A 43,748-nucleotide genomic window follows, 5' to 3' on the forward strand; every position below is an offset into this window, starting at 1 on the left:
CATCAACACACGGAGCAATTCCAGCTACAGTATAGGTATAAGTTGCTGAAACATCAACCGCTGGATTTAAAACTCCTGTTCCACTAGCTAATGCTGGTGACCAAGTTCCGCCTGTTTGAGCATTTGGACCTAATAAAGAAAATAAGTCTATCGCATTTTGATTAGAACAAATAGTAAAATTAGCAACATCGTTTCCTGCATTTGGAACTGGATTTACTGTTACTTGAACCGAAACACTTGCCGGAAGACAAGGTGGATTTCCTAGAACTGTATACGTATAACTCCCCGAAACATCAACAGCTGGATTGAAAACTCCTGTTCCGCTTGCTAAAGCTGGTGACCAAGTTCCACCTGTTTGTGCAGTATTTCCCAATAAAGTAAACAAATCAACTGATGGCGATGTTACACATAAAACTTGTGGCTGTGGCGCTACACCTGCAATTGGCAATGGTAAAACATCTATAGTTACCGTTGATGTTACGGGTTGGCAATTTGGCGAAGAAGAAACTGTATATGAAAAAATATAAGGACTTCCAGCAGTAGTAAACGAAGAAACATCAACAGTTCCTAAATATCCATTTGTAGTTGAAGTTGGTCCAGTCCAAACACCATCAATATCAGGATTTCCACCTAATAGTCCGAATAAATCAAACGGTGCTACAGAGGAAACTTCATTACTACAAAAACCAACTTGACCATTTGTTCCAGCATCATTTGGCTCAGAAAAAGTAACCGTAACAGGGAAACGACTTATACTATAACAAGGCGAATCGAATGATTCTGCATAATATACTTGTCCATTAATCAAAGGAGTTGATGGATTTAAAGGAAATCCAGATGTAGAAGTGGTAAACCAAGATATATTTGGACCATTTGCCGCTAAATTAGCAACTGTTGGTGCTGGATCAGCACAAATAAGCTGATTTGAATTCCCAGTTGGTGGCGAAACTATCTTAATTTCTACAACAATTCCAACTCTAAGTGTTTCACATCCTGTATTTGGATTGGTTTGACTTGCATAATAAATTCCATTCGAAATAGCTGTTCCGGCAGCTAAAGCCGTTCCTCCAGTTGAAGAAGCATACCATTGAATATTATTTCCAACAACAAAAGTATTCAGATTTTCAATGGTTGATTCTCTACATAACGTTGTTGCTGCCAAAAAAGCAAATGGTCTTGAATAAATAGTAACATTGACCACTTGTCTTGAACCACAAGTTCCTGAATTATCATCTACATAATAATCTTCACCTGATTCCAAAGGAGTTGTTGCTAAAAGCGGTTCATTTGCTGGAGTTGTTGCAGTTGCATACCATTTTATTCCTCCACCATTATCTGTTGCAACTAAACTCGCAATTGTTGGCGCTTGAGAATCACAAAACGATTGATTAGCATTGATTACAGTTGGACATTGCGAATAGGAATGATTGGAAAATCCTATCAAAAATAGTAGTATCGAGAAATAAAAAAATGTTTGTGCTTTTAAAAGAGTAAAAATCCTCATACGCAATGCTGTTAACGACATCAGACAAATTGGGCACAATTTCAACTATAGTATTATCCCAATTAAAATATCACAACTATATTACGTATAATTATAGAAACAAAAAACCACTTATTAAAATGTTATAAACAATTTAATAAACATTACTAACAATCATAAAACAATAGAAATAAAAATTAAAATATTAATTATCAGATAATTAAATTTAAAAATATAAAATTAAAAAAGTTATTAATAATTTTAACTTTAATCAAAAAATAAAAAATTGTTAATAAAAACCGAATAAATTCTACTTGAAAAATTAAAAGTTTGACAAATTTACAAGCTTACAACTTGAGTTTTTGCTAGCTCAAAATCACTAATAATTGTATCTATTATTTCCTGAACTGGCTTAACTTCATGGATTAATCCTGCTATTTGACCTATTTCTAATTCGCCTTCAACTAAATCGCCTTCAAACATTCCACGTTTTGCTCTTCTTTTTCCAAGCAAGGCTTCTAAATCTTCTTTTGACGGACATTTTGAATACAATTCTTGAACATCATTGTAAAATTTATTTTTGATTAATCGAACTGGTGCCAATTCTTTCAAAGTCAATTGCGTATCACCTTCTTTAGTCTCGATAACGGTTTGCTTAAAATTATCATGTGCCGAACTTTCCACAGAAGCTACAAATCGTGAACCCATTTGAACACCATCGGCACCAAGAATCATCGCAGCCAACATTCCTTTTCCAGTTGCAATTCCGCCAGCAGCAATTAACGGGATGGAAATTTGCTCTTTCACCATTGGAATTAATGTAAAAGTGGTTGTCTCTTCTCTACCATTGTGACCGCCAGCTTCAAAACCTTCAGCAACAACGGCATCAACTCCAGCTTCTTGTGCTTTTAAAGCAAATTTTGAACTACTAACTACGTGAACAACCGTAATTCCGTGCGATTTTAAATGATTTGTCCAAGTTTTTGGATTTCCAGCAGATGTAAAAACAATTTTTACGCCTTCGTCAATGATAATTTGAATGATTTCTTCAATATTCGGATACAACATTGGAACATTTACACCAAATGGTTTATCGGTTGCAGCTTTGCATTTTTGAATGTGTTCTCTTAAAACATCGGGATACATTGAACCTGCACCAATCAAACCTAAACCTCCAGCATTACTTACAGCGCTTGCTAATTTATAACCACTATTCCAAATCATTCCGCCTTGAATAATTGGATATTTTATATTGAAAAGTTGCGTAATTCTATTCATTAATTCTTAATTATTTTACCGGTTTGGATTGTATTTTTGGCTTCAATTTTATAAAAATAAATTCCGTTTTGAAGTTCGGATATAGCAATTAAATTATCGTTTGGGCTGATGGTTTTCTCCAAAATTTTTTGTCCCAATGAATTATAAAGTTGCCATTTTACTTCGGATAAATTATTTGGAAAAGAAACAGTCAATTTATCTTTTACCGGATTTGGATACACCAAAAACTGGATTTTTTCATTTTCTTCTACCGAAAGTTGCGCCATGTTCAACGCGACTTGAAAATCGGGAATTCCATAGCCAAATTGAGCTGTTGGATTTGAAAATCGATCTGCCGATTGACGAACAAAATCTACGACTTGCTGATTGGTTGCCCAAGGAATTGCTTGCCAAAAACTTGCCACCATTCCAGCTATAATCGGTCCAGAAAATGATGTTCCGCTAGAAGCATTTGCGACAGAACCCGAAGTTGTTGAATAATATGGATTTTGTCCTTGCGCCATAACATCAGGTTTTATTCTTCCGTCAAATGATGGACCAATTGAACTAAAAGTTGCATATGTTTCGTCAAATTTCACAGCTCCAACCGTTAATGTATTGATCGCATCGGCTGGTGTTGAAATATTTGGATTAGCACTGTTTCCTGAATTTCCCGCACTGGTAACACAAATCATTCCGCGACTAAAAGCAATATCAGCACCACGAGAAATAAACGAAGTTACACCATTCATATCAGCATAAGTATAACTGTAATTTGGATTATTATAGGCAAAATATCCCAACGAAGTATTGATTAAATCAACACCTAAACTATCGGCAAGTTCTGCCGCTTCAACCCAATAACTTTCTTCAACCGGATTTTCATCAGCACTATCTTCAGTAATAAAAAGGTAATAATTAGCATCTGGCGCAGTTCCAATCAACTGATTTTCAACATAACCTGCCATTAATGACAAAACCAACGTTCCATGAGAATTGGATGTGTAAACATTATCATTTCTAGCAACAAAATTATAACCTCCCAAAATTTGATTGTTATCTCTAATTCGTTGAAACGATGAAGCCGAATTTACATTAGGAAAACCAGCATCCATAACCGCAATAATTTTTCCTGTTCCGGTATAATTTTGTTGATGCAATAAATGTCCTTTCAACATTTGAATTTGGTTGGATGAATTTCCATAAGCAAAGTTTTCTTGAACATCCAATTGCTTGTTTACTGCTTTATTTTCACTACTGTTGGCAATCCTATTTTGAGTATTTAAACTCCTGTTAGCAAATTGAATATTTGAAACAAAAGTTAAATCTGTCAAAGCATCAATGTCTTCAATTGAACCACGAACGTGAACGGCATTCATCCATTTTGATTTTGCTTTTACTTCGATACCTGAAGAAGCTATTATTTGGTCAACATACAATTGATGAATTGGCACATCGAGAATATCCAACGCAATTCCTTGACTTGTTCTTCTATCCAAAGCACGTTGGGAAAGCATTTCCAATGGATTGTCCAAATAGAATTGAGCATCAGGTTTATCGGTAAAATAAACCCACGCATCTTCTTGAGAAAAGATGTTTTGTGATAAAAAAAAGAGAAAAAGTAAAACGAGTTTTTTCATAGCTTTCGTTTTTGAAAGCACTAAATTACGAAATTACTCCTGAACCAACTAATTCGTCATCAATATTCCATGCTACAAATTGACCTTCGGTGATGGCTGATTGTGGTTGTTCAAATGAAACGTATAATCCGCTTTCAAATTGATATAAAGTTGCTTTTTGTAATTCTTGTCGGTAGCGAATTCGAGCTTTTACTTCTAATTTTTCACCATTTTTCAAAGTCAAATCTTCTCTAATCCAATGCACTTCGTCGTTGTTTACTTTCAAAACATTTCTGAATAATCCTGGATGATTATGACCTTGACCAGTGTAAATGGCGTTGGTTTCAATATCGGTAGCGATGATAAAAAGTGCTTCTTTGGTTCCGCCAACATTCAGACCTTTTCGTTGACCAATAGTAAAATAATGCGCACCTTGATGTTTTCCTACTACTTTTCCGTTTTCTGGCGAATAAGAAATTGGTTTTGCATCAAATTGCAACTGTTCTTCCACAGAATTGAACGTTAAATTTGGCTGATTATAGATTTCGTTATCGGCATTTATTTCATAAATCAAACCTTCTTTTGGTTGTAATTTTTGTTGCAAAAACTCAGGCAAACGCACTTTTCCGATAAAACACAATCCTTGCGAATCGCGTTTTTCGGCAGTAATTAAATCTAATTTGGAAGCAATTTCACGAACTTGTGGTTTGGTCAACTCACCAATTGGAAATAACGCTTTGGAAAGTTGTTCTTGTGATAATTGACATAAAAAATACGACTGATCTTTGTTTCCGTCAATTCCGGCAAGCAATTGATATACTTGGTTTCCATCTTTTTCAATTGTTCCTTTTCGGCAATAATGACCTGTTGCCACATAATCGGCACCAAGACTTAACGCAATTTTCATGAAAACGTCAAATTTGATTTCGCGATTGCACAATACATCAGGATTTGGTGTTCTTCCTTTTTCGTATTCGCTGAACATATAGTCAACGATTTTTTCTTTGTATTGTTCGCTTAAATCAACAGTTTGAAACGGAATTCCTAATTTCTCGGCAACCAATAAAGCATCGTTGCTATCTTCTAACCATGGACATTCATTGGAAATTGTAACCGAATCATCATGCCAATTTTTCATAAAAAGACCAATGACTTCATAGCCTTGCTCTTTTAAAAGATAAGCAGCAACACTCGAATCAACACCACCAGAAAGCCCAACAACAACTCGTTTCATTTTACTTCAAAAAAAATCTGATGCAAAATTACGCTAATTTTGGGTTTTGTCTAAAGGTTTAACTCTTTTTTGGAATTTCTTTCCTTGCTTATTCATATTGGTATCCACAAGATTTCCACTTTTATCAGCAATTTTCCAAATTCCTATTTTTTTCCCATTTTTATAAACCCCTTGAGAAACTACATTATTCGTAGCGTTTCTGTAAATTGCTTCGCCTTCATATTGTCCATTTTTATAGGTACTTTCTTCAAGAATAATTCCGTTTTCGGCATAATTTCTATACGAACCATTTTTAATTCCGTCCACATAAGTCGTTTCTTCCGCAATTGCTCCGCTTCTATAATATACTTTTCGAACACCATTTAGTTTGCCATTCTTGTAATTTTCCAATGTCATTATTTGTGGAGAATTAAAGTGATAGTATTTCCATTCGCCTTCAAATTTCTTGTCAATAACTTTTCCTTCGCTAACTTTCATACTTTGTTGATTGTAAAAAATCACGTAGCACGAATTGTCTTTTGCACTAAAATCTCTGGTTGCAATTACAGTTCCATCTCGTGTATCATCAAAATATTTGAACATTCCAACTTCTTTGCCGTGTTCAAAAGTTCCTTCATATCGAGGACGTTTTGATTCTTCGTGAACACCTTTCCACAAACCGTGTCTTTTTCCTTTTTCGTCAAACTTATTTATGTCTTGAGCTAACAGTTGAAATGGAATAATTAGTAACAATAAAAAATACTTCATAAACAGGTAAATTTAATTTAGGCAAAAATAATTTTTTATTAATAACGAAAAATAAACTGAATTAGTATAAATCGATTTTATTTTCCTCTTTTTTGTTTAACCAAAAACTGAACCAGAAAAATAAATTCTATTGAAAATATAGTACTTCACGGATTATCAACATTTTAAAAGATTAAACAACAGTGTTAATTATTTTATAAATGTTAATTTTGTTTAACTTTTAATATTTTTTGTTAAACAAAAATTTATACTTTTACAAAAACATTAAACAAAAATTATTATGAAAAATCTAATCAAAAAATTTACAATTGCATGTTTTGCATTGACAGTGTTATCTTGTAGTGATGATGACAACAACAATTCAAACCAACCTCAAACTATTGCAGATATTGCAATTGCTGGAGCTGACTTTTCTATTTTAGAAACAGCATTAACTAGAACTAATTTAGTAGCTACTCTTGATGGCGCAGGTTCTTTCACTGTATTTGCACCAACTAATGATGCATTCAACACATTTTTTGCTTCTTTGGGTTCAAATGTAAACGTAAATAATGTAGATGTGAATGTGTTAAGATCTATTTTATTAAATCATGTAATCAATGAAGAAATTACAAGTGCTAACATTCCAGCGTCTGTTTACAAAAACACTTTATCTCCTTTTAGTTCTGCGGCAGGTTCTCCAACAATAAGTATGTTCATCCAAAAAGAAGGTAGTGTTGTAACACTTAATGGTGGAATTGGGACTTCGGCTTCACCAAGAAAAGGTGCAGTTGTTACAACAGCTGATATTGACGCAAGTAATGGTGTAATTCATGTTGTAAACAGAGTTATACAAATACCAAATATTGTTGATCATGCCATAGCAAATCCTAATTTCAGTACTTTAACTAGTTTATTAGTAGCTCAAGGTTTAGTTCCAACACTACAACAAACAAATACACAAGCTAGTACGCTGGCACCGTTTACTGTATTTGCTCCTGTGAATTCAGCATTCAGCCAACCTGTATTGGATTTATACGGAAGTTTATCAAGTGATGCTAAATCTCAAGTTCTAACTTATCATGTTGTTAGTGGTGCAAATGTGCGTTCTAATGCAATTCCATCTGGAAATATTGCTACAGTACAAGGTCAAGGATTTACAATAACAGGAACTGCTATCAATGATGCTGGATCAGATGTTAACAAAAACATCATTCTTACTGATGTTCAATGCTCTAACGGTGTTGTACATGCTATTGACGGCGTATTATTACCATCATTCAACTAACTAAAAATTGCTATGAAAAATGAAAAACGCAACTAATTAAAGTTGCGTTTTTTTATTTACCAAGTTCCAAAGCTCGATTATTGGCAGCTTTAACAGCTTCGACGATGCTATTTTCAAGTGATTGCTTTTCAAAAACTCTCAACGCACTTTCGGTTGTTCCGCCTTTGGAAGCTACTTTTTTAATCCATTCTTCATTGGATAACGAATAACTATTTTGGATAGCAACTGAACCCATAAACGTTTGATTGACCAAAAGTTCTGCTTCCGATTCGTTGAAACCTAAATCAACCGCAGCTTTTATCATCGATTGCATAAAGTAGAAAACATAAGCTGGTCCGCTTCCCGAAATTGCCGTTGCCGCATCGATTAAATTTTCATTCTCTACATAAACCGATTTTCCTGTGGTATTGATTAAATTCTGAATGATGAAAAGTTCTTTTCTATCCACATTTGCCGAAGCCGTAAAAACGGTCATTCCCATTCCGATTTGTGTTGGAATATTCGGCATACAACGAACTACTTTTGAACAAGACAATTGTTGTTCCAACGATTTTAACGTAATTCCGGCCATGACCGAAAAAATGATTTGATCTTCTTTCAAAAATGGTTTTATTGCTAATGCTAAAACCGAAAAATCCTGTGGTTTAACCGCTAAAATTACAATATCAAAATCGGCTATTTTTTCTGATGGAGTAATCGAAAAATTAGACTTTGGAATTGTTGTTTCAATAGAAGAAAAATCATTTCTAACCAAAACAAAAATGTCTTCTGGTTTTATAAATCGTGAACCGATAAAACTATTGGCATAGGTTTTTCCCATGTTGCCATAACCGATGATTAGTACTTTCATAGCTTATAAATAAAAAACTCTGTTTAAAGATATACTTTTAAACAGAGTTTCAAAAATTATATTTTAAAGAAAATTATTTCTTTTTATTCAATTTCTTTTGTTCTTCGGCTTGTTCCATCATTTCTCTCATTTTCTTTTGGAACTTGCTTTCGGTTTTTGGTTTGGTTTTATTCTCTTGAATTTGAGCGTGAATTTTGTCGCTATCAATAAAATACTTTTTAATAACCAACATAATTCCGATAGTAATTAAGTTGGAAATAAAGTTATACAAACTTAATCCTGAACCATAATTATTGAAGAACAACAACATCATGATTGGCGAAAGATAAATCATAATTTTCATGATTTTACCCATATCAGGCATTCCTTCTTGTGGCGGTTGTGCCATCGCTTGATCGCCTGAAGTCATTTTCATATAGAAGAAAATTGCGATTGCTGCCAAAATTGGAAACAAACTCACGTGATCGCCATAAACTGGAATTCGGAATGGTAGTTTGAAAATTTCGTCAAAAGATGATAAATCGTCTGCCCAAAGGAAACTTTTTTGTCTTAGCTCAATTGCCGATGGAAAAAACTGAAACGATGCATACATAAATGGAATTTGTATCAAAGCAGGAATACATCCAGCCATTGGATTAACTCCAGCTTTGTTGTACAACTTCATGGTTTCCTGTTGTTTTTTCATTGGATCTTTACCAAATTTTTCATTCAACTCCATAATTTCAGGACGAAGAACTTTCATTTTAGCTTGAGACAAAAATGATTTAAAAGTAATTGGCGACATTGCAATTTTTATCAAAATCGTAAAAATGATAATCGCAATTCCTAATCCCATAAACGTGCTCAAGAAACCAAATAACGGCACAAAAATGAATTTGTTTATCCAACCGAAAATTCCCCAACCTAGTGGAATAATTTCGTCAAGGTTTCTTTCGTAATTATCTAAAATCTTATAATCTGCTGGACCAACATACCAATTCATTTTATAATCCAATTCGCCATTTGCAAACGCTAAAGCCGATGAAGTCTTGAATTCTTTGGTAAATGTAGTATCAACATCTTCATCATTTACTAAATCGTGTGAACGCAATGCTGCTTTTTCAAACGGAGTTTTTGTCAATAAAATCGAAGTAAAAAAATGTTGTTTATAAGCGATATAGGTTACTTTTTCTGGTGTTTCTTCTTTGTCTTTTCCTTGACCTACATAATCGTCTTTTCCGTCTTCATATTCAAATACAATTTCGGCATAACGATTTTCATAAGTAATACTTTTTTCGTTTCTGTACGCTTTTAAATCCCAGTTGAAATCTACTGGTTTTCCTGTATTCAAAACGGTGCTCAATCCTTGAGAACGAACGTCAAAATCAAGCATATAATCATTTGGTTTTAGAACATATTTGTATTCTAAAAACGAATTTTCGCTAGCTTTCAATTTCATCGAAAGAATTTGATTTCCGTCAACTTTAGTCAATTCTGGCGTAAAGAATAAGTCTTTTGTATTTAAAACTCGGTTGTCTTTTGTTTGCAACTGAAGATTAAAACTGGCATTATTATTTTTGATTAATTCTACTAATTGACCTGAATTTTTATCGAATTTTTTGTAGTTTTTCAACGTTGCTTCGGCGATATAACCACCTTTATTAGCGATTTTTAACACCAAAAATTCATTTTCAAGGGTTGTAAAATCTTCTTTAGCCGATGGTAAAGTAGCCGAATAAGCAAATGAACCCAAACTTCCTTGAAGCTTTTGTAGTTTTACAGTATCGTTTACCGTAGTATCTTTTAGGGTTTCAACAACTTGTTTTACTTCTTGTTGTTTTGCTTTTTGCTGTTTTTCAAGTTTTTCTTTTTTGGCTTTTTCTTGTTGTTCTTTCAGATTGGATTCTTGATTATTGTACATCATCCATAGGATAATACCAAAAATCAGTGCGAAACCGATAACCGAATTAAAGTCAAATTTCTTTTTTTCCATAATAATGCTGTCCCAAATTGTCGGGATCCAGTGTTTTTAATTTGTCATAAGAAGTAACAACCGACGAATTGTTACACTTATTTTTTATGTTTTACCATTGCCGCCACAAAACTAACAAAAATTGGATGTGGATTTGCAACCGTACTTTTATATTCAGGATGGTATTGAACACCAATGAAAAATGGATGATTTTTCAACTCGATGATTTCTACTAAACCAGTATCAGGATTTACTCCAGATGCGGTTAATCCTGCGTCTTCTAATTGTTTTCTATATTCATTATTAAATTCATAACGATGACGATGACGTTCTTGAATTTGGGTTTTTCCATAAATTGCGTGAGCCAAAGTTCCTTCTGCAATATCACATTTCCATGCACCAAGACGCATCGTTCCTCCTTTGTCGGTAACATTTTTTTGATCTTCCATGATTGAAATCACCGGAAACTTGGTTTTTTCATTCATTTCGGTTGAATTGGCATCTCTAAGTTTTACAACATTTCGAGCATATTCAATTACAGCCATTTGCATTCCGAGACAAATTCCAAAAAAAGGAATATTATTTTCTCTTGCATAACGAACCGTATCAATTTTACCTTCAATTCCGCGACCGCCAAAACCTGGAGCAACTAATATGCCATCCAAGTCTTTCAATTGTTCTTCTGCCGAATTGGCATCTAAATATTCTGAATGGATAGAAATTACGTTCACTTTTGTCTGATTTGCCGCGCCAGCATGAATAAACGCTTCCAAAATTGACTTATATGAATCTTGCAATTCTACATATTTTCCAACCAAACCGACATTAACGGTTTGCTTTGGATTTTTCAATCGATGAAGAAATGTATTCCAATTTTTTAAATCCGGAGAAGCTTTTTTAGGTAAATTCAATTTCTTTAAAGCCACAACATCTAAACCTTCTTGAAGCATCAAATTTGGCACTTCATAAATCGTTGAAGCATCGATAGATTGTATTACGGCTTCGCGTTTTACATTACAAAACAAGGCTAGTTTTTGACGTAAATCATCCGATAATTCATGTTCGGTTCTACAAACTAGAATATCCGCTTTGATTCCGCTTTCCATCAAAGTTTTTACAGAATGTTGTGTTGGTTTTGTTTTCAACTCGCCAGCTGCCGAAAGATAGGGAACCAACGTCAAATGAATAACAATTCCGTTATTTTCGCCTAATTCCCAAACCAATTGACGAACCGATTCAATGTATGGCAACGATTCAATATCACCAACAGTTCCACCAATTTCAGTAATTACAATGTCAAAATCGCCCGATTTCCCAAGCAATTGCATTCTTTCCTTAATTTCGTTGGTTATATGAGGAACAACTTGTACCGTTTTTCCAAGAAATTCGCCTCTACGTTCTTTTTCAATAACCGAAAGATAAACTCTTCCAGTCGTTACGTTATTAGCTTGTGATGTTGGAACATTTAAAAAACGCTCATAATGACCTAAATCCAAATCGGTTTCCGCACCATCATCGGTTACGAAACATTCTCCATGTTCATAAGGATTTAGCGTTCCAGGATCAACATTGATGTATGGATCAAATTTTTGAATGGTTGTCCTGTAACCGCGAGCTTGCAATAATTTTGCTAACGAAGCCGCAATGATTCCTTTCCCTAAAGAAGAAGTCACACCGCCAGTAACAAAAATGTATTTCGTTGAATTCATTGTTTAGTTGTGTGTTGTGTTGTTGTAAAAATCGGGGCAAAAATAAGAATTTAAAATGGATTATTAGACGATTAGATTATCGGATTATCAGAAAAAATCTGAAAATCTTTTAATCTAAAAATCTAGTATTCTTTCTTAGGATATTGCTTTTTGATGTTACGAATCAAATCTTCCAAACCGTTTAATTTAAGTTCATAAACGAGTTTAAGTTGTTCGCCAAGTTGTCCTTTTGGAAGTCGATTGTTGTGCAACCAAACCAAATAATATTCGGGTAAATCGATGAGATATTTGCCTTCATATTTGCCATAAGGCATTTTGGTATGTGCCAATTTGATGAGTAATTTTTGTTGGTCGTCCATTTTTTTTTAGAGAATAGAATAAAGAAGAAATAAAATAGACTTTTACTATTTTGAAAATTTACTCTTACCTCCAATTAAAAGTTACTTCTTTTTCGATATCTGGATGTAAGCTCAACAAAACTGGACACGTCATTGCTGCTCGTTCGAGAATAGTTTTATTTTTATCAGAAGTAGCGATTGACATATTTAAAACAACTACAATTTTTGCAATTTTTCTAGGTTCGGCTTGCATGATTTTAGTTACTTCAAGCGTAGAATCTTTTAATTCTAAATCTAAATCTCTTGTTTTTATCGCCATGATAGAAACCATACAACTTCCTAAAGCGGTTGCAACCAAATCAGTTGGCGAAAATGCTTCACCTTTTCCGTGATTATCGGTTGGTGCATCGGTTAGAATTTCTGTTCCTGATTGCAAGTGAATACAAGTCGTTCTTAATTCGCCTTGATACGTTATTTTAGATGTTGCCATTATTTTGCTTCTGTAATTGATAAATCGGCTTCGTATTGAAGAATGTAAACTCCTTTATTACTGTAACCGCCGTTTTCATTTAGTGAATAGTCAAATTTACTTTCTATTTGCTCTGTTGCCGAACCCTGAACAGTTTCTTCAAACGACTTATCTTGAGACAAACGAAGTAACGTATCAAAAGTCACATCAAATCCACGAATAGCATATTGATTTGGTACTATTTTATTGATTTTCTTGTAGTTATTTTCAAAATAAATAGCTTCCAGAGTTTCATTTGACTTTGAAATTGATGGATACAACATATTCAATTTTGTCAATTTAGCCAATGGAATTTCCTCAAAATCAAGGGTTTCATTTTGTTCCAAAACAACCATTTGAACTTGATAATTTCGTTGCGCATTAACCATAGATGTTGTAGAAGACAAAATCATTCCTGTTTTTTCGGAAGCTACAATTATATAATTCATTTTGTTTTTATCCAATTTCACCAACAAACTATCCGAAACCAAAGTTCCTTTATCAGACAAACCGACAATTTTCACATCTCTTTGTTGGTCTTTTAGATAATTTATAATGCTACCTTTTTTAGCATCAACAACCGCAACAATATTTCCATTTTTAGATCGCATGAAGTCAAAAATTGAAGATTTCATTTGTTCAGCCGTTGGCGTAGATTGGTATAAATTCTTATAACCTTTTCCACTTTCTTTGGACAATGGAGAAATCACTGGCGTATTATAACCTTCAAGCATTTCGGCCACTTTTTCAACATTGGTTTGATAAAATGGTCCGATAATCGCATCTACATTTGTTAAATTATTTTGCTGAATTACCGAAGCTGCAGCTGATGAATTTTTAGTTTCTTGCGAGTCAAAAATGCTTACGTCAACATTTAGCCCAAGAACTTTTGCCGAATCAATCGCCATTAAAGCACCCGAATAAAAATCCAAAGTCATGTTTAAAAATTTATCTTTTTTCAAACGCGCTTGAGTTGAATTTACCGTATCACTTTCAATTTTTGAAATATTAAACGGCAACAACAATACGAGTTGTTTCTTTTTATCTGACTTTATTGAAGTAGATAAATTGGACTGAGTTTTATTGATAACTGGCTTAACTTCTGATTTTTCTTTCATTGGAACACGAAGAATCATTCCCAACTTCACTCCTTTTTTCAATTCAGGATTTAAACTGATTAATTCTTCTTCAGAAATAGCAAAATCCTTTGAAATACTATACAATGTTTCTTGTTGACGAACGACATATTCTTGCAAGTATTTTTTAGTAGAAACCGTTTCTTTTATTGGTTCTGATTTTGATTTTGCAACCGAAGAAACATCTTCAGAAATTGTTCTTTCTCCCGAAATTAAGAGCTTTGTTCCGACTTGCAATCCAGAAACAATTTGAGGATTTAATTTTTCTAAATTCTCAATGGTTATTCCATATTTTTTTGAAATTCCAAACTTCGTTTCTTTGGCTTCAACGGTGTGATAAATAGTTTTTGAAGACGATGTTGGTTTTGCAACCACAGCTTTTACTTCTTCTTTTACGACTGTTTTTGCAACTTCTGTTGGCTTAACAACTGGTTTTTCAACTGGTGGTTTTTGATACGTATCTTGTGTAAAAACATCTCCTGCTGGAATTACTACGTTTTGACCAATTTTTAAACCATCTTTTAGCAATTCGGCATTAGCATTTTTTATTGCATCAACCGAAACATTATATTGTCTTGACAAGCTAAACAACGTTTCTTTTGGTTGTACCAAATGTGTAGTTTTTTTAGAAGAAACAACTGCTTGTTTTTGGGCAGCAGTTGTTGTTCCTATACTTGATGGTGGAATCAACAAAACGGCATCGAGTTTAATTCCGTTTTGAGAATCGGGATTTAATTTAAAAATATCGTAAGGTGTAACACTGTATTTTTGGGCAATAATATTTACTGTTTCGCCTTTAACAACAGTATGTTTGATATATTTTTCCTGTTTGGTCGCCGTAGTTACCGAAACACTTAACATTGTAAAAAGCAATGAAAAAAATATTCTTCTTTTCATGAAATTGAAATTTAGAATTAGCATTCTATTGTTATTTTGAGTTAAATTTAATTTATTTTTTGAAAAGCATCAATCAATATCATCAATAAAATACCAATTGGTCATTCAAAAGTAAGAATTTAAACCATAAAACTTACCAAATTTTACTAATTTATTCCAATACCAAAATCTGTTCCAAAAATTTTATTCCCATTCAATAGTTGCAGGCGGTTTTGAGCTGATATCATAAACCACTCGATTTACACCTTTCACTTTATTGATAATCTCGTTGGAAATTTTCATTAAGAAATCATACGGTAAATGAACCCAATCTGCCGTCATTCCATCGGTAGATTCAACAGCGCGAAGTGCTACCACTTTCTCATAAGTTCGTTCATCGCCCATAACTCCAACACTATTCACAGGTAAAAGAATTGCTCCAGCTTGCCAAACTTTGTCATACAAACCGTGTTCTTTTAATCCGTTGATGAAAACAGCGTCAACATCTTGTAGAATTCTAACTTTTTCTGGCGTAATTGCTCCCAAAATTCTAATGGATAATCCTGGTCCAGGAAATGGATGTCTGCCCAAAAGTTCAGCATCAATTCCTAACGTTTTACCAACGCGACGAACCTCATCTTTGAAAAGCATTCGCAAAGGTTCAACGATTTGTAGTTTCATATAATCAGGTAAACCGCCAACATTGTGATGCGATTTTATGGTAGCGCTTGGTCCTTTTACCGAAACCGATTCGATTACATCAGGATAAATTGTTCCTTGAGCTAACCATTTTACATCTTCAATTTGATGCGCTTCGTCGTCAAAAACTTCAATAAAAACGCGTCCGATAGCTTTTCGTTTTGCTTCAGGTTCTTCAACACCATCAAGAGCTGAGAGAAAACGTTCAGAAGCATCAACTCCTTTTACATTCAATCCCATTCCTTTATATTGGTTTAACACATTTTCGAATTCATTTTTACGTAGCAAACCATTATTTACAAAAATGCAATACAGATTTTTACCGATTGCTTTGTTCAATAAAACAGCGGCAACTGTAGAATCTACTCCACCAGAAAGTCCAAGAACAACTTTGTCATTCCCAACTTTTTCTTGAAGTTCTTTTACACAATCTTCTACAAAAGCATTTGGTGTAAAGGATTGTTCCACTTTGGCAATTTTGACCAAAAAGTTTTCTAAAATTTGTTTTCCATCAACTGAATGATACACTTCAGGATGAAACTGAATAGCATAAGTTGTTTCGCCTTCAATTCGATAAGCTGCATTTTCTACATCTTTTGTGCTTGCTAGACGAATTCCATTAGTTGGTAAAGATTTAATAGTATCACTATGACTCATCCAAACTTGACTATTTAAAGCCACATCAGCAAGAAAATCTTCTTCCGGTTTGATATACGATAAATTTGCTCTTCCATATTCTCTAATATTGGAAGCGGCAACTTCACCACCTGAAAAATGAGCTAAATATTGCGCACCATAACAAACGGCAAGCAAAGGAATTTTACCTCTAATTTCAGATAAATCAATTTGCAAAGCATCTTCCGAGCGAACAGAATAAGGACTTCCGCCAAGAATAATCGCTTTGTAAGCTGATAAATCAGTTGGATAATTGTTGTAAGGATAAATTTCGCAGAATATATTTAATTCGCGAACGCGGCGAGCAATAAGTTGTGTGTATTGCGAGCCAAAATCTAAAATAAGTACGTTGTGTTGCATGCGCAAAATTGCAATTTAATTGTAATTCGTTGTTGTTTAGTTAGTTGCCTTCTCAATTTCAGAAAGTGGGAACAAAAGTGGGAACAATCTATTTCACCTATTTGAAAAAGAAAGCGCAAAGTTAGTAAAAATAAAGCAATGAATTTGCCTTTCTTTTAACATAATCCCTCCCCTTTAATGATAGGGATTCAGCTACCTTTTGTGGATGATTGTATATACATAAGCGTCAAAACATCTATAAAAAATCCTTCTTTTATAAAAACGCAAAACTGCTTTAAATATATAATTCAAGGTCGATCCGAATCGATCTAAAAAAAGAGTTATGATATGAAAAAAAAGAAATACCTGCATACCAATTTCATTAATTTTCTGGTGGAGAAATACAACAAGAAAATCCAAGATGAAGAAATCGATTTGCCAGAAGACGAAGTAAATAAGGATGAAGAAACAAATAATGATGAAAATGAAGATGATGAACCAATTGAAGACCTCATCGCTGAATATAGGGACTTGTATAAAAAATTTGAGGATAAGAAGTATGATGCGATTTTTAAAAGATGATAAAGTTCTTTATGATATTGAAACAATGCGTAAAATCTTAAATGTCCCAAAAGCGAAGTTGCAACGAGAGTTAAAAAAACATAATATTGAAATCACACGATATAAAAACTTGTTCCTCTATCCCGAAATGACATTGTTTATTTTAATGGAACAAATTGTTATTGAAAAAATAAACAAACCCTAAATGATCGACTATAAAATTATCAGGAAGTTAACGGAGAATATAAACAAGAACAGGGCAAAATTAGCAGAAGAAACAGATTTTAAGAAAAAGCAAAGATTAAGATATAAAATTGAGATCGACGGATTAAAGATAAAGATTGAGCAACTGAATTAGTACAAACATAAAATTTTTATAGAATGGCGGGTAATTATACGCTGGGTTCTATATCATAACGCACTACCAGGGGATTTATACAAAGTGCAACCATAGTAGAAGGAAAGAAGTGGTAAGTATAACGGTGCGTCTTAAAGCATTGACAGTAGCTTTCCCAAACATGCGTCAAAGACGACAGCATGTTAAGTTATACCCGATACGCTGTTCAGCTATTACGAGGTGGATACTTTGCTAACAACTTGGAGCGATCCTTGTTGGGATAATAGTATCTAAGTTTCCCCTCAATCTGCTCAGACACCCAGCCCCCACCACAATCTTAAATGATCTGATCGTGAATTTGAAGATTATTTTATCTTTTCAAAGACAAACATTGACGACACTTCTACACCTAACCCTTCAGCTAATGATTTAATTGTGCAAATTGTTGGATTGACTACTCCCCTTTCTATTCTCGTTATTTGAGGCAATGAAACCTCAGCAAGATTAGCAAGTTCTTCTTGTGAAAATCCTTTCTGCTCTCTTAGTCTTTTTAAATTCTTACCAAATTCGATTAAGTATTCTTTGTCTTTTGTGTATATCAATGCGTTACAAACTAAATTTAGTCTGTAAAATTCCGCTAATCATCAATGATTTATCTAATCATGTATGATTAGACAAGAATTTATCCTTATATTTGTTAAAATTTTAAATATCAACTAATAACTCAAAAAAGGACAGACATGAATTTAAAGACAGCGGCAATTTTGTGCTTCACATCATTATTATTATCCTGTAATGGAAAAAAAGAAACTACCGAAAGCACCACAGAATTTCTAAACGAAAGCGACTGCAATTGTGCAGAGCTTCAATTAAAGCGAGTAAATGAAAATGGCGAAGAAATAGAAGTTTGGAAAGATGTAAAAAAAAATGGAAGTCTCTACACTGGCGATTGTACTGAAAAAGATCAAAATGATACAATCATCAGAAAGCTGGAAATTAAAAACGGTTGGGTAGTCAGAGAAGTAAAGAAAGAGAATGTTATCGATAAAATTTATATCGTGACAAACGACATTGAGTATAATCAGTTACAAAAAAATAAAGGATTTAAAATTGGTTTATCATTGCTTATACCCGGTGATAAGTACAGATATATTTCTAACTACGAAGATTACAAAAACGGAAATCTATTTGATAAATGGGCAGTCGGGGCAACAAATGATTTTGGCACTAATCGAATTTCTATATCAAGATATTATGAAAAAGGAAAACCATTGAATTGGCTTGCAGAGCAAGACACACTTGGAGGACATAGTTCTAAAGGAAAAATAAAGTGTTTAGAAGATCCAGAGTTGATGAAAGGATCGAACAACGAAATGGAATGGGTAAAAAATAATATGTTAGCAGACGAATTCATTAAGTCGTTAAAATGCATGAAAAGCGAAATACCTCCTTTTAATTATTGGGAAGTAAAATAGAACAAAAACAGTCAAATCAGACACATCTATATTCAATTTAGCTTGAATTATTTTAAGCTCATTCAAATTAATTCCACAGCATTTATTACACGAGAAAGTCCCTTATTATAAGGGACTTTCATTTTTTATAAAATTAACATTTATATATCTCCGCATCAGTTCTGAGTTCTCTAAATTCCAAATTATTTTGATTTTTTTTTAATTTATTATCGGAATATCTTTGTAGAAGAAATCAGGAACACACTTCTAAATGATCTATTAGAAGTTTACATTTCAAACATTTTAAAATCGATTTTTGAAAAATTTCGCTCATGCGAAGTGGAATTTCTATGCTTATGAATTACTAACATTTTAAATATTTTTTTTATGAAAACAAACTCTATTTATGTGAGTGGGTGGAAAACCCCAAATTTCAAAACAGCAACTTTTAAAAAGGTTACTGATCAAAAAGTTATTAATGAGGATTTAATAACGACTAGAAAGTTTTATTTCGGACCCAAAACAAATTCAAAAGGATCTGTAAATCATCTAAAGTATAACTTGGGTATTAAGGTAAATGAAATATTTACTTTTAATACTCCTTTTATCGACGGAGTAAAAGCTACAGATTACAACGGTCATAATTTATCACTAGTTGTTAAAGATGATAGAGTTCTTCTTAATATCAATCAAGGAGACATATCTTTATTAATTGACTGTTGGGATTTAGGAGAATTGACGGATTTCATTGCTATCAAGAATTCAAGATGCAAGAATATTACTAAAGCATACATCAGCAATCTCATCGCACTTGGAAGACTTAGAGTAAAATTTAATGTCGGAATTGATAAAAATCACGGTACAATGTGGAAACTTTTTTAAGCTATGAATAAGTTTAATTTGAGAACCTTGGAGAGAACCTATTTAGATACAACCTTGGTCACATAGTTAAGGAGCAACTTTTAAAGTTTGCTCCTTTTTTATTTAAAAATGTATCAAAACCCAAAGTGTATCATTTTAATTTTAAAACACGAGGTTATTTGATACATTAACCGTATCTTTGAAATATAAAATATTAAAACGATACAAAATGAAAGTTGTTATATACGCCAGAGTTTCTACAAGTAACCAAGATTACAAGAGACAGACCGAAGAACTGATTGAATTTTCCAAAAAGAACAATTACGATGTTGTAAACATTTTTGAAGAAAAAATATCGGGCGGAAAAACCAACGAAGAACGACCTCAGCTAATGAAAATGGTAGATTTCATCAAAACGAATAAAATTGATAAGGTTCTTTGTTGGGAATTAAGCAGACTGGGAAGAAACACTATTGAAGTTCTTAAAACTATCCAATTGCTTAATGAAAATTGCATTTCTCTCTACATTAAAAATCACAATATAGAAACGCTTAACGAGAAATGTGAAGTAAATCCAATGTCGCAGTTTTTAATTCAAATCCTTACTTCAGTTAGCGAAATGGAAAAAACTCAAATCCGTCAACGAATTAAATCAGGTTATGACAGCTTCAGAAAAAACGGTGGCAAGGTTGGTCGTAAAGACGGGTTCAAAAAAAATGAAGAAACATTATTGACAGAACACAAAGACATCGTGAAATTATTGAAACAAGGAATGTCTGTCAGAAAGACGATGAAATTGACTGATAAGAGTAGCGGCACCGTGCAAAAAATAAAAAAGATGCTACCTCATTAAGCTATAAATTAAAAAATTGCTTGTAAAGCATATTTTTCGTAAACAAAAGCGTATTTTGCAACCGATTACGCCAAATCCTTTTCATGGAGAAGAAAACATTCAATAGAATTAAAGCCGTATTAGCTGAAACAGGAAAAACAAACAACTGGTTAGCTATTGAGCTTAATAAAAATCGTGCAACAGTTTCTAAGTGGTGTACAAATCAAATGCAACCCACAATAGAAACACTTTTTGAAGTTGCTAAAGTATTGGATGTCAACGTAAGAGAATTATTAGTTTCAACAAAAAACAATTAAAATGTCCGGAAAATACAATTTTGTAAAACCGCTCAAAGTGACTTTTAGAAACTTTTCTCTTTATAAAAAAGAAGAAGTTACAGAAATAAGTGAAGAGATAAACAACGGTGTATATTGTTTAGCCGGTGCTAATGGTTTAGGTAAGACAACTTTCCTTAATGCAATAAACTACGCTTTGACTGGAATTGTTTTAGAACCTAATAAAGAGGTTTTGATTCCCGATGAAATCATTAAATCCAACAAACAGTATACTGAAAGATATTTTCAAGGGAGGATTTCAGCTTCTGACAAAGACACTGCGGAAATTGAACTACTCTTAAAAATAAACAACAAATTTATACGTATTGTTAGAGCTTTCAGCAATAGGGAGGGTTTGAGACTTTTTGAATTTTATGAAGAGCAAAATGACAAAAAAATAAGCTTAATAAACACTAATGATTTAAGCCCAAATGAGTTACTGAATTTATATCAAGAAACCTTAACTAACGAAGTTGGAATCGGAAAGTTTAGTTATTATATTTTCTTTCAACTCTATGTATTATCATTTGATGAAAACAGGAGAATGTTGTTTTGGGATGAAAGAGCTTCTACAAGTGCATTGTCTATAGCTTTTAATGAAAATATCGAGGATACAGAAAGAGTTTTAGAACTCAAAAAGAAAATGGAAGAATATGAGTCATATGGAAGAAATGCTAGATGGCAAGCAACGCAAATTAAAAATGAGATAGATAAATTATTAGAGACAAGTCATCAAAGAGAAAATAATAATTTTAAACTTCTTGAAGAAGAATACCATGAACTTATATCAAGTATCGAAAATTCACAAAAAATTCATAATGAAATAAATATTGAATATGATACACTCTTAAAAAGACAAAATATACTTAATTCTGAAATTTTACAATTAAAAATTAATTACAAGAGATTATTTTCCAAGTATTCTGAACCACGATCAAGTTTAATAAACAATCCAAACTTACAAATTGCAAAAAGGAACAACGCTTGTTTTTTATGTAATGCTGAAGGACACCACGTTATTGAAAATATTGAAAAGAAACTGTACTCGCACTCTACTTGTCCGGTATGCGATACTGCTATTAGCAATGATGATATAGAAAAGCAAGCTTCATTGATGAACGAGATTAAAAATATTGATAAGCAACTAGATTCAAAAAATAGAGAGCTTGAAGAATTGATGTTTGAATCTGAAACAAAAAAAGTAGAATTAGACAAAAAGTACATTGAGTTGGATAGATTAAAATCCAGACTAAATAAGTTTGAAAAAGAAAATAAAAACTTATCGTTTAACAAAACTGGCGATGCCCCTATTGATACGTTAATAGAAGAATACAAAAGACAATTTGATAAATTTGATAAAAGTTCAATCAACTATTATGAGAAAAGAGACAAACTAAGTCCTGAATATAAAAATTTACAAAGCAAAGTAAATAAAGGATACAAAGAAACTGAGGATATTTTTGTTCCACTATTTAAAAAGTTTGCTTACAGTTTCATAGGACTTAACTTAAATATCTATTCAAAAATTAAAGGAAAAAACATAGCATTAATTTTTGAATTAAAAAACACTGCTAGAACCGCCTCTCATCAATTATCAGAAAGTCAACGTTTCTTTTTAGATATAGCGTTAAGAATGGCGCTCGCAACATATCTCGCAACCAAAAAAAATCCCGCTACATTACTAATCGATACACCGGAAGGATCCTTAGATATTGCATATGAAAATAGAGTAGGAAAAATGTTTGCTGAATTTGTAACCGAATATAATCAGAATATAATAATGACAGCAAATATTAATGCATCCCAATTATTAGTGTCGTTAGCTGAACAGTGCGGAAACAAAAAAATGAAATTTAGGCGAATGTTGGATTGGACTGAGTTAAGCGAAATACAAAAAGAAGGTGAATCTCTTTTTAATCAAGTTTATGACAATATAGAACAAAAATTAAAACTTAAAGATGAGCAAGCAAATTGAAATAGAAGCGTTTTACGATAGTTTATCAATTGCGCATAAGTTAGACCAATTTTTGGACGGATTTACCAATGAAGAAATTCATCTCTTTTCTTATTTTTCGGCATTCCTTTTTCACTATTCGGGAAATCCAATTGAAGAATGGAAATATAAATTTACCATAGATTCAAACGGTTACCCTTTTTCAACCGAATTACAGAATGCGATTGAAAGACATGAATCAATAGGACTTTTTGAGCTTAGAAACTTCTTGACTATTACCTCTCGGGGAACGGATGAATTTAATAAATTTTCTAAAGAATTATCCTTGTTTAAAGAACGAGAGAAATTTATCGAAGCAGCATGTAGTACAAGTATTTTAATTCCATATCAGGAAGCTAAAGAAGCTCTTTTGGAAGACGTAAATATTACAAAAGCGAGGAATTTAGGAAATGAAAGTTGGTTGGATTTTCAATATGAAAAACTTCACGAAATCACCTCTTCATTAGGAGCGGCTGCAGAAGATATGACTATTTCAGCTGTAACTTGGCTAAGGTTAGTTCAATTATCACAAAAAACTGAAATATAATGTCTGATAAACTTGTCAATTTAATAAGAGAAGAGGATTATTTATTGCAGGTTTTTTCAAAAACGAAAAACGCTGTATATACAAACTTAACCAAAGAAATTGTAAAGTTTGTTAGTAACATTTTCAGAGTGATTGAACCTAGTCACACTGATGGAAAAGTAGTAATAGTTTACAACATAGCTGATGAAAATATACTTGGCATTGAAGGAATTAAATTTTACGACGATAGTATCTTAAATCATCATTTCTCATCTCTTACTTTTCAGCTTTTTCAAACTGAAGGAAACTTACCAAAACTTTACCAAAACTTAGATGATGCGATGATAACTGACATACTTTCAAAGAACAATACTATTGCATACTATTATAATAATAGTGAAGAACATATTTATGTTGATGGAGAACCAATTAAGATTGTAAATAAATACAGTAGCCCCAGTATTTTTGCTCTACAGTACCATTTTTTAAACGAAGCGTTACATATTTATAAAAATGACAGAATCAAGAAAATTTCTTGTGAACATTTTAAAAAATGTTGGGGTGAACCAAAATATATTTATTTTATAAATAAACCCGAAGATTCTATTCAACTCTCTATATCTGAATACCTTAAAAATACGCTTCGAGGAGTAGATGTTGTTAGAGAATACAATGTTAATGCATCAAAACCTGTCGATATCCGAGTTTTTTGGAGAGAGGCGAATCGAGCTGCTCTGATTGAGGTAAAACTTATGGGACGTTCCTTTAAAACAAATGGAACGGATATAAATACTTACGAATACGATAACAGAAGAGCTAATGAGGGAATGGTGCAAATTAAAGAGTACATCGATAAAGTGGATCAAGATTCGCCTAATGTTATAAACAAAGGATATTTGGTTGTTGTTGATGGTCGCCGGAATAGTATTGATCCAAAAGTAGCGTCGATTTCAGTCGCAAACGGAATGCATTTTGCAAACAAAGATCTTGAGATTGATGTTGCAAACAGATTTTACCTTACCCACAAAAACGTTCAAGAACCAATCAGAATGTTTGCAGAACCAATCTGTGATTAATTATGATAAGAAATAAATTAAATGATAATTTTGGATTAAAAGACGGAGGATATTCAAACTCTGAAAATACCGTTGATCTACCACGTCATCGCTGGTATTACTACAAAGAGGGTTTTTCTCCATTTTTAGTAGAAAAAGCTATTGAACAAACCGGAATTAAAAAAGGCGAAATAATCTTGGATCCTTTTAACGGAGGCGGAACTACAACATTAACATCTGCATCTCTTGGATTGAAATCTGTTGGTATTGAGGTTAATCCCTTTACTGCATTTTTATCAAAAACTAAGACAAAAAACATCAATTTAAAAGAGTTAAAATCTTTTAAAAGTGAATTTATCGATTCTCCGAATGCAGCAAAGTCTGAACTATTAGGCTATTCTACTTTCTCGCAAAAAGATGGATTAAATAAATGGCTTTTTAATGACTCTGTTCTCGATACTTTTGAGAGTAAATGGCAACTAATTAATCAACTTGACTCAAGAAATTTAAAAGACGTTTTAAAATTAACTCTCGTTTCTTCTGCAATGGAGAACTGCAATGCGAAGAGAGATGGAAAGTGCTTCCGCTATCGAAACGGTTGGGAGAACAATGGCTTTAATGAAGAAACATTTCTCAAGTCTTTGGAAAGAAATTTAAATATCGTTTATGAGGATATTGAAAAAAAGAAAATTCTCGAAAAGGTTGAGATATTTAATGGTGATAGTCGACGGGTATTAAACTCAAAGAAAATAGGCGGTTTTAAACTCTGTGTAACCTCTCCTCCATATTTAAACACCTTTGACTATACCGATATTTATCGCCCTGAGTTGTTCTTAGGAAAGTTTGTGACTAACGCTGAAGAATTATATAATCTACGTTTAAAAACTGTCAGATCTCATATTCAAGCTAAATGGAAGCATCCTTCATCTATGGACTTTGGATTGCTTTATGAAAATGCTATAAAACATGTAAATGAAAATGTAGAAAATCTCATGCATAAAAATATTCCTTTAATGATTCAAGCTTATTTTGAAGACATGCAAAGGATATTGTCTGTACTGAAAAGTAAAGCTGATAAGGATGCGCAACTTTGGTTTGTCGTTTCAAATTCTGCCTATGCAGGAATGGAAATCCCAGTTGATTTGATTATTGGAGAAATTGGAACGAAGGTTGGTTGGTATCTTAAAGAAATTGGAGTATTAAGATATATCAATAAACGAAAGACTAAATATAGTCCTGAAATAAAAGAATTAAGAGAAAGTGTGATTATTTTCAGTAATAACAAATAAATTAGTTTTTAAAACATTATAGTTTCCCTCTACTTTATAACCAACCTCGATTCAATTTTGATAGGCAAATATTCATACATCTCATTGCTCTTAACTAAATGTATATTTAAATCTTGTTTTTTCCTAATAACCTTTACCCTAACGTGTTTTGTGAATTCATAACCTTCACTTTCCATCATTAATTGAAACTTTTCGACAGATGTTTCTATAGCTTCTTTACAAACTTTAATAGTTGATTGTTTGTTGTCTAAAATAAAATAAACATTAATAACTTTATAATAATTTTTAGTGCTTATTGATGCCATCTTTAATTTGATAGGATTTTCAAAAATTCGTCCATAGCTGTTATATGAAAATGTTGCGACTCCAACTTCGACTCGAAAAGTCAAATCATACTTATCCATTATTTCAATGAAACAATCTTTAACCACCTCTGAAACTTCGTCCTTTGTCATTTCTTATTAATTTATTATTCAAAAATACTATTCAACCTTTCATTGAGCGCATCCGATTTCTTAAAGTCAAATCCTGTCTGCAAATATTTTTGGGTAGTAATTAGACTGGTATGACCAAGGGCGATGCGAATGTCATTCAAATTAATACTATCCATTGATAAAAGAATGTTTGTAAACGTAAATCTAGCTGAGTGCGTTGTAGGGTTTGTAAGTGTCAAATCATACTTCTTTGACATTCGTTTGATTTTAGCATTGTACGACGTGAATTTACTCTTGTAAATATCAAACTGTTCTTTATTGAAAGGCAATTTCTTATCGTAATCATTAAAAACATCAGATTTAATAAAATCTTTGAATAACAATTCATTTGGTTTTTGCTTCTTAAAATATTCAACCAACTTCATCCTTGCAGTTACAGTAATTTCTCTGAGTATATCGTAAGAATAATCTATTAGAGTCCTTATTTCTTGATCTGATTTTTTTACAATGAAACCTTTATGTTTTTCAAATGGTGAATTTTCAGCAAGTAAAGTATCATCCTTGTAACCCTCAAAGTATTCCTCATTCAATCGTTGGTAAATTTGCTTGATACAACCATTATAGGTTAGATTTTCAATATAACCAGAGTAAGTGCTTTTTAGCTTATCTATCACATCTCCCATCCCTATAATATCGAGTATGACTTTTGTTAACTGAGTATTGTAAGTTAACTTCATCGACGTTCCTGTTTTCATTTGGATATACTCAATCGCATTTCGATTGGTGAAGTTGCAATTCTTTAATAGCATCATATCTGAGCATCTTAAACCATTGCCTAAAAATGAAAATAAAAACATTCTACTTTCTAAAAAGTATTCATCTGATGGTTTTAATTTTTGTAGATTTTTAATATCCATTTCAGTTAAAACTTTTTTAGGTTTTCCAACCACTTTTATTTTATGCTGAACAAATGGATTTACTTGCGTGAAAACTTTGTCTTTCGCAGCACTATTAAATATTGAAGAATAAGTATTAAGATACAATCGTATTGAAGAATCCTGCAATCCTTTTTGCTTGAAATAAGATTTCATTCTTAAAATAAAATCATTATCAAAATCTTCAAACTTAATATCTTTCCTACCAATCGATGACAGATATATTTTTAGGTTTGTCAAACAAGTACTATGTATATTGATCGTACTGTGGTTGGACAACATACTTTTCTTATATTCAAAGTAAGATAAGAATGTATAAGACGTTTTTTTGTTGTCAAATGGGTTACGCTTTAAATTTATCTCGATCCTCTCGTTAATCGATTTAAAATCGATTTTTTTGGTAGGGATGAATCTTTGGAATCGCTTGTCATACAAATCATCAAATTGTTCTTTAGTCATTGTAAATTCCAAACTGACTTTGGCGCGCTCCGCCCCTCTCCTATATAAAACATGCAAATAACCTTGTTCGTCTCCTTTTCTTTTCTTACTGAATATAACTGATGCTTTGACCTCCATAATTTCTGATTGAGGACGTAAAAATAATAAAGTAAAAATGATGGTGGGCACAAAGTGGGTAAAATATTTACCCACTTTAACATCTTCAGCAAACTACATAAATTAGCTAAAGTGCTATATATAAGATATTTTAAAAACACATAATCAGAATAAAATATATTTATGTGTTGCATGCGCAAAAGTACTATTCCTTGTTGAAATTAAAAAAACTTTACCCTGATAATTTTTAAAAATGAATTTTGACAAAAAAACACATTTATTTGATTCCTTTTCTAAATACTTTCAATAAATTTGCCGCTTATTTTTTATAAATTTTGGAAAAAGAAATTGTTGTCATCACTGGCGGACCAGGAACTGGAAAAACTACTATAATCGATGCTTTAATAGAGCAAGGTTATTCGTGTTTTCCTGAAATTTCTCGTCAAATAACTTTAGAAGCCAAAAAACAAGGTATCGAGCAACTTTTCTTAGAAAAACCACTACTTTTCAGCGAACTTTTATTGGAAGGAAGAAAAAAACAATACCAAAGTGCGCTGCAAGATCAAGCCGAAATTATATTTTTAGACCGAGGAATTCCCGATATTTTGGCCTATATGCATTATATTGGCGATAGTTATCCTGTTTTTTTTGACGAAGCTTGCTCAGAAAATCAATACTCAAAAGTTTTTGTTTTACCGCCTTGGGAAGAAATCTATGAAAGTGACGAAGCACGATATGAAAATTTTGAACAAGCAAAATTGATTTTCGATCACCTAAAAGAAACCTATCAAAAGTATAATTACAATTTAATAGAAGTTCCAAAAGGAACGATTGAAGAGCGAATTAAATTCATTCTACATCATCTTGTTTAACATCAGACTACTTTATTGACTGCTGTTTTTGTAAAAAAATAACTATTTTTGAAAAACAGAGAATAAAAAACATGTCTAAAGCTTTAGAAATCCTTCAAAAATATTGGAAACACGACTCTTTTAGAACCGTTCAAGAGGAAATAATCAATGCTGTACTAGAAGGCAAAGACACTTTAGCTTTATTGCCAACTGGCGGTGGAAAATCAATTTGTTTTCAAGTTCCTGCCATGATGAATGATGGCTTGTGTTTAGTCATTTCGCCATTGATTGCTTTGATGCGAGATCAAGTCCAAAATTTACAAAACAAAGGCATAAAAGCCATTGCTCTAACTGGCGGAATTAACGAAAACGAGATCATCGATTTACTGGATAATTGCCAATATGGAAATTACAAATTCCTCTATCTTTCACCTGAACGATTACAGAATGATTGGATTTTAGAACGAATAAAAAATCTGCCCATAAACCTTATTGCTATTGACGAAGCACATTGCGTTTCACAATGGGGACATGATTTTCGTCCGGCGTATTTGAAAATAAATATGCTAAAAGATTTTTTTCCAAAAATTCCTTTTTTAGCCTTAACCGCAACTGCAACCGAAAGAGTTCAAAAAGACATTATTAAACAATTAAACCTAGACAATCCAGCGTTTTTTAAAAAATCATTTAGCCGAGAAAATCTTGCTTACATGGTTTTTGAAGCCGAAGACAAATTGCATTTAGCCGAGCAAATTCTGAGAAAAAATCCGCAATCTTCAATTATATATGTAACCAATAGAAAAGCGTGTACCGATACGGTTTCCCAACTTGAAAGTTTAGGATTTAAAGCAACGTATTACCACGGTGGACTTTTACCAAAAGACAAAGAAAACCACATGAAACTTTGGATGGACGAAAAAGTTCAAATTATGGTGGCAACCAATGCTTTCGGAATGGGAATTGACAAAGGAAATGTAAAAACCATAATTCATCTTCATTTACCTAGCAATCTCGAAAATTACTATCAAGAAGCTGGTCGCGCTGGACGAAATGGCGAAAAATCGTTTGCCGTTTTATTGGTCAATCCTTCTGATATTTCTCATGCTGAATCGCAATTTATCAGTATTTTACCTGATAAAGATTTTCTAAATTTAGTCTATAAAAAACTCTGCAATTTCTTTAGAATTGGTTATGGCGAAGGAATTGACGAACAATTTAATTTTAATCTACATCAATTTTGTACACAATATAATTTGCCTACATTAAGAACATATAACGCTTTACAATTTCTAGACAATCAAGGAATTTTATCCATTTCTCAGGAGTTTTCAGAAAAAATAAGCATGCAATTCATTATTCCGTCCAAAGAAGTAATTCGTTATATGAGTTTAAATCCTGACGATGAAGAAATTATCTTAACTATTCTTAGAACTTATCCTGGAATTCATGATATTCAAACATCGCTCAACACGCAATTGATTTCAAAAAAAGCGAATGTTCCTGAATTTAAAATTAGCCAATTACTAGAAAAATTAAAGGAACGAAACATTATTGATTTTGTTTCTAAAAAAAATGATACTTCTATAACCTTTAACGAAGTTAGAGAAGACGACAAAACAATCAATCGAGTTACGAAACATTTAGAAACCCAAAACAAGTTAAAAATAGAGCAACTTCAATCGGTTTTAAAATATATAAATGACAAAAAAAGCTGCAAGAACACGTTGCTTTTAGACTATTTTGGAGAAAAAACGACAACCGATTGTGGTATTTGCTCTTTTTGTATTCAAAAAAAGAAGCCAACTAAAAGTGATGCAACTTACATCTCTGAAAAAATAATTGAATTGCTAAAGATTCAAGATTTCAACGCAAGAGATATTCAAAAATTGACCAAATTTTCTAAAGACGATGTTATCTTTGCGCTTCAAAACTTAATGGAAAAAGACGAAGTAATTATTCAACCGAATAATTTATATAAACTAAAATATTGAGATTGCTTTGCAAACTCGCAATGACTATGGAAAAATTACGAATTGTTTTTATGGGAACGCCCGAATTTGCTGTTGGAATTTTGGACACCATTTTAAAACATAATTATGAAGTTGTTGGTGTAATTACCGCTGCTGACAAACCTGCTGGACGAGGACAAAAAGTGAAATTTTCGGCAGTAAAAGAATATGCTTTGGCAAATAATTTGAATTTATTACAACCAACCAACTTAAAAGACGAACAGTTTTTATCCGAATTAAAAAATCTAAACGCCAATCTTCAAGTTGTTGTTGCCTTTAGAATGTTGCCCGAAGTCGTTTGGCGTATGCCTAAATTAGGAACATTTAATCTTCATGCATCGTTGTTACCCAATTATCGCGGCGCAGCACCAATTAATTGGGCAATTATTAATGGAGAAACCAAAACTGGCGTAACGACTTTCTTTATTGATGATAAAATTGATACTGGCGCAATGATTTTATCCAAAGAAATTGCAATTGATGAAAACGAAAACGCCGGAAATCTTCATGATAGATTAATGGATTTAGGTAGCATTGCCGTTGCCGAAACATTAGCTGTAATTGAAAAAGGAAATGTTACAACAACTATTCAACAAGACTCGGCCGAAATTAAAACAGCGTACAAATTAAACAAAGAAAACTGCAAAATAGATTGGACAAAAAGCGGTAACGAAATTCACAATTTAATTCGTGGACTTTCACCTTATCCATGTGCTTGGTGTTTTTTTGAAGATAAAAATGAGCAATGGAATGTAAAAATTTATGATGCTATTTTTACCGAAGAAAACCATAATTATCCTATTGGAAAAATTCAAACCACAAAAAAAGAATTAAAAGTTGCTGTTGCAAATGGCTACATTGAAATCAAAAGTTTGCAATTTCCTGGAAAAAAGAAAATGACAACTTCTGAATTATTAAATGGTATCAGTTTTTCTGATGAAGCACACGTAAAATAAGGCATTGACAGCGATTTTTACCAAAAAAACTCGATAAAAAACAACGTTTATCAACAAATACTCAAAGTTATCAACAAAAACCTCAAAAAAACCTCAAAACACTTGCGTAGTAAGGTATTCATACTAAATTTGTTATCTTTAATTTAATGTTTAACCAACAATTAATAACTATTATTATGAACAAATCAGAATTAATCGATGCAATTGCAGCTGACGCTGGTATTACAAAAGCTGCTGCAAAATTAGCTTTAGAATCATTTTTAGGAAATGTAAGCGGAACTTTGAAAAAAGGTGGAAGAATTTCATTAGTAGGTTTCGGATCTTGGTCTGTATCTAAAAGAGCTGCAAGAGAAGGAAGAAACCCTCAAACTGGTAAAACAATCAAGATTGCTGCTAAAAATGTAGTTAAATTCAAAGCTGGTGCTGAATTAGACGGAGCAGTAAACTAATAAATAGTTTTACTTTACAATATTAAAGTCACATCATTTTTGGTGTGACTTTTTTTATTAGTGAAAAAAATATTAGATTATTTGAAAGTTTTTATTTAGCTTTATTAAAAATTTCATCAAATGATTTCAGAAAAATTAAAGAAAGGTTGTCTTTTAATTGCTGAGCCATCAATAATTGGTGACTTATCCTTCAATAGATCTGTAATACTTTTAGCCGATCATAACGACGAAGGTTCAGTTGGCTTCATCTTAAACAAACCGTTAAAATACAAACTTAGAGATTTAATTCCCGATATAGATTCTGATTTTAAAATCTACAACGGCGGACCAGTTGAACAAGATAATCTTTACTTTATCCACAATATTCCTGAACTAATTCCAAATAGCATTGAAATTTCTAATGGAATTTTTTGGGGAGGCGATTTTGAAACCACAAAAGAACTCATCAACAACGGAGAAATCAAAAAGAAAAATATTCGTTTTTTCTTAGGATATTCAGGTTGGAGCCAAAATCAACTAGATGATGAAATGCAAGCCAATTCATGGATTTTGTTTAAAAATGTTTATGGAAACAAAATTTTAGAAAAAGCGGGAAGTGGTTTTTGGAAAGAAAAAATCATTGAACTTGGTGGCGAATACTTGATTTGGTCAAATGCACCCGAAAACCCAATTTTGAATTAATTCTCGATTATTCCATTGATTTTATCCAATAACTGAGCAGAAAAAGTAGTTTTAAATTCCTTCTTTCTGTATTTTGTAATAGGCTGAATTCCCTGAATAACATTGGTAACAAACAACTCATCTGCTTTTTGCAAATCAAATGGTGAAATAATTGCTTCCGAGAATTCAATCTCTGGGAAATCTTTCATCACTTTTATAATTTGCTTACGCATAATTCCGTTTAAACAACCTTCTGAAATTGGCGGTGTAATTAATTTATTTCCTGTTAGCATAAATAAATTTCCAGCTATTGCTTCTACAACATTCTTTTTGTCGTTTAGCAATAAACAGGTGTTTAAATCATTTTCTTTAGCAAAAATACTAGCTGTAACATTTAAAATCTTGCTAGTTGTTTTTAACGTAGAAAGCAATTGAGCAGAAACATAACTATCTTTAAATAAATCTACTTCAAAATTATCTTGAGTTATTTCATATTTTTTTGATGCTAATGAAGTAGCTTCAATTACATAAGAAATCGTGTTTTGGTCAGGTAAATACAATCCGCCATCATTTCTAAAAACGGTAATTCTAACTCTAGCTGAATTGCTTAAAGACAAAACATCAGTCAATGAAATTACTTGATTTTCAAAAAACTCAAGGGTAAAATCCATTGGAATTTTCATTCTAACGATTCGCATGGATGCCATTAATCTAAAATAATGTTCTTCTGAGAAAAGAATTTTTCCGTTAACTACTTTTAAAGTTTCAAAAATTCCATCACCATAAAGAAAAGAGCGATTTGATGATGTTACTGCAAAATTATCCTGAAGAAGTCCGTTAAAATTAATCATAAAAAAATCCCATCTTGTTTTTAGAACAAAACGGGACAAATATACTATTATAAAATAGAATTAATTAGAACCTATGACATGTTTCAAGTCAGAAATTTGATTTTCCCAAAGCAGTTTTGCCTCAACTAATTCATCCTCATAGGCAAAATCAACTACCATTAAGGAAACGTCTTTGGTAATTTCATCTTCAAGAATTCTTAACTCGAAGTAATATTCGGTATCTTTTTTGTCGTCGTCAACCCATTTAAACTTTATTTTTTCACCCGTTTTCTTTGACGCAAGTCGAGCATTCTCTTCTGCATCATCCCAAATGAATGTAAAAAACTCTCCTCTAGAGTTCACATTATCAGCAAACCACTCTTGTAATCCAGATGGTGTTGAGATATATTGGTAAAGTAATTGTGGTGATGAGTTTATTGGAAACTCAAGTTCATATCGTATTTTGTTTTCCATAACCAGAAAATTTTTGGAAATATATAGAATATAAAGTAAAAAAAAAACGTTTTTCTAAAAATAAAAAAAATAACTGTTTATTGTTTGCAACGATTAATTTTAATTTTATATTTGCACCCGCATTCAGGGAATGCTTTTTAATGGCGAGGTAGCTCAGTTGGTTAGAGCGCAGGATTCATAACCCTGAGGTCGAGAGTTCAAATCTCTCTCTCGCTACAAATTTTGAAAAGGCTTGGTAAATGATACCAAGCCTTTTTGCTTTTCTACACTTTATATTACTATTTCTTATATTTTTTACTTAAAACATTCTTACTCAATTCCTTTGATTTGATTTTTTTGTAGCTTTTTTATATAAATAAATTAATTTTTTATGCATTTAATCGATTTTTTATTGCATTTTGTCGATTATTTTAAATTCTTGTATTAGTTTTGAAATTCAAAAAAAATCATTCTTGAAATAATATTAAAGTTTTTAAGCTATGAAAAAACTACTACAAGCTCAACTTTTACTTTTATTACTTTTAACTAGTGGTGTTGTTTATTCACAAGAAATAGAAATTCGTGGATTAGGCAATAACATTATTAATGATAACGACAATAGTCCTAGAACAGCCGACGGAACAGATTTTGGTTCAACCGATTTTACTTCAGGTACAATAGCAATGACTTTTACTATTAGAAACATTGCAGCAGGCAACCTAAATTTAACTGGAAGTCCAAGAGTTGTAATTAGTGGAACAAATGCTGGAGATTTTACTGTAACAGCAATTCCATCAACACCAATTGCAAATGGAAATAGCACAACATTCGAAATAACTTTTGACCCAAGTGCAACTGGTGTAAGAAATGCTACAATATCAATTGCAAATAACGATTCAAATGAAAATCCATATAATTTTTCAATCCGTGGAACGGGAACTTATCGAGAAATTGATGTGACTGGAAATTCAATAAGTATAGAAAATGGTGATACAACACCAATTGTAAACGATTGGACCTATTTTGGTATTTCTGATGTGAACAATGGAACAATAGGAAGAACATTTACAATTAGAAATACTGGAACAGGAAATTTAACCATTTCAAATCCTACAATTTCTGGAACAAATGCTTCTGATTTTACAGTCACAACAAATCCTAGTTCAACAACAATTGGCTCCAACACTTCAAGAACTTTTGTTATTACTTTTAATCCAAGCGACATTGGTCTTAGAAATGCAATCGTAACAATTAGCAACAATGATGCTGACGAAAATCCATACATATATCATATCCAAGGCGAAGGAACAAATCCAGAAATTAACATAACAGGAAATGGAATAAACATAACCGATAATGATACATCTCCAGCGGCAAATGATGGAACTGATTTTGGGAACACTGATGTTAATTTCCAAACAAAATCTCAAACTTTCATTATTGAAAATTTAGGAACAACAACATTAACTATTTCAAATCCTACAATCACAGGAACCAATTCCTCTGAATTTGAAATAACCACATTTCCTGCAACACTTATTATTGCTCCTGGAAGTAGCACTAGTTTTGTAGTAACGTTTGATCCTGTAGCAACAAGCACTCGAAACGCAACAATAAACATTATAAATAATGACGGAAATGAAAATCCATATAATTTCAATATTAGAGGAACAGGAACAAATGCGGAAATTGATATAAAAGGAAATACTGTTTCGATTGCAAATGGTGACAACACGCCTTTACTTAACGATTGGACAAATTTTGGCTCAATAAATTTTGGTAGCGGCACCATCAGCAGAGTGTTTACAATTGACAACCTAGGTACAACATCGCTTACCATTGCCAATCCAACTATTTCGGGAGCAAATCCAAGTGATTTTAGCATAACCGCAAACCCAACAGGAACGACAATTAATGCTAGTGCAAACAGAACCTTCACTGTTCGATTTAACCCAACATCTATTGGAATAAAAACAGCTACGATCACGCTAACAAATAGCGATTTTAACGAAAATCCATACACTTTTACCGTTCAAGGTTTTGCTTCAAATGCTGAAATCAATGTAACTGGTAACGGAAACTCGATTGTTAGTGGTGATACAACTCCTGCTATTGCAGACAATACCGATTTCGATACTGTTTTATTAACAAATAACTCCTCAAGAACATTCATTATTCAAAACACTGGAACAACCGATTTAACGATTTCAACTCCAGTTATATCAGGAATAAACGCTGCTGATTATACAATCACAACAAGTCCATCATTAGTTATTCCAGGTGGTGGAAATACTACATTAACTATTCTTTTTACTCCGAGCAATTTAGGCCAACGAAATGCAACTATTACCATTGCAAATGATGACTTTGACGAAAATCCATATGTTTTTTCAATCCATGGTTATGGCGATATTGATACCGATGGAGATGGAATTCCTAACAACAAAGATACCGATGATGATAATGATGGAATTACAGATATTATTGAGTGTAGCACTTGTTTAAGCGATCCTTTTCAAAATGGAAATTTTGAAACTCCTGTAATTCCAGCTTCAAGTTTTGCAATTTTACCAACGACTAGCGTTACAGGTTGGCAAACTAGTGCTGAAAATTTTATTGAAATCTGGAGTTCAGGTTTTAATGGTGTTCCAGCCGCAGTTGGAAATCAGTTTGCCGAACTCAACGCAAATATTCCAGGTATTTTATATCAGACTTTTTGTTTAAATGGTTCTGGAGGAACAATCAACTGGTCAATCAAACATAGAGGTCGTGGTGGTGTCGATCAGGCTTTTGTAAAATTTGGACCAACTTTGGCTGGAGCAATTGCTTCAACTCCAATTGTTACAATGGTTGACGGAACATCTGCCTGGGGAACATATTCTGGAGTTTACAATATTCCACCAGGACAAGCTCAAATTGTCTTAACATTCCAAGCAGGTTATACTGGCTCTGGAAGTGCTTCCGTAGGAAATTTTATTGATGATGTACAAATCGTAATTAATCAAAATTGTGTTGACTCTGATGGAGATGGAATTCCGGATATTGTTGATCTTGACGATGATAACGATGGTATTCCAGATATTGAAGAAGCTGGTTTCAAAATCTACAGCAATAAAAAATCAACTATGGATATGAGCAGTTCAACCACTTGGATTGATGCTAATGGAAACGGGATGAACGACTACATTGATGCAATGATTGCCAATGGAACTTATGTAATTCCAAATACTGATGGCGATTCAAGACGTGATTATCTTGACCTTGACAGCGACAACGACAGTATTTTTGACGTTGATGAAGCTGGTTTATTCAATGGCGATGGTGATATTAATGGCGATGGAGTTGGTGATTTATTAGACTCTGATGGTGATGGAATATTAGACTTATATGACAACTTTGTTGGATATGGAACCATAAATAGAGATTATGCCCAAGACACTGATGGCGATGGAATTGAAGACTTTAGAGAACTTGATTCTAATAACGATGGAGTTTTTGATATTGCGGGAACTTTATATGCTAATCTTGACGCCAATAACGATGGATTAATCGATGGAACGACTGACATTGACAAAGATGGTATCATGGATGCATTTGATACTGATACTACCAAAAAAGGTTCGCCACGAGATTTAAACAGAAAACTATACCTTGATTTTGACGGAAGAAACGATTATGCCGAAGATTCTCAACTATTGGCAGGTTTACCTAGCGCAACTTTAATGGCTTGGATTGATTTAAATAGCAGTTTCAACTCTGTTGGTGTTATCGTTGGTCAAGAGAAATTCAACATTAGAATTTTAAACACAAAAAGACTCCGAGCAACAGTTAACGGAAAAAGTTTAGATTTTTCAACACCTTTAGGAACTGCTAGATGGTATCATGTTGGTGCAGTTTTAGGAAACGGAGAATTGAAATTATATCTAAATGGAGCTTTGGTTGCTACTAGAACTTTGGACGAAGTAATTCAGGCGGATGCAACCAAATTAACCATTGGAAAAAATCCTGTTTCAATGACTAACTTTTTCAAAGGTAAAATCGACGAAGTTAGAGTATTCAACACGGCTTTAACTGACCAGCAATTCCAAAGAATGGTTTATCAAGAAATTGAAAACAATGCTTCAGAAGTTAGAGGTGTTATCGTTCCTAAAAATATCGGTTCTCTTCCGTTTGCTAATTTGTTACGATACTACAGAATGGATACATTTAAAGATGATATCATTGATAATTTAACTACTCCAACGGTTGATGTTTTAACAGGTATGAAAATGTACAACCACAAAGTAATTAATTACCAACAAGCTCCAATGCCATTTATAACTAGAACGACTGGAAATTTTGCAACAGCAGTTCACGATTCTTCCAAAGACATTAGAGGTTTAGATATTATGGATCAAGATTGGTCAATTGTTCAAGTAAATCACAACATTACCGAAACGAGTAACAATGTAGATTTAGCGATGTTTGTTGATTCTTCTGTTACTATAAAAATGAATAACGATACTAAAATCCAAAACGATTGGTATTTAAAATTAGATGGAAAAATTGACCTTACTGGAAAATCTCAATTGGTTCAAAGCGCTAATTCTGAACTTGCTGCTACAAGTTCAGGTCATATCGAAAGAGATCAACAAGGACAAACCAATAAATTCAATTACAACTATTGGTCATCGCCAGTAAGTTCTATCAATAATACCTCTATCAATCATGGTTATACGGTATCTGGCGTGATGAAAGACGGAACAAACCCTGACGATATTAAAAATATTTTATGGACAAATAGCACTAATAGTGTTGTTTCAACTCCAATAAAACTAAGTAGCTACTGGATTTATAAATATCAAAATGCCAGCAATAACTACTATAACTGGATTTCAGTTGGACAAAACGGAACGTTACTTGCTGGACAAGGTTATACTTTAAAAGGAAGCAGTGCTGCAACACCTGACCAAAATTATACTTTTGTAGGAAAACCAAATAACGGAACCATTACAGCAACCGTTGGTGCAAACAATTTATTATTGGCTGGAAATCCATATCCATCCGCTATTGATGCCGATGAGTTTATTAGAGATAATCTAGCATCAACCACTGGAGTTCTTCAATTTTGGGAACATTACAGCACTAATAATTCCCATGTTACTGCCGAATATCAAGGTGGATATGCTACTCGAACTTTGGTTGGAGGAACAATTCCGGTTGCACCCGAAATTATTAGTGGTTTAGGTTCAAGCACAAGAATTCCAGGAAGGTTTATTCCGGTTGGACAAGGATTCTTTATCGCAGGTTCAAGTTCTGGTGGAACATTAACTTTTGAAAACGACCAACGTATTTTTGTAAAAGAAAACAATGTTGATTCTAATATTATGTTTAGAACAAATGCGACAACTGCCGAAAATACTGTTCCTATCACCAATCAAGAAGATACTTTTGACAACGAAGAACAATTTATGAAATTAAAATTAGGTCATTTTGCTGGCGCAAATAGATATCACCGTCAAATATTAATCGGATTTATGAATGAACATGCTGATAACACCATCAATCCGGGTTATGATGCGATTTCAACAGATAATCTTTCCAATGATATGTATTTTATAAATGGAACTGCTAAATTAAATATCCAAGGCGAAGGTTTCTTCAACGAAAACAATATTTATCCTTTGGGAGTGAAAAATGCTGTTGCTGGAAACGTGGATTTTGCACTAGACAGCAAAGAAAATTTCCCTGAAAATCAAGCCATTTACATCCATGACAATGTTACCAATACGTATCATGACATCAACCAAAATGTGGCTACAATTAATCTTCCAGCAGGAACATTTTTAGATCGATTTTCGCTTCGATTTAAAAATACGGAAGCATTAAATGTGGATGAAAATAATATCGAAAGTGGCATTCTTATTTTGCATAATCACGATAGCAATATACTTACTATCAAAAATCAATTATTGGAAACCACAGCAAAATCAGTAGCGTTATTCAATCTTTTAGGGCAACAAATCACTACTTGGAATGTTGAAAACCGTGACCAAACCAACATCGAATTGCCAATTTCAGATGTTAGTACTGGAACTTACATTGTAAAAGTATTAACCGATAACGGTAACCTGAGCAAGAAAATTTTAATTAAATAGTTTTTTTATAAGTTTTGACACCCCAAATCTAAAAACTCCCTTTCGGGAGTTTTTTTTATTTAAGTTTTGCAGTAAAATCTGTTAGTGACATTTCCATTTGTTCACCCGAAACCAAGTTCTTTACAATAAACAAATCGCCATTTATTCCTTTAACGATAAACGGAATATTTCTCCTTTGTGCATGTTTAAACTGCTTATCTTCTTTAGCAGCATCAGGATACATTTCGGCTTTAACACCATTTTTTCTTAAAACAGTAATTGCTTTCATCGCTTCCAATGCTTGGCTTTCGCCTAAATTAAAAAACAAAACCTCTGTCGATACCGAAACCGTTTCTGGAAATAAATTCAATTCTTCCAAAACCAAATAAATTCGGTCCAAACCAAACGAAATCCCAACGCCACTCAATTTACTTTTTGGATCAAAAATACCCGTCAAATCATCATATCTTCCGCCACCGCCAATCGAACCCATCGCAACACCTTCTGGAGCCGAAACTTCAAAAATTGCTCCAGTGTAATAATTTAATCCGCGAGCCAAAGTCACATCTAAATCTAAATTAGCTTGTTGCAAACCAAGATTCATTACGCTTTCACAAATAAAACGAAGCTCTTCAATTCCTTTCATCCCTTCTTCAGATGAAGAAAGTAATGTGGAAAGTTTTTCTAATTTCTCCTGAATACTTCCCGAAAAATGAAACAACGGCTGCACTTTTTCCAACGCATTTTCAGCAATTCCTTTTTCAAGCATTTCTTTTTTTACGCCTTCCTCGCCTATTTTGTCCAATTTATCCAAAGCCACCGTAAAATCAATCAGTTTATCCGAAGCACCAATCACTTCCGCAATTCCCGATAATATTTTTCGATTATTGATTTTAATCGTAACGCCATTCAAACCAAGAGTTGCAAAAACCGAATCGTATAATTGTACCAATTCTACTTCTTGCCAAAGCGAAGTAGAACCAACAACATCAGCATCACATTGATAAAATTCTCTAAATCTTCCTTTTTGAGGTCTATCTGCACGCCAAACGGGTTGAATTTGGTATCGCTTAAAAGGAAACTCAATTTCATTCTGATGTTGAACAACATATCGCGCAAACGGAACGGTTAAATCGTAACGAAGTGCTTTTTCGGAGATTTGCGGAGTCAAATACTTCACATTTATATTTAAAAACCATTTCCCAATAACTTCCGTTGTCTTCTTTGACACGAAGTTATTTACACTTTTATTCGAATTTGGATCACAATCAGAACAATTTAACAAAGCCTTGAACAAAATTTTTTCTTTCAAAAACTTACTTTTCTTCATTAAATCAATCTCTTTCTGAATTATATCAAATAACTCTTTTGAATAAAAATTAGCAAGTTTATTTTCTTTAAAAAAGCGTACGTTAAGTTGCTCAACAATTCTATCAATAAAATCCGAATCAAAAAGTTTTACGAATAATCTATTTCTTCTAAAAGAATTTTCATTATCTGACTCTCTGTAATTATCATTTAATTTATTACTCAATTCAATCATCAACTCACTGAAAATCTTTTTAATATGCACTTCAAGAACTGAGATGTAATTCTCCAAATAATCTCCCGAATTCAATATCTTAAAAATCAAACGATCGCCTTCTTCACCATATTTTCCCATCAAGGTTTCAGAGTTTTCAAACGTTGGCGTTTCTATCGGTTGATAACCAAATTTCTCAAAATGCGAACGCATAATCGACATGATATAATTACGTTTTGAAACCTCAACCGGTGAAAAATCTCTTGTGCCTTTTGGAATACTTGGTTTTTGTGCCATTTTAATATTAAATTTTAGATTTTAAATATTTGATATAAGATATCTAATATTATTCCGCAAATATCATAATTTCTAAACCATTTTTAAATCTTTTCTTTTAGATTTGATTTTAAAATATAAATTTTTATTCTCAAAAAACTCAAACTTCCATCTTCTAACTTCCAACTCCCAACTTTTTTTTAAAACCTTGTAACAAAAGCTGTATTTTAGTGTCAAATTTGCATTATGCTAGGACTATTTAGAGAAAATATAAAAGTAGCTTTGGGTTCCATCCGAACACAATTGCTTCGAACAGTGTTAACTATTGTTATCATTGCTATTGGAATTACGGCTTTGGTTGGTATTTTAACCATCGTTACCGCTATTGATTACAATATGAATTCCAGTTTCGCTTCAATGGGTTCCAATACCTTCAACATCAACCGCTATGAAAACGCAACCCGAAGAAGCGGCGGAAATGAAGTAGAAAAGATTAACCCAATTATTTCCTACCCACAAGCCAAAGCATTCAAAGAAAACTACAAATATCCGTTAACCAATACATCAGTTTCATTTACGGCAACAACAACTGCCGAAGTAAAATACGAAAACAAAAAAACCGATCCCGAAATTTCCGTTCTTGGTGTAGATGAAATCTTTGTTCAAAACTCGGGTTTAGAAATAGAAAACGGCAGAAATTTTACCGTTTTCGATATCAATAATAATGCTTACGCATGCGTTATTGGTTCCGATTTTGCTTCAAAAGGCATATTCAAAGATGTAAATCCAATAGACAAAATCATTTCCATTCGTGGTGCAAAGTTCAGAGTAATTGGTGTTTTAAAAGAAAAAGGTTCCACTTTTGGCAACAGTCAAGATTTGAGAGTTTTAATACCAATTCAAGTGGCGCGTTCTATGTTTTCAATGCCTAATGTAAATTACACTATTAGCACCATGGTTGACAAAAAAGAACTTTTAAATGAAGCTGTTGACAATGCAACAATCACGATGCGAAAAGTGAGAAAACTAAATCCAGTAGAAGAAAACAACTTCGGAATTTCAAAAAGCGAAGATTTAGCCAACCGTATTGCCGAAATGACTGGCGTTTTAAACATGTCGGCTTGGGTTATGGGAATTATTACTATTCTTGGTTCATCGATTGCGCTGATGAATATTATGATTGTATCTGTAACCGAAAGAACTCGTGAAATTGGCGTTAGAAAAGCATTAGGTGCGAAAAAAAGTACCATTGCTACTCAATTTTTCATAGAAACTTTAACCATTGGACAACTTGGTGGATTATTTGGAATTATCCTCGGAATTTTGATTGGCTATCTAATTTGTCTTGCCGCAGGTTGGTTATTTATTATTCCATGGCAAGCTATTTTTGCAGCCGTTGTAACTAGTTTTATTGTTGCTGTCGTTTCGGGTTCGTATCCAGCGATAAAAGCATCAAAATTAGATCCAATTGAAGCGTTGCGTTATGAATAACGTTTGACAACTCATTATACTAAACCTCACAACCGTGAGGTTTTTTTATTACTAAAAATCAACGTCTCGTTTGTCATTCTTTTAATTATTCAACTTCTAGTTTGTCATTCCGTAGGAATCTCAAATAATGTTATGAGATTCCTACGGACACGAGAGTTTTACTCCTTTAGATTTGTTTTAATAAATTTAGGTAAATTTAGAAAAGAGAAAAGTGTTTAAGTAAACTAACAATTACTCCGAGTAAAACTCATAGTTCGATTAAGACTTAAACACTTTTGTC

Annotated in this window: 36 protein-coding genes and 1 tRNA gene; 19 read left to right on the forward strand and 18 right to left on the reverse strand. The window is 32.7% G+C overall.

Annotation, left to right across the window (positions count from 1 at the left end; genetic code table 11):
• From G6042_RS02155 to G6042_RS02175, 5 genes are all read right to left on the reverse strand, one after another.
• Positions 1–1,504, reverse strand: a 1,504-nt coding sequence (locus G6042_RS02155; protein ID WP_169522618.1) for an Ig-like domain-containing protein, incomplete at its 3' end; no start/stop codon positions are given.
• Between the two features lie 318 nt (positions 1,505–1,822).
• Entirely contained in the window at positions 1,823–2,761 is a 939-nt protein-coding gene (locus G6042_RS02160; RefSeq protein ID WP_169522619.1) for an NAD(P)H-dependent flavin oxidoreductase, read from the reverse strand.
• On the reverse strand, positions 2,761–4,380 hold the full coding sequence (locus G6042_RS02165; protein ID WP_169522620.1) for a S8 family serine peptidase: 1,620 nt from the start codon (positions 4,378–4,380) through the stop codon (positions 2,761–2,763). The genes G6042_RS02160 and G6042_RS02165 overlap by 1 nt, the downstream gene beginning before the upstream one ends.
• A gap of 25 nt (positions 4,381–4,405) precedes the next feature.
• Entirely contained in the window at positions 4,406–5,593 is a 1,188-nt protein-coding gene (gene mnmA / locus G6042_RS02170; RefSeq protein WP_169522621.1) for a tRNA 2-thiouridine(34) synthase MnmA, read from the reverse strand.
• A gap of 33 nt (positions 5,594–5,626) precedes the next feature.
• Entirely contained in the window at positions 5,627–6,340 is a 714-nt protein-coding gene (locus G6042_RS02175; protein WP_169522622.1) for a toxin-antitoxin system YwqK family antitoxin, read from the reverse strand.
• A 280-nt stretch (positions 6,341–6,620) separates the two neighbouring features.
• On the opposite strand from G6042_RS02175, the gene G6042_RS02180 reads away from it, so the two are divergent.
• The gene (locus tag G6042_RS02180; RefSeq protein WP_169522623.1) at positions 6,621–7,607 is read left to right on the forward strand and encodes a fasciclin domain-containing protein; all 987 of its coding nucleotides are present in this window, start codon (positions 6,621–6,623) and stop codon (positions 7,605–7,607) included.
• A 52-nt stretch (positions 7,608–7,659) separates the two neighbouring features.
• Here the strand turns inward: G6042_RS02180 and proC are convergent, their stop codons facing one another.
• The 7 genes from proC to guaA form a co-directional block, all read right to left on the reverse strand.
• Positions 7,660–8,457 carry a pyrroline-5-carboxylate reductase gene (gene proC / locus G6042_RS02185; RefSeq protein WP_169522624.1) on the reverse strand — a complete coding sequence of 266 codons (798 nt, stop codon included), beginning with the start codon at positions 8,455–8,457 and terminating at the stop codon, positions 7,660–7,662.
• A gap of 73 nt (positions 8,458–8,530) precedes the next feature.
• A complete protein-coding gene (gene yidC / locus G6042_RS02190; protein ID WP_169522625.1) occupies positions 8,531–10,429 on the reverse strand; it encodes a membrane protein insertase YidC in 1,899 nt (632 codons plus the stop codon).
• Between the two features lie 77 nt (positions 10,430–10,506).
• Positions 10,507–12,117, reverse strand: coding sequence for a CTP synthase (locus G6042_RS02195; RefSeq protein ID WP_169522626.1), 1,611 nt, complete (start codon positions 12,115–12,117; stop codon positions 10,507–10,509).
• Positions 12,118–12,239: 122 nt separating this feature from the next.
• Complete coding sequence (locus G6042_RS02200) at positions 12,240–12,476, reverse strand: DUF3820 family protein (RefSeq protein WP_169522627.1); 237 nt, start codon at positions 12,474–12,476, stop codon at positions 12,240–12,242.
• Between the two features lie 64 nt (positions 12,477–12,540).
• A complete protein-coding gene (locus G6042_RS02205; protein WP_169522628.1) occupies positions 12,541–12,945 on the reverse strand; it encodes an OsmC family protein in 405 nt (134 codons plus the stop codon).
• Positions 12,945–14,996, reverse strand: a complete 2,052-nt coding sequence (locus G6042_RS02210) for a PBP1 and LysM peptidoglycan-binding domain-containing protein (protein WP_169522629.1) — start codon at positions 14,994–14,996, stop codon at positions 12,945–12,947. The genes G6042_RS02205 and G6042_RS02210 overlap by 1 nt, the downstream gene beginning before the upstream one ends.
• Before the next feature lie 183 nt (positions 14,997–15,179).
• Positions 15,180–16,709 (reverse strand): glutamine-hydrolyzing GMP synthase, encoded by a 1,530-nt coding sequence (gene guaA, locus G6042_RS02215; protein ID WP_169522630.1) that lies wholly within the window; start codon positions 16,707–16,709, stop codon positions 15,180–15,182.
• A 327-nt stretch (positions 16,710–17,036) separates the two neighbouring features.
• Between guaA and G6042_RS02220 the strand changes: the two genes are divergently transcribed.
• The gene (locus tag G6042_RS02220) at positions 17,037–17,270 is read left to right on the forward strand and encodes a hypothetical protein (protein WP_169522631.1); all 234 of its coding nucleotides are present in this window, start codon (positions 17,037–17,039) and stop codon (positions 17,268–17,270) included.
• Complete coding sequence (locus G6042_RS02225) at positions 17,248–17,454, forward strand: hypothetical protein (protein WP_169522632.1); 207 nt, start codon at positions 17,248–17,250, stop codon at positions 17,452–17,454. Before G6042_RS02220 ends, G6042_RS02225 begins: the two co-directional genes overlap by 23 nt.
• Before the next feature lie 497 nt (positions 17,455–17,951).
• Here the strand turns inward: G6042_RS02225 and G6042_RS02230 are convergent, their stop codons facing one another.
• A complete protein-coding gene (locus tag G6042_RS02230; protein WP_169522633.1) occupies positions 17,952–18,188 on the reverse strand; it encodes a helix-turn-helix domain-containing protein in 237 nt (78 codons plus the stop codon).
• A 138-nt stretch (positions 18,189–18,326) separates the two neighbouring features.
• Here G6042_RS02230 and G6042_RS02235 point away from each other — a divergent pair, with 138 nt between their 5' ends.
• From G6042_RS02235 to G6042_RS02270, 8 genes are all read left to right on the forward strand, one after another.
• Positions 18,327–19,061: a hypothetical protein gene (locus G6042_RS02235; RefSeq protein ID WP_169522634.1), complete on the forward strand. Its 735-nt coding sequence runs from the start codon at positions 18,327–18,329 to the stop codon at positions 19,059–19,061.
• A 366-nt stretch (positions 19,062–19,427) separates the two neighbouring features.
• The gene (locus G6042_RS02240; RefSeq protein ID WP_169522635.1) at positions 19,428–19,922 is read left to right on the forward strand and encodes a hypothetical protein; all 495 of its coding nucleotides are present in this window, start codon (positions 19,428–19,430) and stop codon (positions 19,920–19,922) included.
• A 208-nt stretch (positions 19,923–20,130) separates the two neighbouring features.
• Entirely contained in the window at positions 20,131–20,754 is a 624-nt protein-coding gene (locus G6042_RS02245; protein WP_169522636.1) for a recombinase family protein, read from the forward strand.
• Positions 20,755–20,837: 83 nt separating this feature from the next.
• Positions 20,838–21,050 carry a helix-turn-helix transcriptional regulator gene (locus G6042_RS02250; protein WP_169522637.1) on the forward strand — a complete coding sequence of 71 codons (213 nt, stop codon included), beginning with the start codon at positions 20,838–20,840 and terminating at the stop codon, positions 21,048–21,050.
• Position 21,051: 1 nt separating this feature from the next.
• Positions 21,052–23,043, forward strand: coding sequence for an AAA family ATPase (locus G6042_RS02255; RefSeq protein ID WP_169522638.1), 1,992 nt, complete (start codon positions 21,052–21,054; stop codon positions 23,041–23,043).
• The gene (locus tag G6042_RS02260; protein ID WP_169522639.1) at positions 23,027–23,608 is read left to right on the forward strand and encodes a hypothetical protein; all 582 of its coding nucleotides are present in this window, start codon (positions 23,027–23,029) and stop codon (positions 23,606–23,608) included. The genes G6042_RS02255 and G6042_RS02260 overlap by 17 nt, the downstream gene beginning before the upstream one ends.
• Positions 23,608–24,663, forward strand: a complete 1,056-nt coding sequence (locus G6042_RS02265; RefSeq protein ID WP_169522640.1) for a hypothetical protein — start codon at positions 23,608–23,610, stop codon at positions 24,661–24,663. Before G6042_RS02260 ends, G6042_RS02265 begins: the two co-directional genes overlap by 1 nt.
• A gap of 2 nt (positions 24,664–24,665) precedes the next feature.
• Positions 24,666–25,931, forward strand: a complete 1,266-nt coding sequence (locus tag G6042_RS02270; protein ID WP_169522641.1) for a DNA methyltransferase — start codon at positions 24,666–24,668, stop codon at positions 25,929–25,931.
• Positions 25,932–25,960: 29 nt separating this feature from the next.
• Here G6042_RS02270 and G6042_RS02275 read toward each other — a convergent pair whose 3' ends face one another.
• Positions 25,961–26,386, reverse strand: coding sequence for a hypothetical protein (locus G6042_RS02275; protein ID WP_169522642.1), 426 nt, complete (start codon positions 26,384–26,386; stop codon positions 25,961–25,963).
• A gap of 14 nt (positions 26,387–26,400) precedes the next feature.
• Entirely contained in the window at positions 26,401–27,876 is a 1,476-nt protein-coding gene (locus G6042_RS02280; RefSeq protein WP_169522643.1) for a phage integrase SAM-like domain-containing protein, read from the reverse strand.
• 314 nt (positions 27,877–28,190) lie between these two features.
• Here G6042_RS02280 and G6042_RS02285 point away from each other — a divergent pair, with 314 nt between their 5' ends.
• The 5 genes from G6042_RS02285 (at position 28,191) to G6042_RS02305 (ending at position 32,801) form a co-directional block, all read left to right on the forward strand.
• Positions 28,191–28,727, forward strand: a complete 537-nt coding sequence (locus G6042_RS02285) for an AAA family ATPase (protein ID WP_169522644.1) — start codon at positions 28,191–28,193, stop codon at positions 28,725–28,727.
• Between the two features lie 71 nt (positions 28,728–28,798).
• Positions 28,799–30,697, forward strand: a complete 1,899-nt coding sequence (locus G6042_RS02290; RefSeq protein ID WP_169522645.1) for a RecQ family ATP-dependent DNA helicase — start codon at positions 28,799–28,801, stop codon at positions 30,695–30,697.
• A 26-nt stretch (positions 30,698–30,723) separates the two neighbouring features.
• On the forward strand, positions 30,724–31,671 hold the full coding sequence (gene fmt, locus G6042_RS02295) for a methionyl-tRNA formyltransferase (protein ID WP_169522646.1): 948 nt from the start codon (positions 30,724–30,726) through the stop codon (positions 31,669–31,671).
• 176 nt (positions 31,672–31,847) lie between these two features.
• Positions 31,848–32,120 (forward strand): HU family DNA-binding protein, encoded by a 273-nt coding sequence (locus G6042_RS02300; RefSeq protein WP_169522647.1) that lies wholly within the window; start codon positions 31,848–31,850, stop codon positions 32,118–32,120.
• Between the two features lie 120 nt (positions 32,121–32,240).
• Positions 32,241–32,801 carry a YqgE/AlgH family protein gene (locus G6042_RS02305; protein ID WP_169522648.1) on the forward strand — a complete coding sequence of 187 codons (561 nt, stop codon included), beginning with the start codon at positions 32,241–32,243 and terminating at the stop codon, positions 32,799–32,801.
• On the opposite strand, the gene G6042_RS02310 is transcribed toward G6042_RS02305, so the two are convergent.
• Positions 32,798–33,631 carry an aminotransferase class IV gene (locus G6042_RS02310; RefSeq protein ID WP_169522649.1) on the reverse strand — a complete coding sequence of 278 codons (834 nt, stop codon included), beginning with the start codon at positions 33,629–33,631 and terminating at the stop codon, positions 32,798–32,800. The two genes, G6042_RS02305 and G6042_RS02310, sit on opposite strands and share 4 nt — an antisense overlap.
• Positions 33,632–33,691: 60 nt before the next feature.
• Positions 33,692–34,084, reverse strand: coding sequence for an START-like domain-containing protein (locus tag G6042_RS02315; RefSeq protein ID WP_169522650.1), 393 nt, complete (start codon positions 34,082–34,084; stop codon positions 33,692–33,694).
• 142 nt (positions 34,085–34,226) lie between these two features.
• Between G6042_RS02315 and G6042_RS02320 the strand changes: the two genes are divergently transcribed.
• Both G6042_RS02320 and G6042_RS02325 read left to right on the forward strand, forming a co-directional pair.
• Positions 34,227–34,300: transfer RNA gene (locus tag G6042_RS02320), tRNA-Met, on the forward strand.
• A gap of 263 nt (positions 34,301–34,563) precedes the next feature.
• The gene (locus G6042_RS02325) at positions 34,564–40,200 is read left to right on the forward strand and encodes a choice-of-anchor D domain-containing protein (RefSeq protein ID WP_169522651.1); all 5,637 of its coding nucleotides are present in this window, start codon (positions 34,564–34,566) and stop codon (positions 40,198–40,200) included.
• A gap of 55 nt (positions 40,201–40,255) precedes the next feature.
• Here G6042_RS02325 and hisS read toward each other — a convergent pair whose 3' ends face one another.
• Positions 40,256–41,998 (reverse strand): histidine--tRNA ligase, encoded by a 1,743-nt coding sequence (gene hisS / locus G6042_RS02330; RefSeq protein WP_169522652.1) that lies wholly within the window; start codon positions 41,996–41,998, stop codon positions 40,256–40,258.
• 225 nt (positions 41,999–42,223) lie between these two features.
• On the opposite strand from hisS, the gene G6042_RS02335 reads away from it, so the two are divergent.
• Complete coding sequence (locus tag G6042_RS02335; protein ID WP_211161617.1) at positions 42,224–43,468, forward strand: ABC transporter permease; 1,245 nt, start codon at positions 42,224–42,226, stop codon at positions 43,466–43,468.
• The last annotated feature ends 280 nt before the right edge of the window (positions 43,469–43,748 follow it).

The sequence above is a fragment of the Flavobacterium solisilvae genome (genome assembly GCF_012911605.1).
Taxonomy (GTDB): domain Bacteria; phylum Bacteroidota; class Bacteroidia; order Flavobacteriales; family Flavobacteriaceae; genus Flavobacterium; species Flavobacterium solisilvae.

Coding starts and splice junctions, on each gene's coding strand:
- G6042_RS02160 (WP_169522619.1), bottom strand. CDS start 2,761: ATGAATAGAATTACGCAACTTTTCAATATAAAATATCCAATTATTCAA.
- G6042_RS02165 (WP_169522620.1), bottom strand. CDS start 4,380: ATGAAAAAACTCGTTTTACTTTTTCTCTTTTTTTTATCACAAAACATC.
- mnmA (WP_169522621.1), bottom strand. CDS start 5,593: ATGAAACGAGTTGTTGTTGGGCTTTCTGGTGGTGTTGATTCGAGTGTT.
- G6042_RS02175 (WP_169522622.1), bottom strand. CDS start 6,340: ATGAAGTATTTTTTATTGTTACTAATTATTCCATTTCAACTGTTAGCT.
- G6042_RS02180 (WP_169522623.1), top strand. CDS start 6,621: ATGAAAAATCTAATCAAAAAATTTACAATTGCATGTTTTGCATTGACA.
- proC (WP_169522624.1), bottom strand. CDS start 8,457: ATGAAAGTACTAATCATCGGTTATGGCAACATGGGAAAAACCTATGCC.
- yidC (WP_169522625.1), bottom strand. CDS start 10,429: ATGGAAAAAAAGAAATTTGACTTTAATTCGGTTATCGGTTTCGCACTG.
- G6042_RS02195 (WP_169522626.1), bottom strand. CDS start 12,117: ATGAATTCAACGAAATACATTTTTGTTACTGGCGGTGTGACTTCTTCT.
- G6042_RS02200 (WP_169522627.1), bottom strand. CDS start 12,476: ATGGACGACCAACAAAAATTACTCATCAAATTGGCACATACCAAAATG.
- G6042_RS02205 (WP_169522628.1), bottom strand. CDS start 12,945: ATGGCAACATCTAAAATAACGTATCAAGGCGAATTAAGAACGACTTGT.
- G6042_RS02210 (WP_169522629.1), bottom strand. CDS start 14,996: ATGAAAAGAAGAATATTTTTTTCATTGCTTTTTACAATGTTAAGTGTT.
- guaA (WP_169522630.1), bottom strand. CDS start 16,709: ATGCAACACAACGTACTTATTTTAGATTTTGGCTCGCAATACACACAA.
- G6042_RS02220 (WP_169522631.1), top strand. CDS start 17,037: ATGAAAAAAAAGAAATACCTGCATACCAATTTCATTAATTTTCTGGTG.
- G6042_RS02225 (WP_169522632.1), top strand. CDS start 17,248: ATGATGCGATTTTTAAAAGATGATAAAGTTCTTTATGATATTGAAACA.
- G6042_RS02235 (WP_169522634.1), top strand. CDS start 18,327: ATGAATTTAAAGACAGCGGCAATTTTGTGCTTCACATCATTATTATTA.
- G6042_RS02240 (WP_169522635.1), top strand. CDS start 19,428: ATGAAAACAAACTCTATTTATGTGAGTGGGTGGAAAACCCCAAATTTC.
- G6042_RS02245 (WP_169522636.1), top strand. CDS start 20,131: ATGAAAGTTGTTATATACGCCAGAGTTTCTACAAGTAACCAAGATTAC.
- G6042_RS02250 (WP_169522637.1), top strand. CDS start 20,838: ATGGAGAAGAAAACATTCAATAGAATTAAAGCCGTATTAGCTGAAACA.
- G6042_RS02255 (WP_169522638.1), top strand. CDS start 21,052: ATGTCCGGAAAATACAATTTTGTAAAACCGCTCAAAGTGACTTTTAGA.
- G6042_RS02260 (WP_169522639.1), top strand. CDS start 23,027: ATGAGCAAGCAAATTGAAATAGAAGCGTTTTACGATAGTTTATCAATT.
- G6042_RS02265 (WP_169522640.1), top strand. CDS start 23,608: ATGTCTGATAAACTTGTCAATTTAATAAGAGAAGAGGATTATTTATTG.
- G6042_RS02270 (WP_169522641.1), top strand. CDS start 24,666: ATGATAAGAAATAAATTAAATGATAATTTTGGATTAAAAGACGGAGGA.
- G6042_RS02275 (WP_169522642.1), bottom strand. CDS start 26,386: ATGACAAAGGACGAAGTTTCAGAGGTGGTTAAAGATTGTTTCATTGAA.
- G6042_RS02280 (WP_169522643.1), bottom strand. CDS start 27,876: ATGGAGGTCAAAGCATCAGTTATATTCAGTAAGAAAAGAAAAGGAGAC.
- G6042_RS02290 (WP_169522645.1), top strand. CDS start 28,799: ATGTCTAAAGCTTTAGAAATCCTTCAAAAATATTGGAAACACGACTCT.
- fmt (WP_169522646.1), top strand. CDS start 30,724: ATGGAAAAATTACGAATTGTTTTTATGGGAACGCCCGAATTTGCTGTT.
- G6042_RS02300 (WP_169522647.1), top strand. CDS start 31,848: ATGAACAAATCAGAATTAATCGATGCAATTGCAGCTGACGCTGGTATT.
- G6042_RS02305 (WP_169522648.1), top strand. CDS start 32,241: ATGATTTCAGAAAAATTAAAGAAAGGTTGTCTTTTAATTGCTGAGCCA.
- G6042_RS02310 (WP_169522649.1), bottom strand. CDS start 33,631: ATGATTAATTTTAACGGACTTCTTCAGGATAATTTTGCAGTAACATCA.
- G6042_RS02315 (WP_169522650.1), bottom strand. CDS start 34,084: ATGGAAAACAAAATACGATATGAACTTGAGTTTCCAATAAACTCATCA.
- G6042_RS02325 (WP_169522651.1), top strand. CDS start 34,564: ATGAAAAAACTACTACAAGCTCAACTTTTACTTTTATTACTTTTAACT.
- hisS (WP_169522652.1), bottom strand. CDS start 41,998: ATGGCACAAAAACCAAGTATTCCAAAAGGCACAAGAGATTTTTCACCG.
- G6042_RS02335 (WP_211161617.1), top strand. CDS start 42,224: ATGCTAGGACTATTTAGAGAAAATATAAAAGTAGCTTTGGGTTCCATC.